43 protein-coding genes, 1 tRNA gene and 1 other RNA gene (1 of these 45 cut by a window edge) are annotated in these 57671 nt (G+C 45.7%); 38 read left to right on the plus strand and 7 right to left on the minus strand.

Translation table 11 applies throughout. From position 1 onward, the window contains the following. Together MKY85_RS00855 and MKY85_RS00860 are read left to right on the plus strand one after the other, a co-directional pair. Positions 1-787, plus strand: the 3' portion of a protein-coding gene (locus MKY85_RS00855; RefSeq protein WP_339258233.1) for a TIM barrel protein. 164 nt of this gene lie to the left of the window's left edge; 787 of the gene's 951 nt are visible here — the last part of the coding sequence; its start codon lies beyond the left edge, outside the window; the stop codon is at positions 785-787. Between the two features lie 255 nt (positions 788-1042). Further along, entirely contained in the window at positions 1043-2785 is a 1743-nt protein-coding gene (locus tag MKY85_RS00860) for a hypothetical protein (protein WP_339258235.1), read from the plus strand. A gap of 164 nt (positions 2786-2949) precedes the next feature. Here MKY85_RS00860 and MKY85_RS00865 read toward each other — a convergent pair whose 3' ends face one another. Next, positions 2950-3399 (minus strand): hypothetical protein, encoded by a 450-nt coding sequence (locus tag MKY85_RS00865; protein WP_342571557.1) that lies wholly within the window; start codon positions 3397-3399, stop codon positions 2950-2952. 317 nt (positions 3400-3716) lie between these two features. Between MKY85_RS00865 and MKY85_RS00870 the strand changes: the two genes are divergently transcribed. The 10 genes from MKY85_RS00870 (at position 3717) to MKY85_RS00915 (ending at position 14986) form a co-directional block, all read left to right on the plus strand. Then, positions 3717-5450, plus strand: coding sequence for a tetratricopeptide repeat protein (locus tag MKY85_RS00870; protein ID WP_342571558.1), 1734 nt, complete (start codon positions 3717-3719; stop codon positions 5448-5450). Between the two features lie 171 nt (positions 5451-5621). Next, entirely contained in the window at positions 5622-6581 is a 960-nt protein-coding gene (gene trxB, locus MKY85_RS00875) for a thioredoxin-disulfide reductase (protein WP_339239014.1), read from the plus strand. 162 nt (positions 6582-6743) lie between these two features. Further along, positions 6744-7775 (plus strand): AI-2E family transporter, encoded by a 1032-nt coding sequence (locus MKY85_RS00880; protein WP_124118318.1) that lies wholly within the window; start codon positions 6744-6746, stop codon positions 7773-7775. Between the two features lie 444 nt (positions 7776-8219). Further along, positions 8220-9170, plus strand: a complete 951-nt coding sequence (locus MKY85_RS00885; RefSeq protein WP_017691252.1) for an ROK family glucokinase — start codon at positions 8220-8222, stop codon at positions 9168-9170. A 51-nt stretch (positions 9171-9221) separates the two neighbouring features. Beyond that, on the plus strand, positions 9222-10121 hold the full coding sequence (rapZ, locus tag MKY85_RS00890; protein WP_017691251.1) for an RNase adapter RapZ: 900 nt from the start codon (positions 9222-9224) through the stop codon (positions 10119-10121). Positions 10122-10134: 13 nt separating this feature from the next. After that, a complete protein-coding gene (locus MKY85_RS00895; protein ID WP_017691250.1) occupies positions 10135-11121 on the plus strand; it encodes a YvcK family protein in 987 nt (328 codons plus the stop codon). 6 nt (positions 11122-11127) lie between these two features. Next, on the plus strand, positions 11128-12066 hold the full coding sequence (gene whiA / locus MKY85_RS00900; RefSeq protein WP_253429043.1) for a DNA-binding protein WhiA: 939 nt from the start codon (positions 11128-11130) through the stop codon (positions 12064-12066). 255 nt (positions 12067-12321) lie between these two features. Further along, positions 12322-12591 carry an HPr family phosphocarrier protein gene (locus MKY85_RS00905; RefSeq protein WP_017691248.1) on the plus strand — a complete coding sequence of 90 codons (270 nt, stop codon included), beginning with the start codon at positions 12322-12324 and terminating at the stop codon, positions 12589-12591. Positions 12592-12747: 156 nt separating this feature from the next. Next, positions 12748-13500, plus strand: coding sequence for an SIMPL domain-containing protein (locus tag MKY85_RS00910; protein ID WP_339239016.1), 753 nt, complete (start codon positions 12748-12750; stop codon positions 13498-13500). 388 nt (positions 13501-13888) lie between these two features. Continuing rightward, complete coding sequence (locus MKY85_RS00915) at positions 13889-14986, plus strand: DUF4163 domain-containing protein (protein WP_342571559.1); 1098 nt, start codon at positions 13889-13891, stop codon at positions 14984-14986. A gap of 235 nt (positions 14987-15221) precedes the next feature. On the opposite strand, the gene clpP is transcribed toward MKY85_RS00915, so the two are convergent. Together clpP and MKY85_RS00925 are read right to left on the minus strand one after the other, a co-directional pair. Beyond that, positions 15222-15818 carry an ATP-dependent Clp endopeptidase proteolytic subunit ClpP gene (gene clpP, locus MKY85_RS00920; protein ID WP_017691245.1) on the minus strand — a complete coding sequence of 199 codons (597 nt, stop codon included), beginning with the start codon at positions 15816-15818 and terminating at the stop codon, positions 15222-15224. 176 nt (positions 15819-15994) lie between these two features. Further along, positions 15995-16069 (minus strand) — tRNA-Arg (locus MKY85_RS00925). 426 nt (positions 16070-16495) lie between these two features. Here MKY85_RS00925 and MKY85_RS00930 point away from each other — a divergent pair. From MKY85_RS00930 to MKY85_RS01050, 25 genes are all read left to right on the plus strand, one after another. Further along, a complete protein-coding gene (locus MKY85_RS00930; RefSeq protein WP_124118313.1) occupies positions 16496-17521 on the plus strand; it encodes a sugar-binding domain-containing protein in 1026 nt (341 codons plus the stop codon). A 106-nt stretch (positions 17522-17627) separates the two neighbouring features. Beyond that, positions 17628-18635, plus strand: a complete 1008-nt coding sequence (gene gap / locus MKY85_RS00935; RefSeq protein ID WP_056695277.1) for a type I glyceraldehyde-3-phosphate dehydrogenase — start codon at positions 17628-17630, stop codon at positions 18633-18635. A 151-nt stretch (positions 18636-18786) separates the two neighbouring features. Then, a complete protein-coding gene (locus MKY85_RS00940; protein ID WP_124118312.1) occupies positions 18787-19968 on the plus strand; it encodes a phosphoglycerate kinase in 1182 nt (393 codons plus the stop codon). Positions 19969-20004: 36 nt separating this feature from the next. Further along, entirely contained in the window at positions 20005-20757 is a 753-nt protein-coding gene (tpiA, locus tag MKY85_RS00945) for a triose-phosphate isomerase (RefSeq protein WP_253429049.1), read from the plus strand. Between the two features lies 1 nt (position 20758). Continuing rightward, on the plus strand, positions 20759-22303 hold the full coding sequence (gene gpmI, locus MKY85_RS00950; RefSeq protein WP_342571560.1) for a 2,3-bisphosphoglycerate-independent phosphoglycerate mutase: 1545 nt from the start codon (positions 20759-20761) through the stop codon (positions 22301-22303). A 239-nt stretch (positions 22304-22542) separates the two neighbouring features. Next, on the plus strand, positions 22543-23829 hold the full coding sequence (gene eno, locus MKY85_RS00955; RefSeq protein WP_076291983.1) for a phosphopyruvate hydratase: 1287 nt from the start codon (positions 22543-22545) through the stop codon (positions 23827-23829). A gap of 212 nt (positions 23830-24041) precedes the next feature. Further along, the gene (gene secG / locus MKY85_RS00960; RefSeq protein WP_339239022.1) at positions 24042-24275 is read left to right on the plus strand and encodes a preprotein translocase subunit SecG; all 234 of its coding nucleotides are present in this window, start codon (positions 24042-24044) and stop codon (positions 24273-24275) included. A 559-nt stretch (positions 24276-24834) separates the two neighbouring features. After that, complete coding sequence (rnr, locus tag MKY85_RS00965; RefSeq protein WP_342571561.1) at positions 24835-27630, plus strand: ribonuclease R; 2796 nt, start codon at positions 24835-24837, stop codon at positions 27628-27630. A 259-nt stretch (positions 27631-27889) separates the two neighbouring features. Next, a complete protein-coding gene (smpB, locus tag MKY85_RS00970; RefSeq protein ID WP_342571562.1) occupies positions 27890-28372 on the plus strand; it encodes an SsrA-binding protein SmpB in 483 nt (160 codons plus the stop codon). A 420-nt stretch (positions 28373-28792) separates the two neighbouring features. After that, positions 28793-29157, plus strand: a transfer-messenger RNA (tmRNA) gene (gene ssrA, locus MKY85_RS00975). A 258-nt stretch (positions 29158-29415) separates the two neighbouring features. Beyond that, positions 29416-31428 carry a class I SAM-dependent DNA methyltransferase gene (locus MKY85_RS00980; RefSeq protein WP_342571563.1) on the plus strand — a complete coding sequence of 671 codons (2013 nt, stop codon included), beginning with the start codon at positions 29416-29418 and terminating at the stop codon, positions 31426-31428. Then, the gene (locus MKY85_RS00985; protein ID WP_342571564.1) at positions 31425-32627 is read left to right on the plus strand and encodes a restriction endonuclease subunit S; all 1203 of its coding nucleotides are present in this window, start codon (positions 31425-31427) and stop codon (positions 32625-32627) included. The genes MKY85_RS00980 and MKY85_RS00985 overlap by 4 nt, the downstream gene beginning before the upstream one ends. A 15-nt stretch (positions 32628-32642) precedes the next feature. After that, positions 32643-35633, plus strand: coding sequence for a type I restriction endonuclease (locus MKY85_RS00990; RefSeq protein ID WP_342571565.1), 2991 nt, complete (start codon positions 32643-32645; stop codon positions 35631-35633). Positions 35634-35952: 319 nt separating this feature from the next. Continuing rightward, a complete protein-coding gene (locus MKY85_RS00995) occupies positions 35953-36660 on the plus strand; it encodes a uracil-DNA glycosylase (RefSeq protein ID WP_342571566.1) in 708 nt (235 codons plus the stop codon). 106 nt (positions 36661-36766) lie between these two features. Next, entirely contained in the window at positions 36767-37129 is a 363-nt protein-coding gene (locus MKY85_RS01000; protein ID WP_342571567.1) for a hypothetical protein, read from the plus strand. 375 nt (positions 37130-37504) lie between these two features. After that, entirely contained in the window at positions 37505-39622 is a 2118-nt protein-coding gene (locus tag MKY85_RS01005; protein ID WP_342571568.1) for a sensor histidine kinase, read from the plus strand. Continuing rightward, positions 39613-41391, plus strand: coding sequence for a response regulator (locus MKY85_RS01010; RefSeq protein WP_342571569.1), 1779 nt, complete (start codon positions 39613-39615; stop codon positions 41389-41391). The genes MKY85_RS01005 and MKY85_RS01010 overlap by 10 nt, the downstream gene beginning before the upstream one ends. A gap of 196 nt (positions 41392-41587) precedes the next feature. After that, complete coding sequence (locus tag MKY85_RS01015) at positions 41588-42901, plus strand: extracellular solute-binding protein (RefSeq protein WP_342571570.1); 1314 nt, start codon at positions 41588-41590, stop codon at positions 42899-42901. Positions 42902-42972: 71 nt separating this feature from the next. After that, complete coding sequence (locus MKY85_RS01020) at positions 42973-43842, plus strand: sugar ABC transporter permease (RefSeq protein WP_339304843.1); 870 nt, start codon at positions 42973-42975, stop codon at positions 43840-43842. A gap of 15 nt (positions 43843-43857) precedes the next feature. Further along, the gene (locus MKY85_RS01025; RefSeq protein ID WP_342571571.1) at positions 43858-44733 is read left to right on the plus strand and encodes a carbohydrate ABC transporter permease; all 876 of its coding nucleotides are present in this window, start codon (positions 43858-43860) and stop codon (positions 44731-44733) included. 85 nt (positions 44734-44818) lie between these two features. Further along, positions 44819-45460, plus strand: a complete 642-nt coding sequence (locus MKY85_RS01030) for a polysaccharide deacetylase family protein (RefSeq protein ID WP_342571572.1) — start codon at positions 44819-44821, stop codon at positions 45458-45460. A 147-nt stretch (positions 45461-45607) separates the two neighbouring features. Beyond that, positions 45608-46861, plus strand: coding sequence for a mechanosensitive ion channel domain-containing protein (locus MKY85_RS01035; RefSeq protein ID WP_339239039.1), 1254 nt, complete (start codon positions 45608-45610; stop codon positions 46859-46861). 130 nt (positions 46862-46991) lie between these two features. Beyond that, positions 46992-48911, plus strand: a complete 1920-nt coding sequence (locus tag MKY85_RS01040; RefSeq protein ID WP_342571573.1) for an AraC family transcriptional regulator — start codon at positions 46992-46994, stop codon at positions 48909-48911. Between the two features lie 176 nt (positions 48912-49087). Further along, the gene (locus MKY85_RS01045; protein ID WP_342571574.1) at positions 49088-49942 is read left to right on the plus strand and encodes an aldo/keto reductase; all 855 of its coding nucleotides are present in this window, start codon (positions 49088-49090) and stop codon (positions 49940-49942) included. A gap of 342 nt (positions 49943-50284) precedes the next feature. Continuing rightward, positions 50285-50464 carry a hypothetical protein gene (locus tag MKY85_RS01050; protein ID WP_342571575.1) on the plus strand — a complete coding sequence of 60 codons (180 nt, stop codon included), beginning with the start codon at positions 50285-50287 and terminating at the stop codon, positions 50462-50464. A gap of 142 nt (positions 50465-50606) precedes the next feature. Here MKY85_RS01050 and MKY85_RS01055 read toward each other — a convergent pair whose 3' ends face one another. After that, entirely contained in the window at positions 50607-53780 is a 3174-nt protein-coding gene (locus tag MKY85_RS01055) for an alpha-mannosidase (protein WP_342571576.1), read from the minus strand. Between the two features lie 200 nt (positions 53781-53980). On the opposite strand from MKY85_RS01055, the gene MKY85_RS01060 reads away from it, so the two are divergent. After that, the gene (locus MKY85_RS01060) at positions 53981-54904 is read left to right on the plus strand and encodes an AraC family transcriptional regulator (protein ID WP_339258275.1); all 924 of its coding nucleotides are present in this window, start codon (positions 53981-53983) and stop codon (positions 54902-54904) included. A gap of 134 nt (positions 54905-55038) precedes the next feature. On the opposite strand, the gene MKY85_RS01065 is transcribed toward MKY85_RS01060, so the two are convergent. The 3 genes from MKY85_RS01065 to MKY85_RS01075 form a co-directional block, all read right to left on the minus strand. Continuing rightward, positions 55039-55722, minus strand: coding sequence for an ABC transporter ATP-binding protein (locus MKY85_RS01065; protein ID WP_342571577.1), 684 nt, complete (start codon positions 55720-55722; stop codon positions 55039-55041). Then, positions 55722-56843 (minus strand): ABC transporter permease, encoded by a 1122-nt coding sequence (locus MKY85_RS01070; protein ID WP_342571578.1) that lies wholly within the window; start codon positions 56841-56843, stop codon positions 55722-55724. The genes MKY85_RS01065 and MKY85_RS01070 overlap by 1 nt, the downstream gene beginning before the upstream one ends. Before the next feature lie 119 nt (positions 56844-56962). Beyond that, a complete protein-coding gene (locus MKY85_RS01075) occupies positions 56963-57529 on the minus strand; it encodes a TetR/AcrR family transcriptional regulator (RefSeq protein ID WP_192136206.1) in 567 nt (188 codons plus the stop codon). Positions 57530-57671 lie beyond the last annotated feature (142 nt).

Below are 57671 nucleotides of genomic sequence, written 5' to 3' on the forward strand. Positions count from 1 at the left end.
GATTGAGCGTGGAGAGATCGGAATTTCTAGTGTCCACAATACCTTTCCACATGACCCTGATCCCGATTATGGTACGGATTCCATCCTGCTCGGCTTCGAAGATGAAGTGAAACGTAAGCGGGCGATCGAATTGCTGGTAGAGTCGGCTGAATATGCCCAGCGTTATGGAGGAGAAGCTGTTGTTGTACACCCCGGAGAGGTACCTTTCCCTGAGGATATCAGCAAAGATCTTGGAAAGATCTATAACGAGGAAGGTCCGGATTCACCGAAGTATCGCAGCAAGTGGGCTGAATTGATGGAGCGGCGGGAAGCCCTCAGTTCGAGGTATGTGGAGAAAATTATCGCCAGTCTGGATGAAGTGTGCAATCGGGCGGCAGCCAAAGGTCTGGATGTCCGTTTTGGCATCGAGACGAGATCCAGACCACAACAGATTCCTACTCTTGCTGAAGCCAAGACCATCATTACGGCCCTCAAAGGGGCCCCGGTTGGCATCTGGTACGATACAGGTCATGCCATCATGATGGATCGAATGGGCCTATATGACAGTGTGGGAGAAATGCAGGGGCTGATGGATGATATCGTAGGGGTGCATATTCATGAGACTCTCGGTCTCTCTGATCACTGGTGCCCGTATGTACACAGTAAGGATATGAATTTCTATGATGCCTATCTGCCGATGATCCGTCGTGCACAAGTGAAGGTGTATGAGTTGAAGTCTGCCTGTACGGCAGAAGAGATTCACGAGAGTCATGACTTGCTTATGAAGAAGCTTGGGGTGACAGAGTAAGCGTGGTAATGTGGGAAACAGTTGGCGTGTTCACAGCGTGTGTTCAACGACTTTTTCCTCAGTGACAAAGACCCGTAAATATGAAGTAAAACAAGCACGTATTTTCTAGCGACTTTAATCGGTATATGGTATATACTGACGAGAAAAAATGAACTCACCTACGGGCGGTGTGAGTATGCTTCCGTTCTGAATTGAAGGCGCTGAAGCAACATACTCCGCACATCGGGAGAATGCATTGGTATGGAGGGACTGCACATGTATAAACAGCTGGTGGAGAGTAATGACAGAGCGGTAGAAAGAGGCATATCCCGGCAGATGCTTGATCCTGAAAGCCGTTATTATGGAGGCACCATCGATCCCTATACAGGTGTTGCCTGGGTCAACCACACAACGGGCACGCCCACGGATATGTGTTACTGGGGGGCTGCGATCTCCAATCCGGACTCCATCTATTATCGGGATGAGGCGTTGTTAGATCGACTGCTGATAGCTACGGAATATGTACTCCGCTTCCAGCATGAAGATGGTTCAATATCTCCGGGCTGGACTAATTACCACTCCCCTCCAGACACTGCATTTGTCGTTGTGGGATATTCACAGTTGTATCAGTTACTTCAGCAACAAGAATGGGAGCCATTGCAACCTGTACTGACCAACATGAGGCTGTTTCTGGAACGCACGATTCCAACGATGCTTACAGGTGGTTGTCATACGCCGAATCATCGCTGGGTGCTATGCGCGGCGCTCGGTTCCCTGCATCAAATCTTTGGTCTGGAGGAAGCTGTGCAGCGCGCAGAGCAGTGGCTGGCAGAAGGCATGGATATTACACCCGATGGGGAGTGGACCGAACGAAGCAACGGAATATACAGCGCAGTTAGCGACATCATGTTAATTCATGCCGCACGCCTGCTCAATCGTCCTGAACTGCTGGAACCGGTGAGGCTTAATCTCCGCATGATGGTGTACCTGGTGCATCCTTCAGGTGAGATTGTTACAGATTATTCAGGGCGACAGGATCTGGGCAGTGTTCATGATCTGTCACCCTATTACCTACCGTATGCCATTCTGGCGCGGTTGGATGGTGATCCACTCTTTGCGGGGATGGCAGCCTGGGCGGGAGATACATTGACTGATCCGGGAGTGTGCTCGGTGAATACACTCATTCGGTTAATGCTTGAGCCTGAGCTTCAGCATCCGGATGAGGAACGTGATGCATTACCGAAGCAATACGAAGTTATGCTGAATGAACATTTTGTACGGGGAGACTATCTGGGACAGATGGATTCAGCAGGGCATCACGGACGGATCTCTCACAGTCGGATGCATACGGATTTTGGTGCTCCGGTAGCCCGAATTCGGGATGGTGCTACTAGCGTGACCATGATGACAGAAGTTCCTTCTTTCTTCGCGCTTCGTCATGGTGAGGTGCGTCTGCTGGCTGTGCAACTGGCTTCATACTTTAATCCGGGTTATGTCCCTATGCAGCACATGACCAGATTATCCGAAGGGTACCGTTTGACTGGTGAGCAGAAGAAAGGCTACTATGGTCCAGTTCCTGCGAATCTGTTACCGGAATCTGCTGCATCAGATATAAGTCCATGGTATTTGCTACCTCATCAGAATCGTCAGCTTACTCATGAGCAGACATTCCGTGTAGGCGCAGAAGTGCAACCAACGGAAAATGGATGGACCATGCATCTATCCGGGCAAGAACCGGAGGACATTATGATGCAGCTGTCCTTTGTATTCGGAAGCGAAGGTGAGTTGACCTGTGAGGACGCGATGGAAACAAGTGAGGGTCACTATTTGTGGAAAGGCGGTACGTTACGCTATACCTGCGGAGAAGACTGGCTAGAGATTACCGGGGGCGAACTTGGGCATCTGGCGGCAACGGTTCGTGAGGCAAAACTGCCGGACAAGTGCAAGGTTGTGCTGGTCAATTTCATGACACCGTTTGATAAAACCATTCATATTTCACTCTCGCCTTCGATGGCGTGAGTATGGAGTTATAACTTTAGAAGACCGAGCCTGCGGGCTTGGTCTTCTTTTTTTACGAATGATTACGGCGAACCGTTCGTTACATGCCCAATGATGTGCTCAATCCATGGAACTTCATGAATTTTGATATTTCAGGATACGTCTCATACTGTAGACTTGAACTATCATTGCAGTTGCTCCAACGCAGTGTCGATGGATTTGGTGAACAGAGGATTATCTTTGGTATTGCTCCAGTAGACGATAAGGGCATTTCCTTTCTCATATAGAAAAGGGAACGTTGTGAAATGGGCATTTTCCATGTGCTTATTGAATTCTTTGGTCCCGTTAATGCGATCTTTCTCTGAATTGAAAATATAGAAATGTAAAAATTCAGGGCTATAAGGCTCTTCTTCCACTGGTACTTCAACGGAGTACACCTCAGGCACAACATCATTTAATTTCAAAGGATACCCGGTTATACCAAAGGACACTAAATTCAAGTTTTGAGACTCAAGCGCTGTTACTATTTCATCAAGTGTAAAATGATTATCATCATTTTTTATATCTGCTGAACATCTATTCAAAGTAAACAAGCAGATTAAGATGAATATAAGTGGTCTAATTTTCGAGATCATCAATATAACATCTCCTAAAAAAATAATGATGTACCTTTATTTTTATAATTACACACGACATTCCGTGACCGACGGGATTGGACTAATGTAATACTGCAAAGAGATCTTGTGGCAAGTGAGTGAGGGAGTCTCTAGGCAAAAAAGGTATCCTTTTAATAAACAACGCTCCAAGGTGATATGTTTCCTGCAAAATGGAATATCACTTTTCTTTTGCATTTTTTTCATAAACGACATGAAACTACATATTGAGAAGTGGGCCTTAAGATGTGGTATACTGGAGAGTATGAATGAAATGCAAAGAGGAGGTGCCTTGGAAGATGAAGGGCAAGCTAGTGCGGGCTGAGGGACACCTTGCCAATATTATACCGATTCACTTGGATGCTTCTTTCTTTTTTGAAAGAGCTGTCCGCTCGCTGGACCGTAATCATGTTGACAAGGCATTAAAATATTTTCGCAAAGCTGTTGAATACGAACCGGAAAATCCGGTAAATCATTGTAATATGGCGGGTATATTATCGGAGAAGGGGGATTACGAAGCCTCCAATGCCATTCTGGCTAACGTGCTGGAAGTGGTAGATCCGTCGATGACGGAATGTTATTTCTATATGGCGAACAATTATGCAAATATGGATCGGTTTGAGGAAGCCGAGCAAGCACTTGTTACCTATCTGGAGGAGGACACCCAGGGTCAGTTCATGACGGAGGCCGAAGAGATGATGGAGCTTCTGTACTATGAGCTGGATCGTCCGACCAAACTGAATCGAATCAAATCACGCAAAGGTGTAGTGGAGCACGACCAGGCACGGGAACTGTTGGAAGAAGGGAAATTTGCACAGGCTGCTGAATTGCTCGAAGGCATGTCTTCTGATTATCCTGATTACTTGGCTGCCCGTAACAATCTGGCACTCGCCTACTATTATATGGGTCTGTTTTCCAAAGCAAAAGAGACCATTGCCGAAGTGCTTGAACAGGAACCAGGTAATCTGCATGCACTCTGTAATCTGGCCATTTTCCATCAAAACGAGAACCGGGCCGATCAAGTGCTGCTTCTGATCAAAAAATTGCGGGTCATCGTGCCATTCCAGCACGAACAAGTCTACAAACTCGCGACAACGATGGGAATTCTGGGCCAACACGATACGGCTTATGTCCACTTCCGGCGTTTGCTCAAGGATGAAGAGACAGCTGCTGATCCGGCACTTGCCCATTATGCAGCAGTGGCGGCTTATAATACAGAACGTTATGATGCTGCTGAGCGTCTATGGCATCATGTGTCCAAGCTTGATCCGGGTTCCGAAGTATCCCGGTATTATCTGTCAGGTCTTGAAGCTGTAAAACAAGGCGAGCAAGAGCCAGAGAAGCTAAGTTATCACTATCATCTGCCATTCGATGAACAGTTCAGACAGTGGGAGAACTATGGTAACGGCATTCCTGAAGAAATGAAGAATGATCCACTGATTCGTTCATCGTTCTTCTGGGCATTGCGGCATGGTGATCGGGCAACGAAGTTGCAGGTTATTCATGCGCTCGGAATGATCGGTGATTATGAGGTGCAGCAGGCTCTGCAATCCTTCATTGAAGAGCCGGGAGAAGAACAGGATCTGCTTGAGGCAGCACAAACTGTACTGAACGGATTGAAATCGGCTGAACATGAGGATGGGAATACTCAGGTGGTTCGTCCCTTTTCTCCTGTTGCCTTGAAGTCCATTGGGAAGGTTCAATCCACATCAGAACAATTGGACACTGGCTCGACCTCCCATTGGCAGGCTGTTGTTGATCGTGCATTACAGATGTCTGAAGCAAAGGCTGAGTTGCAGCAAGAGATGGAACGGCTCTGGACGGATTATGTATCCCGTGTACATCCAGAGGTTCCGGGCACGAAACAGATTGAGGGTTGGGCTGCTGGACTTGAATATTTGGCAGCGAAGAATCATAGTCGTCCCGTTACCTATCAAAGCATTGCTGAGCGGTATGGGATATCGGCATCAACGGTTAGCAAGTATGCTAAACAGATTCATGCGGTGTGTAACAGCAATCCACCACTTGTATAGAAAGTTGGCCCTCACTCGTTTTCAGAAAGACATCATGAGGTGAAGGATACAACAACCGGGAAAACGGGTAAACTTAACGAATGGGCCTTGTAAATGCCTGTAGGATATCATCTTGGCAAGTTCATCGCTAGTACAACACATTCTCACCTTAATTAAGGAGGCTGTATCTATATGTCTAAATACAGAACGATTGTGATCGGAACGGGACCTGCGGGTCTGACAGCAGCGATATATCTGGCTCGTGCTAATCTGAAACCACTGGTTATCGAAGGTCTTCAGCCGGGTGGTCAATTGACGACGACAACGGAAGTTGAGAATTTCCCCGGTTTCCCGCAAGGTATCATGGGTCCGGAACTGATGGACAACATGCGTAAGCAAGCTGAGCGTTTTGGAGCCGAATTCAAAAATGGTTGGGTGGAAGAAGTTGATTTCAGCAAACCGCCCTTTAAGGTCAAAGTTGGAGGAATCGGTGAACTGGAAGCTGAATCGATCATTATCTCCACAGGTGCTTCCGCTCGTTATCTCGGTATTCCGGGTGAGCAGGAAAATGTGGGACGTGGTGTAAGTACATGCGCGACATGTGACGGTTTCTTCTTCCGGGGCAAAAAAATCGTGGTTGTGGGCGGTGGTGACTCCGCCATGGAGGAAGCGAGCTTTCTGACTCGTTTTGCAACAGACGTCACATTGGTTCACCGTCGGGATGAGTTGCGTGCATCCAAGATTATGCAGGATCGGGCTCGCAGCAATGAGAAGGTGAAGTGGGCGCTGAACCGTACTCCACTCGAAGTCGTACCGGAAGCTATGGGTGTCAAAGGACTGAAGGTGCGCAACAACGAGACGGGGCAGGAAGAGTTGCTCGAAGCAGATGGCGTATTCGTTGCCATTGGTCACACGCCAAATACCGGATTTCTGGGTAATGCGATCACACTGGACGAACATGGCTATGTTGTGGTTAAACCAGGAACGACGGAGACCAATATACCGGGTGTATTTGCCTGTGGTGATGTTCAGGATACGAAGTATCGCCAAGCTATTACGGCTGCAGGATCCGGATGTATGGCCGCGATGGATTGTGAGAAGTTCCTTGAAGGAAGCATTATCCATGATTGGAGCGAAACGTTGGATAAATAAGCATGACATGCGTGAGGTTGGGCATATGCTAGGAATAAGAGACAACGGGAAGTCTCATGTAATGAGAGAAGCCGGAAGGCTTCTCTTTTTTTGAAACTACAGTGGGCATGAGTTCGTATACATATGGGGCATATTAGCTGTGAGGTGAAGATTTTGGGGGAAATGATAAAAGATTGGCTACAGAATGCGACAGTGAGACGATTTTTGATCCTGCTCTTATTCTGTTTGGTTTTGTTCAGTATGGGGAGTATGCTGCACATGATTCTGCTGTTGTTCCTGGTGACGTATGTCATGAACAGATTACAGCATTTCATTACAGGTGGTTTGAATCGGTTGTTTCCGATCAATTATAAAGTTGTGGTCATCCTGCTCTATATGATTGTTATCGCAGTAATTGTGCTCGGTATCTCCAGATATTCACCACGGATCGTAGATCAGGTCGTTCAGTTAACGAACGAGATTATGAAATTTTTGGATAGTGCAGATGGAGATAATTTTGCTTCCAAGATTGCGGGTTACCTTCAGTCCTTCGATATCAAAAATTACACCAATGATGCATTGAAATATATTTTCGCTTTGAGCAAATGGTTGGAGTTTATTCTGCTCGTTATCATTCTGAGTCTGTTCTTCTTGTTGCAGAAGCAGGAAATATCCAAGTTCACGTCCAAGTTCAAAACAAGCAAAATTGGATGGTTCTATAATGAAGTAGCTTATCTGGGAGACAAATTCGTATCTTCTTTTGGTAAAGTCATTGAGGCACAGCTTCTGATTGCGGTGTTCAATACAGTGCTGACCATTCTGGGCTTATGGATTCTGGGTTTCCCATATCTGTTCGCGCTGACCATTCTGGTGTTCCTGCTCAGTCTGGTGCCCGTTGCGGGGGTTATCATCTCACTGGTACCGCTCTGTCTGATTGGGTATCAGATGGGTGGACTGAAATTAAGCATTATTGTGATCATCATGATTATTGTAATTCATGCTTTGGAGACGTACTTCCTGAATCCAAAATTGATGGCGCACAAGACCAAATTGCCAATGTTCTACACCTTTATCGTACTGATTCTGTCGCAACACTTCCTGGGAATCTGGGGACTGATCATTGGTATTCCGATCTTTGTCTTCCTGCTCGATATTCTGGATGTGAACAAGATGGAGAAGACAGAAGAGCCGGTACGTGTGGAGTCGAAGTTGTGACGTATAGCTGAAGAACGGCTGAGTGCAATCCAATTGAAAAACATTGATTTTATAAAAGTAAGGCGCCTTCCATTTGTGGAAGGCGCTTTTGTGTTGGCTGTGTTGTCATTCAATGGTTCTCTAAGTGAGAATGACAGGGGGTTGGTGGAGTGAGATAGGACACCTGGTTGAGGGGACGAAGATCATCTTTTATGAATGGAACGAGGGGAGATGCAATATCATGAGTTGAGGCTTCCTCTGCTATGGAGGAAGGAACAAAGCGTGCGTTCATAAATGAAGGTGATGAGATTGTATACGTATTCATAAATGCTATGTGATGTGGTTCACAACCCTGTCAAAGCAAGATGTATCCGAGGTCTTATCGTCTTGACCCAGGCGTATCCTTCAATTATAGTTGGTACGTAGGACTTAAACTATTTTAGATAGATAAAGGTGGCTTGCAGCATGTCTGAGAAAATCTACGTTGGGGTCGATCTCGGCGGAACAGCAATCAAGGTCGGTATATGCGATGAACAAGGTCAGCTAATGCATACGTATGAAGGACCGACTGAAGTGGATAAGGGCGTAGACACGGTCATCGCCAACATCGAGAAGTATGTCCGACATATCGTAGCCGAATCACCATACAGTTGGGAACAGCTTGAGGGTGTGGGTGCTGGAGTGGCCGGTTTCACGAATGTACGCGAGGGAATTATCGTTCATGCCCCTAACATCGGATTTCGGAATGTGGCCATTCGTTCGATTCTGGAAGAACGTCTGGGCAAGCCAATCAAAATAGATAACGATGCAAACGTGGCAGCACTGGGTGAAGTATGGGCAGGTGCCGGCAAAGGCGTAGACAATTGTGTATGTTATACACTCGGTACAGGCGTCGGCGGAGGCTTGATCTTGAATGGTAACATCTATCAAGGCTTCTCGGGTATGGCGGGAGAGCTGGGTCATATCAGTGTAGTACCTGATCTGGAGGCCATCAAGTGCGGCTGTGGTAAAATGGGATGTGTAGAAACGGTATCGTCTGCAACGGGTATTATCCGTATGGCGAAGGATGCCGTAGAACGTGGCGATCATACGTCACTGGCACTCGTCGACAAGATTGCAGCCAAGGAAGTATTCGATGCTGCTAAGGCAGGCGATGAAGTAGCACAGCGTATTGTAAACCGTGCAGCATTCTACTTGGGCAAGTCCATGGCGACTGTAGCGGCTGTCATTAACCCGGAGATGTTCATCATTGGTGGCGGTGTGTCCAAAGCGGGCAATTTCTTGTTCGATGAAATACGTACCGTATTTGCTAAGCTGACACCGGAACCGTTGCAAGATGGGGTTCAGATTCTGGAAGCTACACTTGGGAATAATGCAGGTATTGTGGGTGCGGCAGGTCTTCTCTTGCGTTCCTAGTAACCTCGTAACAATATATGAAGACAGCAATATGATAAGGAGGGGACATTTATGCTTGAAGGTGAAGGCTCACCAGGCACAGGCGCCACGCTCATTATCATTACGGGCATGTCCGGGGCAGGTAAAACCATTGCAGTACAAAGCCTGGAGGATCTGGGTTTCTTCTGTGTGGATAATCTGCCACCGGTATTGATTCCAAAATTTGCGGAACTAATTGAACAGTCAAACGGCAAGATTGGTAAGGTTGCATTGGTTATCGATCTGCGCGGGCGTGAATTCTTTACGGCTCTGTCCGAGTCTTTGAACTATATTAAAGATCATTTTACCATTCATTGCGAAATTTTATTCCTGGATGCTACAGATTCTGTGCTTGTTCAGCGTTATAAAGAAAGCAGGCGCAGACATCCTCTGGCTCCTGAGGGCATGCCGCTGGACGGCATCCGACTGGAACGCAAGATGTTGGAGGAACTCAAAAACTCCGCTACTCAGGTACTGAATACAAGTACAATGAAGCCTGCCCAACTGAAAGAACGCATCATATCCCGCTTTTCTCATCTGGAAAGCCAAATGCTGTCAGTAAATATTACGTCGTTCGGATTCAAATATGGCATTCCAATTGATGCTGATCTGGTATTTGATGTACGTTTTTTACCGAATCCGCATTATATTGATCATTTACGACCGAATACGGGACAGAATAGTGATGTGTACGAATATGTTATGAAGTGGCCAGAGACACAGGCGTTTCTGACCAAGCTGCTGGATATGCTGCATTTCCTGATTCCGCAATACCGGAAGGAAGGCAAAAGCCAGGTTATTATTGGAATCGGCTGTACCGGAGGCAAGCATCGTTCGGTAGCGATATCGGAATATTTGGGCAAGATGTTGGGAAGCAGCGAGACAGAAGCTGTCACCGTAAGCCATCGCGACGCCGACCGGGACCGTCATTGAAGAGGGTGAAGGGATGAAAGAGGCCGGACCACGAAGAGAACGTCCGAGAATAGTTGTAATGGGCGGCGGAACCGGATTATCCGTGATGTTACGCGGTTTGAAAGAAAAGCCGCTGGATATCACGGCCATCGTCACAGTAGCAGATGACGGTGGAAGTTCAGGCATCCTGCGCAATGAGCTACAGATGCCGCCTCCGGGCGACATTCGCAACGTGCTTACGGCACTGGCTGATGTAGAACCATTGCTTTCAGATATGTTGAAGTACCGTTTCAATACAGGCGCGGGGCTTGCAGGCCACAGCTTGGGAAATTTGATTTTGGCTGCAATGACGGATATTTCGGGCGACTTTGTGACCGCAGTGCGGGAGCTTAGCCGCGTGTTTGCCGTTCGAGGTGAGGTATTGCCAGCAGCCGGGCAGGCCGTTGTGTTGCATGCCGAGATGGAAGATGGCACAATTATTACAGGTGAGTCCAAAATCCCTGAGGCAGGCGGACGCATCAAACGTGTTTTCCTTGAACCGGATCACGTGGAGCCGTTGCCAGAGGCAGTAGAGGCTATTCGTCAAGCTGACGCCATTCTGATCGGGCCAGGCAGCCTATATACAAGCATCCTTCCCAATCTGCTTGTACCTAAGCTTGCAGAAGCTGTGGTAGAGGCTGATGCGGTGAAGATGTTTATCTGTAATGTTATGACACAGCCGGGAGAAACGGATAACTATACGGTAAGCGACCACCTTAAGGCGGTACACGAGCATATAGGTCATCAGCTCTTCGACTACGTTATCGTAAATAATGGTGATATTCCGCTGCAAGTGCAGAATAAGTATGCGGAAAAAGGAGCAAAACCAGTTGTACTGGATATGAATGTACTCGAAAGTGCCGGCTATCAGGTGGTTGCAGATACTCTGGTTCTGTTCAAGACCTATCTGCGTCATGATGCCGACAAGCTAAGTCATCACATCTACCAATTGGTACAAAATTGGATGTTACGGAAGAGGTGAAGTCCCATGTCGTTTGCAGCACAGACCAAAAAAGAGTTAACCATGATCGAGAGCGAACCGTGCTGCGAAAAGGCGGAACTTTCAGCCCTCATCCGTATGCTTGGTGCAGTGCAGTTATCGAATAAAAAAGTGATCTTGGATATTTCGACGGAGAATGCCGCCATTGCAAGACGGGCATACTCTCTGCTTAAAAAGCATTTTCAAGTGCATACGGAATTACTGGTCCGCAAAAAAATGCGGCTGAAAAAGAACAATGTGTATATTGTTCGTATTCCAACTATGGTACAGGAGATTCTCAAGAGTCTTCATATTGTATCGGAAGGTTTTCTGTTTACACCAGGGATTAATACGGAGTTGTTTCAGCAGAACTGTTGTAAACGGGCCTATCTTCGCGGTGCTTTTCTGGCCGGTGGATCGGTTAATAATCCGGAAGGCTCCTCGTACCATCTGGAGATTGCGTCCATGTATGAGGAGCACTGTCAGGCACTCGTTGATCTCGCCAATGAATTTCATCTGAATGCCCGGTGTATAGAACGGAAAAAAGGATTCATCCTATACATTAAGGAAGGCGAGAAAATCATTGAGCTGCTCAGCATCATTGGTGCTCATCAGGCCTTGTTCAAGTTTGAAGATGTACGGATTATGCGAGACATGCGTAACTCCGTTAACCGGATTGTCAATTGTGAAACTGCCAACCTGAATAAAACCATTGGAGCGGCTGTAAGACAAATCGATAATATCCGTTTGTTGCAAAAAGAAGTTGGTCTGGAGTCACTGCCTGAGAAACTTCGCGAGGTGGCGGAGGTTCGACTGGCTCATCCAGATATCAATTTGAAGGAAGTGGGCGAACTCCTTAAAGGTACAGTTAGCAAGTCTGGAGTAAACCATCGGCTTCGTAAAATTGATGAGCTGGCTGAGAAAGTGCGCACAGAACGTTATGGTTAAGACGTCGCAGGGTAAGTAACAAGGTCGGCTGTTTCTACTGAACAGAAACGGTCGGGAAGGTCAGCCGTTAAGGATCTGGGAGAACTCACTTAGGTCATTGAATGCGCTCTGCAAAAGATGAAATAGGGCAAGATAATGTCCTACAAAAGCCCCTGAGTTTTTTCTTCTAGTGTCCTGCACGGGTTAATGGTATAATGTTGTATAAATATAATTGTGTATTTAATGTCCAGATTTCATAATAGGGGGTAAGTTTCCATGACAAAGCACCCGGTAGTTGTCCGTTTGAAAACGGGTCTCCATGCCAGACCTGCGGCACTGTTCGTTCAAGAAGCGAATAAGTACTCGTCTGAAGTGTTCGTCGAGAAGGACGACAAAAAAGTTAATGCAAAAAGTATTATGGGGATCATGAGCCTTGCGATTAGCACAGGTACGGAAATCCAGATTAGTGCAGAAGGCGCGGATGCCGAACAGGCTGTAAACGCTTTAGTTAGTCTGGTAAGCAAGGAAGAGCTCGAAAACCAATAAGATATGATCAATCCAATGAAGAAGTCCCGAAAGGGGCTTTTTTGCGTTATTGAGGTATTTGCTATCGTCAAGTGCAACATTATGGAATTTGTCCCGTCTGTTAAGGTATCAAATCGATTAAAGTTTGAGATGTTAACACATAAGGAGGCTATCGTGATGGGTAAACAATGGATGAAACCGTTTGGTGCAGTGCTGGTGGCAAGTACGTTGCTTGTAGGAGGAACCGCTTGGGTTGCGCCAGGGAGCTATGCTTATGCTGCAGAGGTTCAAGGCGTACAACAGAATGTGATTAATGTCGTGGGTAAAGGTGAGATTCAGGTGAAGCCTGATATTGCTTATCTGTCCATTGGTGTGAACAGTACTGCAGAGACAGCTGCATCTGCTCAAAAAGCGAATGCTGCCAAAGTTCAAAAAGTATCCAACTTGCTGAAGAATACGTGGAAGATCAGTGCAGACGACATTCAAACCAGTCAGTTCTCTGTACAACCCAACTATACGTATAGCGAAAAAGACGGACAACAAATTAAAGGATACACAGCCCATCATACACTGACAGTCACGTATCGTCAGATGGACAAGATCGGCGAACTGCTTGATGCTGCTTCAGGTGCGGGTGCGAACAATATTGAGAACGTGCGCTTTACTGTAGAAAATCCGGAAACTTATGAGTCCCAAGTGATTGAGAAAGCTGTTGCCAATGCAGATGTGAAAGCTGGCGCCATTGCAAAAGCGGTTAAACGTCAACTGGGTGCTGTTCTTTCCGTAAGCCAAGGCGATGCGAATGTACCTGTGTTCTATGCAAGTGAGTCATTGATGTCCAAAACAGCAGATACAGCAGGTGGCACTGAGATTGAAACAGGCCAGGTTAAAGTAAGCACAATCCTGAATATCACGTATGAAATGAAATAAATAAGATCGAACTAATGATTGTAAACTCAAGTAACCTTTATAAGTGTCATTTAAAGGGTACAACGAAATAATGACAAAGACTTTGTCCTGTGGACAGAGTCTTTTTTTGTTGGAAAAGCAAACTTTAATGAAGTTAGATAGAAGTGTACCTTTTTGAAGCAACGTGAAATGCTGTTTATTGGTATCTTTTTTGTATAGTTGTTCGTGACAAAAAGGTCATATCCCCTTATATTTTGCGTCTGATATTCATCAACATTGTAACTCGAGCTGTAAACCTTTCCGAAATTGGGTTAATTATAATAGAGAGGTGAGCGTATGAGATATGCGATCAGGTCAGGATTACATACGCAATGATACCTAATTGTGAATTCAGAGAGGAGTTTTATATATGACATCATGGAAAAAATGGACAAGTGCGTTGCTTGCAGCAGGAATTATTGTAGGTAGTGGTTCGGTATGGCAGGAGAGTTCGGTACAGGCGGCTTCTGTATCCTCGAAAGTGACAACCCCAGCTGAGGTAACGCTGAAATCGGGTGGGAAAACACTGACTCAAAAAGGACTTCTTCAAGGTGGATCGACTTGGGTCTCGCTGACAGCAGTCAAAGATGTAGCGGGTGGAACTTTGAAATATGATGCTAAAACGAAGTCATATACGGTAACAGCAGCCAACAATGCGATGACCGTTAGCCTGATGGATGGACAACCAAACGTCTATATTAACGGGTATTACCCTCAGGTGGAAGCAAAATTGATTCAGGGTCGATTATATATTCCATTCTCGGCAATGCGAGATTATCTGGGTGTACAGGGAAATTGGGATGGCAAAACCAAAACGTTGACACTCAGCAAAGTGAAGCAAAATAATGTGCAGGTAAAATCGACAAAAGTAAACGTGACTGTGAAAAATGCGGAGGTGGATGTACAATATCCGCAGGTGAGTGGACTTGCCAGCAAAGAAGCTGAAGCGGCCATCAACAAAGTGCTCAAAGATGAAGTGGACACGGCTGCTGCTGCCTTCAAAAAACAAACCACTGAATTCGGCGGGGCAACCGCAAAACGTCCATATGCATTTGAAACTTCGTATGTCGTGACCTACAATGAGAACGGCGTGCTAGGTTTGATCACTCAACGTTATGAGGACTATGCAGGAGCACACGGCATGACAACCCGCACGGGACACACCTTTGCATTGGACACAGGCAAGGAGCTTACGTTAGATGATGTGCTGCAAAATAACAAAACCATGCGCGAGACGTTGGGTAAAAAAGTGGGCGAGCAACTGAAAGCCCGCGGTGGATACCTGGAAGGTTACAAAGGGTTAAATAAAGACCAGGATTTCTATGTGACACCAACAGGTGCAGTTGTGTTCTTCCAGTTGTATGAATATACAGCTTACGCGGAAGGCTTCCCTGAAATGAAGTTCACTTACAAGGAAATTCTGCCTAAGGGCACGGAACCGTTTAGCAACGTAACATCAGACAAGTAAGTTCGCGTAGGGTAACTTTTAAGCAAGAGCACTCATATCACATTCTTCTCATGAAAAATAATAACAAGAATCCCCCGTCATCCTGCTTTGACGGGGGATTCTTGTTTATCCAGGCAACGCACTCCACTAACGGGTGTGATATTTGCCTGTTTAGTTGAAAATAGCACAGGGCGGGCTCACCTTTATATCGGTGAAGCCCGCCCTGTGAAGTTACCGCTAGTCTCCAGGCAGCATATTAGATGCCTTGGGAACCCACGTTTTCAATAACTTTATCAATGATACCGTAATCGGCAGCTTCAGCAGCACTCATGAAGTAGTCACGATCTGTATCTTTCTCGATCCGCTCCAGAGGTTGACCTGAACGCTCAGAGATGATGCGGTTCAAGGTATCACGCATTTTCAGGATGCGGCGAGCACGGATTTCGATGTCCGAAGCTTGACCTTGAGCACCACCAAGCGGTTGGTGAATCATGATTTCACTGTTAGGCAACGCAAAACGTTTCCCTTTTGCACCAGCATTCAGCAAGAATGCACCCATGGAAGCCGCCATACCTACACAGATGGTAGATACATCCGGTTTGATGAATTGCATTGTATCGTAAATGGCCATACCGGCTGTAATCGATCCGCCTGGGCTGTTGATGTATAAGTGAATGTCTTTCTCCGGATCTTCCGCAGCCAGGAACAACATCTGTGCCATAATGGCATTAGCCACTACATCATTAACATCGCTACCAAGGAAAATAATACGATCCTTCAGCAATCTGGAGTAGATGTCATAGGCGCGCTCACCCCGGTTGCTCTGTTCAACGACCATTGGAATAAAACTCACGTGAAAAACCTCCTCGGAATGTAAATGTTATTGGTGCTTATATTTAAACTGTTACCGTATTACCCACATAATAAACAATTCCAAACAAAAAGTCAAAGAAAGTCAAACTAACTTGCAAAAAAAAGAAACCTTTCCGGTTTCATTGGTTAAAAGGGTTATGAGCTGTTAAATAAAAGTGGCGCGCCCGCCAAGAATCGAACTTGGATCTCAGGCTTCGGAGGCCTACGTCATATCCATTGGACCACGGGCGCACATTATGTGACAGCAATAATGATTATAGCTCATGAAATATTTAATTGCAAGCAATTCGTGATGTGTATTGGTTTGGATTAGCCTAAAAATGATCATGATGAAGAAGAGTGGATAAAGAGTGCATTTAAGTAAATGCTATTAGAGGTTTTGGACATGCCCGATGAAATGTATTCTGAGCGATATGTAGATGGAATTCATTTGTTTCTTCTATATATGGTATGCGTGAGCTAGTCCTTGATCATGGAAGTCTAGGATTGTGAAAATAGGCGCGTACAATCGCTGAATGTGTGTCGAAATAACACGTTGAAACACTTGCATGTCACGTCAGTTTTAGGTAGAATAGACGTGGGACTTAAAAAGTTAACCCGGGACGTTTTAGGGCCATGAAAGAGAGCTTGGAACGAGAACTTGCGGGAGTGGAAAGCATGCGAACGATTTTAGAAGTACAAAAGCAGCTTCTGCCTGATCTCATGGATGTCTTGAAAAAGAGGTATACGATTCTGCAGCAGATCATGTTATCGGATGTGATCGGACGGAGAACGTTAGCTAATTCCATGCAGATGACCGAGCGGGTTCTGAGGGCTGAGACCGATCTGTTAAAGGCTCAGGGACTTATTGAAATTGACAGTGCAGGAATGAAGATCAGCGAGGCAGGGTATGATTTGCTGCAGCAGTTAGAGCCCGTAGCCAAAGAGTTGTTCGGATTATCCGAGCTGGAAGAGCGCATCAAGCAAGCCTACGGTCTGCAAAAGGTAGTTGTGGTTCCTGGTGATTCGGACGTATCTCCATTTGCCAAAAGGGAACTGGGCAGAGCCGGAGCGAAGGCTCTCGGCAATATCATGAGTGACAACGACGTTGTCGCCGTTACTGGCGGATCAACAACGGCCGAAGTCGCAGAGCAACTGACTCCGCCAACATCGCTCAAAGGTGTCTGGTTCGTACCGGCACGCGGTGGACTTGGAGAAAGCCTTGAAATTCAGGCAAATACGATTGCATCCACGATGGCAAAACGGGTAGGAGCGCAATATAAACTCCTGCATGTACCGGATTTGCTTAGTGATCATGCCTATGAATCATTAATCCAGGACCCTAGTGTTCAGGAGATTCTGCAGCTGATTCGAAAATCGCGGATTGTTATTCATGGAATTGGTGATGCCGTGGAGATGGCGACAAGACGTAAACTTGCGACGGAGATCATAGATGAACTTCAGGAGCAGGGAGCCGTATCTGAATCTTTCGGTTATTACTTTAACGATCAGGGTAAGGTGGTACATACCATGCTTACACTGGGGATGCGACTACAGGATATTGAACGAACCGATGTTGTGATTGGAATCGCAGGTGGCAAAAGCAAAGCTGCTGCTATACATTCCGTGTTACGATTTGGTCAGGAAGATATTCTGATTATTGATGAGGCAGCTGCCGAAGTCATCGTTGCTGAAATGGAATAAAGTTTTACTCTGCAACACAACTATTGTTGTCTTGACGGACTTCACCGTCTGTCTTGAATATATAAGTTTCATAAAAAATTAATCAAAACTTGGGAGGAACTTACTCATGATTAAAGTAGGTATTAACGGTTTTGGACGTATTGGACGCTTGGCATTCCGCCGTATTCAAAATGTAGAGGGCATTGAAGTAGTAGCAATCAACGACTTGACTGACGCTAAAATGCTGGCTCATTTGCTCAAATATGATACAACTCAAGGTCGCTTCGATGGCGATGTTGAAGTACACGATGGCTTCTTCAAAGTGAACGGCAAAGAAGTTAAAGTATTGGCTAACCGTAACCCGGAAGAACTTCCTTGGGGCGACCTGGGCGTAGATATCGTTCTGGAATGTACTGGTTTCTTCACAACGAAAGAAGCAGCTGAGAAACACTTGAAAGGTGGAGCTAAGAAAGTTGTTATCTCCGCACCAGCTACTGGCGACATGAAAACCATCGTTTACAACGTAAACCATGAAATCCTCGACGGTACTGAAACTGTAATCTCCGGCGCATCTTGCACAACGAACTGCCTGGCACCTATGGCAAAAACACTGCAAGACAAATTCGGAATCGTTCAAGGTTTGATGACTACAATTCACGCTTACACTGGCGACCAAAACACATTGGATGCTCCACACCCTAAAGGTGACTTCCGTCGTGCTCGCGCAGCAGCTGAAAACATCATCCCTAACACAACTGGTGCTGCTAAAGCAATCGGTCTGGTAATTCCAGAACTGCAAGGCAAATTGGATGGTGCAGCTCAACGTGTACCAGTAGCTACTGGTTCCCTGACTGAGCTCGTAACTGTTCTGGGTAAAAAAGTTACTGCTGAAGAAGTTAACGCAGTAATGAAAGAAGCTTCCGACCCACAAACTTTCGGATACACTGAAGACGAAATCGTATCTTCCGACATCCAAGGTATCACTTTCGGTTCCCTGTTTGATGCAACTCAAACTAAAGTTCTGACTGTTGGCGACCAACAATTGGTTAAAACTGTAGCTTGGTATGACAATGAAATGTCCTACACTGCACAATTGGTTCGCACTTTGGAGCACTTTGCAAAAATGATTAAGTAATATCTGCAATAACATAGAGCGGAAACAGATGCTATATTGTTTCCGCTCTTTATATATCAATATTTTGCAAATTTCTCAAAAACACCAGGATTGACAAGGGATTTCAGCCCTTGATCGGTCCACCAAATACATGGGTGCGGAGGAAATACAGATGAACAAAAAAAGTGTACGCGATATCGAATTGACAGGAAAACGGGCTTTTGTCCGTGTAGATTTCAATGTGCCGCTCGAAGATGGTAAAATTACAGATGACAAACGTATTCGTGCAACGCTTCCTACAATCAACTTCTTGATTGAAAAAGGCGCTAAAGTCATTTTGGCAAGCCACATGGGTCGTCCTAAAGGCGAAGTGGTTGAATCCTTGCGTTTGACTCCAGCAGCTGAGCGTTTGTCCGAATTGTTGGGTAAAACAGTTGTTAAAGCTGACGATTCTGTTGGTGACGCTGTTAAAGCTCAAATCGCTGAACTGAACAACGGCGACGTATTGTTGCTTGAAAACGTTCGTTTCCACGCAGGCGAAGAGAAAAATGATCCGGAACTGGCAAAACAATTTGCTGAACTGGCTGACGTTTTCGTTAACGATGCGTTTGGCGCGGCTCACAGAGCACACGCTTCGACTGAAGGAATCGCTCACTTGCTTCCAGCAGTGTCCGGTTTGTTAATGGAAAAAGAACTTGAAGTGTTGGGTAAAGCCATTTCCAACCCTGAGCGTCCTTTCACAGCCATCATTGGCGGATCCAAAGTTAAAGACAAAATCGATGTAATCGACAACCTGCTGAACATTGCAGACAACGTGATCATCGGTGGCGGTCTGACTTACACGTTCCTCAAAGCACAAGGACATGAAATTGGACAGTCCTTGCTGGATGACTCCAAACTTGATGTTGCGCTCGGTTTCATCGAAAAAGCGAAAAAATTGGGCAAAAACTTCTACCTGCCGGTAGATATCGTAGTGTCTGACGATTTCAGCGCAAAAGCAAACACACAAATCGTTGATATCGATGGCATCCCAGCAGATTGGGAAGGAATCGACATCGGTCCTAAAACACGTGAGATCTATGCTGACGTAATCAAAAACTCCAAATTGGTTGTATGGAACGGACCAATGGGCGTATTTGAAATCGAGCCATTCTCCCACGGTACTCGTGCAGTAGCAGAAGCTTGCGCTGAGACAGAAGCTTACACTGTAATTGGTGGCGGTGACTCCGCAGCAGCAGCTGAGAAATTCAAATTGGCTGACAAGATGAACCACATCTCTACAGGTGGCGGTGCATCGCTCGAGTTCATGGAAGGTAAAGTACTTCCAGGCGTAGTGGCATTGAACGACAAGTAAGTTTTAGTAGTCTATAGCATGAAGGAGTTGAAACCCATGAGAACACCGATTATCGCAGGTAACTGGAAAATGTTCAAAACGGTTTCCGAATCCAATGACTTCATTCAGGAAGTTAAAGGAAAAGCGGAAGTTGAAGGCGTGGAAACTGTAATCTGCGCACCGTTTACGAATCTGCCATCCCTGGTAGAAGCCGTTAAAGGCACAAACATCAAAATTGGTGCACAAAATCTTCATTTTGAAGACAATGGTGCATTCACAGGTGAAATCAGCGGTGTAATGCTGAAAGACCTGGGTGTGGATTATGTCATCGTTGGTCACTCGGAGCGCCGTCAATATTTTGCGGAAACCGATGAGACTGTTAATAAAAAGTTACATGCAGCATTCCGTCACGGATTGACTCCAATCTTCTGCCTTGGTGAAACGCTTGAAGAGCGTGAAGCGAACCAAACAAAAGACGTATGCAAAGTGCAAACAGAAGCTGCTTTGGCAGGTCTGTCTGCAGAGCAAGCGGCACAAGTCGTTATCGCTTATGAGCCAATCTGGGCGATTGGTACAGGCAAATCCTCCACTTCCCAAGATGCGAATGAAGTTATTGCTTACATCCGTACATTGGTGAAGGATCTGTACAACGAGACGGTTGCGAGTGCAGTTCGTATTCAATACGGCGGCAGTGTTAAACCGGAGAACGTAACAGAATACCTCGGACAAAGCGACATCGACGGCGCGCTTGTTGGCGGTGCCAGCTTGCAGCCGGCTTCGTTCATCGCGCTTGTTGAGGGGGCGAAGTAAGATGACAGCTCCAAAACCTGTAGCATTGATCATCATGGACGGCTTTGGTCTGCGTAACACGGTGGAAGGCAATGCGGTAGCGCAAGCCAAGAAACCGAACTACGACCGTTTTATGAGCCAATTCCCACATACAACACTCACTGCTTGCGGTGAAGCTGTAGGTTTGCCAGAAGGGCAAATGGGAAATTCCGAGGTAGGTCACCTGAACATCGGTGCCGGCCGGATCGTATACCAGGATTTGACCCGTATCTCCAAATCCATTCGTGACGGCGAGTTCTACGACAATGAAACACTTGTCAAAGCTGTGCGCGAAGCGAAACAAAACGGTAAAAAGCTTCATCTCTACGGCTTGTTGTCCGATGGCGGCGTACATAGTCACATCGACCACCTGTTCGCTATGCTGGATCTGGCCAAAAAAGAAGAAATGAACGATGTATATATTCATGCCTTCATGGATGGCCGTGATGTTATGCCCGACAGTGGTAAAGACTTCATGCAGAAGCTGATCGCTAAAATTGAAGAAGTTGGTGTGGGACAAATCGCTACGGTACAAGGTCGCTATTACGCGATGGACCGTGATAAACGTTGGGAACGGGTGGAGAAATCATACCGCGCCATCGTTTATGGAGATGGACCGAAATACACTGACCCACTCAAAGCGGTTGAAGAATCGTATGAGAAATCCGTATTTGATGAATTCGTTGAACCAACGGTTATCGTCAAAGCGGATGGTGAGCCGGTAGGTTTGGTAGAAAGCGGCGATTCCGTTATCTTCCTTAACTTCCGTCCTGACCGTGCAATCCAGTTGTCGCAAGTGTTCACGAACCAGGATTTCCGCGGTTTCGATCGTGGTCCGAAGTTCCCTGTGGGCTTGCACTTTGTTTGCTTGACTTTGTTCAGTGAAACGGTTGAAGGTTATGTGGCTTATTCGCCGAAGAACCTCGACAACACCCTGGGTGAAGTTCTGGTACAGAACAATAAAAAACAACTGCGTATTGCAGAAACGGAGAAATACCCGCACGTTACCTTCTTCTTCAGCGGCGGTCGTGATGTGGAGCTTCCGGGCGAAACTCGTGTACTGATCAACTCACCAAAAGTTGCGACATATGATCTGCAACCAGAGATGAGCGCGTATGAAGTGGCTGACGCATGTGTTCGCGAGATCGAAGCAGACAAACATGACGCCATCTTTCTGAACTTCGCTAACCCTGACATGGTTGGACACTCCGGCATGCTGGAGCCTACCATCAAAGCGGTTGAAGTAACAGATGAATGCATGGGCCGTGTTGTGGATGCAGTACTTGCCAAAGGCGGCGTTGTACTGATCACGGCGGATCATGGTAACGCGGATATGGTGTTCGATGAGCAAGGACGTCCGTTCACAGCTCATACAACAAACCCGGTTCCATTCATCGTTACAGATGCTAACGTTACCTTGCGTGAAGGCGGAATCCTGGCAGATATCGCGCCAACGATCCTTGACCTGATGCAGTTGCCTAAACCGGAAGAAATGACAGGTACATCTGTTATTGCTACTCGTAAATAATTCGTTTTAATAGGTTGTCGAATAAGACAGAGTGGAACCTGGAACGAAGCGGGCAGAACCAATCTGAAGAAGCGTTAGCGTTCGCCTTTATCACATGATTCCAACTTATAAAATTAAGTTCAAAGGAATCAGGGGATAACAGCGATCGGAAGATGGTACTGCGTGCGGAGTGGTCTGGTGAAACTGAACTATTCTGAACGTATTAAAAATAAATTCAAATTTAAAGGAGATTATCACAAATGACTATTATTTCTGACGTGTACGCTCGCGAAGTCCTCGACTCCCGCGGTAACCCTACAGTAGAAGTTGAAGTATACCTGGAGTCCGGCGCAATCGGACGTGCAATCGTTCCATCCGGTGCATCCACTGGTGCCCACGAAGCAGTTGAGCTTCGCGATGGCGACAAATCCCGTTACCTCGGTAAAGGCGTTCTGCAAGCTGTTAAAAACGTAAACGAAACAATCGCTCCAGAAGTTATCGGTATGGATGCATTGGATCAATTGGGTATCGACAAATTGATGATCACTTTGGATGGTACGCCAAACAAAGGTAAACTGGGTGCTAACGCAATCCTGGCTGTATCCATGGCAGTAGCTCGCGCAGCTGCTGACGCTCTGGACCTGCCATTGTACGTTTACCTGGGCGGATTCAACGCTAAAGCATTGCCAGTTCCAATGATGAACATCATCAACGGTGGTGAGCATGCAGACAACAACATTGACGTTCAAGAGTTCATGGTTCTTCCAGTTGGAGCACCAAGCTTCAAAGAAGCTCTTCGCGTAGGTGCGGAAATCTTCCACAACCTGAAATCCGTATTGAGCTCCAAAGGCTTGAACACAGCTGTAGGTGACGAAGGTGGTTTCGCACCGAACCTTGGTTCGAACGAAGAAGCAATCACTACAATCATCGAAGCGATTGAAAAAGCGGGTTACAAACCAGGTGTTGACGTATTCCTCGGTATGGACGTAGCTTCCACTGAGTTCTACAAAGATGGTAAGTACACTCTTGCTGGCGAAGGTAAATCTTACACTTCCGCTGAGTATGTTGACCTCTTGGCTTCATGGGTTGAGAAATACCCAATCATCACAATCGAAGACGGTATGTCTGAAGATGACTGGGATGGTTGGAAATTGCTCACTGAGAAATTGGGAGACAAAGTACAACTCGTTGGTGACGACTTGTTCGTAACGAACACTGAGCGTCTTGGCAGAGGTATCGAAGAAGGTATCGGTAACTCCATCCTGATCAAAGTTAACCAAATCGGTACATTGACTGAAACATTCGATGCAATCGAAATGGCTAAACGTGCAGGATACACAGCTGTAATCTCCCACCGTTCCGGTGAGTCCGAAGACAGCACAATCGCTGATATCGCTGTTGCAACAAACGCTGGTCAAATCAAAACGGGTGCTCCTTCCCGTACAGACCGTATCGCGAAGTACAACCAATTGCTCCGCATTGAGGATCAACTGGGTGAACTGGCTCAATACAATGGTCTTAAAGGATTCTACAACCTTAAAAAATAAGCTGGATATCCAGCTTTTACGGGCAAGCCGGGTAACCGGCTTGTCTTTTTTATTGATGCGGATTAATCGTATAATGTATGGAGTATGTAGATGGTCAAATTTAGGGTATTGTATGAACTGCACTACTTGTATCACAACAATAGCTATGTTACAATTAAAGTAACTGTTTTTATGGTGAGATGTTATGCCCACATGGGTAGGAGGTGGAAAGAATGGATATTGCTTTGAAATTGCTGCTCGTTGTCTTCTCGATCGGTCTAATCACTGTAGTATTGCTGCAGCACGGGAAAAGCGCTGGTTTGGCGGGTGCCATCTCCGGTGGTGCGGAACATCTTTTCGGTAAAACGAAAGCGCGCGGATTGGATCTCTTCCTGCAACGTGCAACGGTGGTACTTGGTGCAGGATTTATGATTTTGTCTATTATTGTTACGGTGTTTTCCAAGTAAAATTGGAACTGCTGGGCAATGAATAGCTTAAGCTAATGGCTTAATTGATGAACCTTCGTTTCGTGGAGAAACGGGGGTTTTTTAATAAATTTTTACGCGTCCAAACTTTACCAACAATAATCTAATCTATAGACTCCATGATTTCGGTCTTCTTCTCACTTCTGTTCGGTTTTCCTTCCTTAACATGCAACACAACCCCTATCATGTATGGATATGTCCCTCGCTTATTCGTTACGCGCGAACGCACTCCCTATAATGAATGTCATGTGTACAGAAAATTTTCGGATGTAGTCCTTTTCCAGATGCGTACAGCATGGGTATCGCATAAAATGTCTGTAGAGATACGTGAAAGCGTGATTTTAGAGGAGCGCCCGGCAACAGTGGTTTTTTTACGAGGTACGGATGGGCTGGATTGAATTCGTGTATACTAGGGTATGAGATAGTATGGGTGCGCGACTATACTCTTCCCGACAGTGATTGCAAGAAAATGGTAAGAATTCCGATACATAAACAGATGAGATCCGATTACACTTTTATGTTTCCCGAGGTGAATATATTAATGATAACAGAACAACAATTGCTCGACTTCATGCGGGAGACCGCTTATAAACCGATGACTTATCAGGAGTTGGAACAGCACTTCGAGATCGAAGACGCAGCTGATTTCAAAGCCTTTTTGATTATGCTGAATACGCTGGAGGAATCCGGAAAAGTTCTGCTGACCCGAAACAATCGTTATGGCATGCCAGAGCGCATGGATTTGGTTCGCGGACGTCTACAGGCTCATGCCAAAGGATTTGCTTTCCTTATTCCTGAGGATCGAGAGCACCCGGATGTGTACATTCACGCCAATGACATGAAGAGTGCGATGAATGGTGACACGGTATTGGTTAAAGTCACGTCCCAAGGCCCTTCTGGCGGTCGCCTGGAGGGTGAGATTGTCCGTATTGTTACTCGTGCGGTGACACAAGTTGTAGGGGTGTTCCAAAGCCATGAGGTGTACGGCTTCGTAATTCCGGATGATAAACGGATTAATCGCGATATTTTCATCCCGCGTACCAATTTTGCTGGGGCGGTTGATGGACAGAAGGTTGTAGCAAAGATCGTCAGCTATCCGGAGGGCCGTGCGGCAGCCGAGGGTGAAGTGATCGAGATTCTCGGTCATAAGGATGAGCCGGGTATTGATATTTTGTCCGTCATTCGCAAGCATCAGCTTCCTGAAGCTTTCCCGGATGAAGTTGTAGAAGAAGCGGAGAAAGCACCTGACTCCATCACGGATGAAGAGATTGTTCAACAGGGTCGCCGTGATCTGCGCGGACTGAACATTGTCACGATTGATGGTGAAGATGCCAAGGATCTGGACGATGCTGTAAATGTAGAGAAACTGCCTAATGGTAATTACCGTTTGGGTGTTCACATTGCCGACGTCGGCTACTATGTACAGGAGAATTCCAAGCTGGATCAGGAAGCCTACAACCGTGGATGCAGTGTATATCTGGTGGACCGGGTTATTCCGATGTTGCCTCAGCGCCTATCCAACGGAATCTGTAGTTTGAACCCGCAAGTAGATCGCTTGACCCTGTCTTGTGAGATGGAATTCAACGATCAGATGAAAGTTGTGAAACATGACATTTTCACGAGTGTAATCAAAACCAAAGAGCGGATGACATATTCCAACGTCCGTAAAATCCTTGAAGGTGAAGAGCCGGAATTGCTTGAGCGTTATAAGGATCTGGTAGATGATTTTCATCTGATGAAAGAAATTGCCTTGAAACTGCGTGCTATGCGTATGCGTCGTGGAGCGGTTGACTTTGATTTTGAAGAATCCAAAATCATTGTGGATGCAGAGTGCAAACCGATCGATATCGTGAAACGGGAGCGTTCGATTGCAGAGCAGATCATTGAGGAATTCATGTTGGCAGCGAACGAAACAGTGGCAGAGCATTTTCACTGGTTGAAGGTTCCGTTCATTTATCGTGTGCACGAAGACCCGGATCAGGAAAAACTGCAAAATTTTCTCGCCTTTGCGGCGAATTTCGGACACCAGGTCAAAGGACGTGGCAATGCAATTCATCCACGGGCCCTTCAATCGTTGCTTGAGGATATCAAGGAAACAAAAGAACAAACCGTGATCAGTACGATGATGCTTCGTTCCATGAAACAGGCAAAGTATGATTCTGAAATGTCAGGTCACTTTGGCCTCGCGGCAGAATTCTATAGTCACTTCACGTCTCCAATTCGTCGTTATCCCGATCTCGTCATTCACCGGGTGATTCGTGAAGTCATTGAAAATAATGGCGCTTTGCCGGAGAACCGTCAGGAGTATTTGGCAGCACGTATGGCCGATATTGCCCAGCAGTCTTCGGAACGTGAACGTGTGGCGGTAGAAGCTGAGCGGGATACGGAGAAAATGAAGAAAGCCGAGTACATGCTCGATAAAGTAGGCGAAGAGTTCGAAGGCATGATCAGCAGTGTGACCAGCTTCGGTATGTTCATTGAACTGGAGAACACGGTTGAAGGTCTGATTCGTCTGAGCGCGCTTACGGACGACTATTACCATTTTGATGATCAGCATATGGCTCTGATTGGTGAACGGACTTCAAAAGTCTTCCGTATCGGGGATGAAGTGAAGATCCGTGTGGCACGTGTCAGCATGGAAGAGTATACGATTGATTTTGAAATGGTGGATATGAAACCTCGTGCTGAACGTCCTGGCGGCTTCGGTGGCGGACGTGGCGGCAAAGGTGGACGTCCAGGTAGCGGAGGCGGACGCGGCGGTGCCAAGGGTGGACCGGGTGGATTCAGCGGATCGCGTGGCGGCAAAGGCAGCTCAGCCAGTGCTGGAGGCAACCGTGGTGGCAGATCACCGGAAGAGAGCAGCAAAGGTGGACGTGGCGGTCGCGGCGGAGCAGCTAGTGCAGGTGCGGGAGCAGGCTCATCCGGTGGATACGGAGGTAAAGGCGGCGGCAAACCGAAAGGTGAGCGTCGTGCTGGTGATGCTGGCGGATCGACGGGTCGGGGTAAAGGCGCGGTGAGCTTTGGTTTTGGCTCAGGTAAAGGCGGTTATAGCTCTACATCGGGTGGTTCGGATAGTAATTCAACTGGTGGACAAGGAAGTGGCCTGAACAGCGGCAGCGGTCGCGGTGAAGGAAGCTTTAAGTCCGGCAAGGGCGGCGGTAAAGGTGGCAAGGGCGGAAGTGGACGTAAAAACACTTCGCCGAGCGGCGTATTTATCGGAGAAGCTGCAACACCTGGTGGCACTCAGGAAGGTGGAGCACCACGACGTAAGCGGAAGAAGAGCAAAGGTGCAGCTGGTAACGGCACGGCAGCTTTTGTGCGGAAAAAGAAAAAATAAAACTAACGTAACTTGGAGAGAAGAATTACGATTCGTTCCTCCAAGTTAAGCGTTGGAGAAATAGTCACTTTCTGCGGTGTGTTGTTTCGCACTGTCTGGAAGTGGTGTAATGAGGAGGGGCGGCAGAGGTCGCCTCTTTCTTGATTTTAACAGCCGTACTTGCTACAATTAAGGTCTGGCACGTGGTACCTTGGTGCAACAATGGGTGCGCTGCTACAGAGCATGGTACCGGCTTATTTTACGGAGAAGGAGTGAGGACATGGGCAAGAATGATGGACAGAGTAAAGTGCTCGCACAGAATAAAAAGGCTTCCCATGACTACTTCATTGAAGATACGTATGAAGCGGGCATGGTGCTTACCGGAACGGAGATCAAATCTCTTCGTAACGGCCGTGCGAATATTGGTGAAGCATTTGCCACGATTCGGAACGGTGAGATTCATATTCATAATATGCATATTAGTCCTTTTGAACAAGGGAACCGAAATAATCCACTTGATCCGACACGTACGCGTAAGTTGTTAATGCATAAAGTGCAGATTCACAAGCTGCTCGGGCTGTCGAAACAGGATGGGTACAGCATTGTGCCACTGAAGATTTATATCCGTAACGGTTATGCGAAGCTGTTGCTTGGACTGGGTAAAGGTAAGAAGCAGTTTGATAAGCGTGAGACTGCAGCCAAGCGGGATGCACAACGTGATATTCAACGCGCAATGCGCGAGAAGCAGAAGGTTGCACGTTAAGTGGAGCGCTGGGTGTGAAAGTTTTACTTTAGGTGCATAAGTTGGGTTTTCGTGATGGATATGGCGTAGTGATGAATCAAAATTACTCGCTCTTGCGTAGTTTGCCTGATTCGTGGGTAAAATACTTAGGTGCCGATGTTCGTGATCCGATCTGGGTAAACTTTACTTCCGAATGGTGACGCGGTATAATATGTAGACGATTGAGCCTGCTGTATTGGATAACTTTGTACACGTGCTCAGCCTGTTGGAACGTTTTCCAACAATCTGTACTATATCGGCTTGCTGCTCTATGTTATGATTACTCATGTAGCAGACAGGAATGCCGAGTTTGAAATAAGCATCTTTTTACCTTGGAGGAAAAAGATGTGCAGCACCTTTGCTCCGTATTCACGGATTAATCCTGGAGCCCTTCTTATATGAGGGGGCGTTTATGGATTCGACGGGGATAGTTCGAGCATGGGTAGCGGGTAGTGGGGACGCGTCCGCTTCATCAACGCTAAAGCCTATTAAACGGCAAACAACAAACAAACTACGCTTTCGCAGCCTAAGAAACTGTGTGCGTGCTTCTAACCTGCATCGCCCATGTGACAGGATTAGGGGCTAACAAGTAGTGGGATACGCTGTCACATCTCCGCCTGGGGTGTGCTGAAGAAGACAATCAGGCTGACCCAACGTATAGCCGGTTACGGGGCGATACTCGGGTGACATCAAAACTGTGACTACACCCGTAGAAGCTTATGTGTCGTTATCTTCGGACAGGGGTTCGACTCCCCTCGCCTCCATTCTGTAAATCCACACCTGAAAACTGGTGTGGATTTTTTAATATGCAAATACGTCATCTATTCTACTCCCTGCAAGCAGGTGTCCTGAAATCTCTTAATTTTTGTTGCTATAGTAGTTATAATTGTATTTAGCAAACGAAGTGTAAAGAATTATCAAAGTAGATAGTTTTTTATTGAGTTTTCTTTACATATAAATTGCTCGGTGGCTTCAATTATATATTATTATTCGAAAAACTCTCTAACCAATTAAGGAGATTACTCATGATCAACTTCCAAGATAAAGTAAGTTTCATTTGGTCAATTGCAGAGATCTTGCGAGGACCGTATAAACCAGAGGACTATGGTAAAATCGTTCTACCATTAGCAGTATTACGTCGTTTTGACTGCGTATTAGAGAGCACCAAAGAGGAAGTATTAGAAAAGGCAGAGCAATTTGCTGTAATGAATGAAGATGCACGTGAGCCGATTTTAAATCGTGTTTCAAAGCAAAACTTTCACAACACAAGTAAGTATGATTTTAACAAGCTATTAACAGATTCTGATAACATTGCTGATAACTTGCGTGACTATATAAATGGTTTCTCAAAAGTGGCTCGTGATATTATGGATCACTTCGATTTTGACCGCCAAATCGATAAACTCGATCAAAACAACTTATTATACTTAACGATTAAACGCTTTAGTGAAATTGACTTACATCCAGAAACGGTTTCAAACATTGAAATGGGTTATTTATTTGAAGAATTAATCCGTCGCTTTAATGAGAATGCAGAAGCAGGGGATCACTACACACCACGTGAAGTAATTCGTCTGATGACTCATTTATTGTTCCTCCATGATGATGCGAGTATTTTAAGGAAGCCAGGCTTAACACAAACTTTATATGACTGTGCAGCTGGTACAGGTGGTATGGGTTCTGTGGCACAAGAGTATTTACTAAGTCAAAATCCAACAGCACACTTGGAGTTTTTTGGTCAAGAAATCAACCCTGAATCATATGCAATTTGTAAAGCAGATTTGCTTATAAAGGGAGAAGACGCACGCAATATCCGTTTAGGAAATACGTTGTCAAACGATCAATTCCCACGTGAAAAATTCGATTACTTGATTTCAAATCCCCCTTATGGTGTGGACTGGAAATCATATGAGAAGCCAATTAAAGAAGAACATGAGAAACAAGGTTTTGGGGGGCGTTTCGGTCCGGGTACGCCTCGTACAAGTGACGGGCAACTACTATTCCTAATGCACTTATTATCAAAAATGAAGCCAGTCACAGCGGATAACTCACAAGGATCTCGTTTAGCGATTATTATGAACGGTTCACCATTATTTACAGGTGATGCCGGATCTGGTGAAAGTGAAATACGTAAGTATGTTCTTGAAAACGACTTAATAGAAGGCATCGTGGCACTGCCGAACGACCTTTTCTACAACACAGGTATTGCAACGTATATTTGGATTTTAACGAACAATAAAGCACCTCTTCATAAAGGGAAAATACGTCTAGTCAATGCCGTGGACTTTTCGGAAAAAATGAAAAAATCGATGGGTAGCAAACGTAATGAAATTACAGAAGAGCAAATTAATGAGATTGTTCGTTTATATGGTGATGCACAACCAAACGAGTACGTGAAGATCTTTGATAATGAAGACTTTGGTTACGCGAAAATTACAGTAGAACGTCCATTACGTTTAAACTTCCAAGTAAATGAAGAGCGTCTTGCACATGTTGTAGAGGAAAAAGTCTTTGCTAACTTAGCAACATCGAAGAAAAAAGGCGACGCAGGTCACTTTGAAATTGAAGAAGGTAAAAAGCTGCAAACGAAGATTTTATATGTTTTACGCACGTTAGAAAATGAAAAATTATATAAAAATCGTGACGAGTTCACGAAAGTAGTAAAAGATGCATTGAAGCAAGCTGGTATTACTATCGGAGCACCTGTTTTAAAGGCGATTTTAACGGGTCTATCTGAAAAAGATGAAACAGCTGACGTATGCATGAAAAACAAAACAGAAATTGAGCCTGATACGGATTTACGTGATACTGAAAATGTGCCTTTGAAAGAAAATATTCATGATTACTTTGCACTTGAAGTATTACCACACCTACCAGATGCATGGATAGACGAAACGAAAACAAAAATTGGCTATGAAGTACCATTCACTCGCCAATTCTATAAATACACAGCACTACGCAGCTCAGCAGAAATTATGGACGAGATTCGTGCATTAGAAGTGGAGATTACGGAGCAGTTGAAGAAGGTGATAGGATGACTGTAGATTTTAAAAAGAGTAAATTAAAATACCATTTAAAAGTTAAGAATGGACGAGAAGTAACAAACGAAGTGAACTATGATGATAATGTTATTGACGTATATGGATCGGGCGGAGTTTTTAAATATACTGATAAGAAACTTTTTACTGGGCCTTCAGTGTTATTTGGTCGAAAAGGAACAATAGGTAAACCTTTATATGTTGAAGGTGATTTTTGGACTGTAGATACTATGTATTACACTGAGATTTATTCAGGTAATTCTCCGAGATATTTTTATTATCTGTTAGAAGTGTTTCCATGGAATCAAATTGTAACCCAAACAGCTTTGCCTAGTATTGTAGGGTCAGAAGTAGAAAATTATGAATTAAATATCCCTTCTGAAGAAACGCAAAAAATCGTAGCGAAATATTTAGAGTGTAAATGTGTTGAAATCGAGGCTTTATTGAAACATAAAGAAAATCTAATAACATTGTTAGAACAACAACGTCTATCAATCATCACAGAAGCTGTTACAAAAGGTTTAAATCCGAATGTGAAAATGAAAGATTCAGGTGTCGAGTGGATTGGTGAGATTCCTGAGCAATGGAAAGAAACTAAATTGAAGTTTGTAATTCGAAATTTAATTGATGCTGAACATAAAACCGCACCATATGAATTAGATGGGGACTATTTAGTAGCAAGAACTACTAACATAAAAAAAGGAAAATTAATTTTGGATGATGCTAAATACACTAATTATGCAGGTTATATGGAGTGGACAGAAAGGGGCGTACCTAAAGAGGGTGATGTACTCTTAACAAGAGAAGCCCCCGCAGGAGAGGCCTGTGTAGTCCCTCAAGAACCTGTTTTATGTCTTGGACAACGTGTAGTTTTACTGAAATTAGCACAGCAACTCAATAGTCATTTTCTTGTTTTGTCAATTTATGGTGGAATGGCTGAGACATACATTAAATTACTATCACAAGGAAGTACAGTTTCTCATTTTAATATGGCTGATATAAAAAATATACCTTTATTACTACCGACCATAGAAGAACAAGAAGAAATAGTCCACTATATAAATTCTAAGATAGACCAATTTGATAAATTGATTGAGAAGATTCAGACTCAAATCAAACAACTTGTTGAATACCGCCAGTCCCTTATCTACGAAGCAGTAACAGGTAAAATTGATATACATGATATGGAACTCGATTAAGTGAGGTGAGTTGTGATGGCAGTGGATACTTCAGAAAAAGGTTTTGAAACAAATATTGAAATAGCATTAATTGCGAATGGCTATAAAAAGCGTGTGTTAGAAGGAGAAGAGAGTGCTGCTTTCAAGGAGCATGCTATCGACGCAGAAGAGCTATTTTCTTTTTTAGAGGCTACACAGGAAAAACGTATGCGTACGCTAGAGAAATCGTATGGTCCTTCATATAAAGAAGAAGTTTTAAAACGTATTAAAGACCAACTACATCGTCAAGGTTTGGTCGAATGTCTACGTAAAGGGATTAAAGACCGTGGTGTGACATTACAGCTTGCGTATAATAAGCCACCTACGGCTATGAATAAAACATTAAATGAGCAGTATAGGAAAAACCGCTTTAATATTGCTCGCCAGGTGTATTACAGTCATAAGCATAACAATAGCTTAGATATGGTGCTATTTTTAAACGGTTTGCCGCTTGTTGTGATGGAGCTAAAAAATCCATTAACAAATCAAACAGTTGAACATGCGATGAAGCAGTTAAAGACGGACCGTAATCCACTTGAGCAACTGTTTAAATTTAATGAGCGTGTTGCCGTTTACTTTGCTGTTGACCCAGATGAAGTATTTATGACGACAAAACTTGATAAAGACAAGACATACTTCCTACCTTTTAACAAAGGCTATAATGGTGGTAAAGGTAATCCGTTAACTTACGGTGACAATTATCGTACGCATTATTTATGGGAAGAAATATTAGCCCCAGATAGCTTGCTCGATATTTTATACCGCTTCATCTTTATTAAGAAGGACGACATTAAAGATTCAAACGGCGAAACGATAGGTGAGCGTCAGATGCTCATTTTCCCCCGTTTCCATCAGCTGGATGTTGTACGTAGGTTAGAAGCAGATGTTGCACAAAAGCTTGTCGGTCATAATTATTTAATTCAGCACTCTGCGGGATCGGGCAAGACGAACTCAATTTCGTGGCTTGCTCACCGTTTAGCGAAGCTACATAACGAGGACAATGAATCCATTTTTAGTAGTGTAATCGTTATTACCGATCGCCGAGTGTTAGATAAGCAATTACAAGATGCAGTGTATCAGCTGGAGCATAAAGCAGGGATGGTAGAGCCGATTGATAAAGATTCAGAACAATTAGTACGTGCTATTAATAATGAGACTCGTATTATTATAACGACGCTTCAAAAGTTCCCGTTTATTTTAGAAAAAGTAGCGGGCTTAGAGCGTAAAAAGTATGCGGTCATTATTGATGAGGCGCACTCATCCCAAGGCGGTAAAGCTTCAACTGCGTTAACGAATGTGTTATCGGATAAAACGTTAGAAGCAGCTTATGAGGAAGACCGTATTGCGGAAGAAAACTTAGATGACGTGGACGAGAAAATCGTTGAAGCAATCATGAAAAGTGGTAAGCAAGATAACGTATCTTTCTTTGCATTTACGGCAACACCAAAGCCGAAGACATTAGAGAAATTCGGTACAGTTGGTGTAGATGGTAAGCCAGTAGCATTCCATCAGTACACAATGCGACAAGCAATTGAAGAAGGTTTTATTTTAGATGTGCTTGAAAACTATACGACCTATAAAACATTCTGGAAAATTGCAAAGACAGTAGACGATGACCCGAAGGTATCACAAAAACAAGCGACGAAAAAGCTAGCGCAATACGTGTCACTACATCCGCATAGCATCGCACAAAAAACAGAAATTATTATCGAGCATTATCGTAATTTTGTACAACGTAAAATTGGTGGTCGTGCAAAGGCAATGGTTGTAACAGCGAGCCGTTTACATGCAGTACGTTACAAACTGGCTTTCGATAAGTATATTAATGAAATGAACTACAATGATTTAAAAACAGTAGTCGCTTTCTCAGGTACGGTGAAAGATAGTGAGATCAACTATACCGAGCCAGAAATGAATCAGTTCTCTGAAAAAGAGTTACCTGAAAAATTTAACTCTGACGAATACAAAGTGCTACTTGTTGCGGAAAAGTATCAAACTGGATTTGATGAACCACTGTTGCACACAATGTATGTAGACAAGCCATTAAGCGGTATTAAGGCGGTGCAAACACTATCTCGTTTAAATCGTACATGCCCTGGTAAAGACGATACATTCGTATTGGATTTTGTAAATGATCCAGAAGAAATGAAGGCGTCTTTCCAGCCTTATTATGAATCGACAAGTCTATCAGAAATTACTGATCCAAATATCCTTTATGATATGCAGGCCGAGCTTGAGCCATATCAAGTGTTTACGGAAGAAGAAGTGCAAAGGGTGAATGAGCTTGAGGTAATAGGCGGTGTGAAGAAGTCTACGAAGGCTCAAGCCGAGTTAAATGCGGTCCTCGATAAAGGTGTGGAGCGTTTTAAAAAGCTTTCGGTAGAAGAGCAATTCGCATTTAAACAAGCGGCTACGAAATTTACACGAACCTATGGCTTTATATTGCAAGTTGTAACATTTATCGATCTAGGTTTGCACAAGGAATATATTTATTTAACGTACTTTTTGCGTAAATTACCACGTGGTCAAGGAGACAAAGACGTTTATTTGGCTGATGATGTAGCACTTGAATATTATCGTAATCAGAAAATGTTTGAAGGTAGCATTTTGCTTGAAAAAACAGGCGGCTACGACTTAGATCCTCAGAAACATGGTGCTAGTGGTGCAGCTGAGGATGAAATAGTTCGTTTATCGAGCGTGTTAGATAAGTTAAATGAGCGCTTCGGTACACAATTCACAGAAACAGACTTCCTTTCTCGCGAGCAAGTAAAAGAAGACATTTTAAATGATGAAGACCTTCGCCGAAGAGCAAAAAACAATACAAAAGAAAATTTTAAATTTGCCTTTGAAAAATCCTTTATGAATTTTGTTATTGACCGTATGAGCAGTAATCAAGAGTTTTTTATGAAGATATTGGAAAATAATGAATTTAAAACTGTGATTATGGAAGATATGATGAATGAAGTTTATATGGAAGTAAACGGTTGATGAAATCATCCATTTAAGAATAGTTCTCAAAAATTGTAAACCGAAAACTTAAAAAAGTTACTTTTACGAATTTTTCAAATAAGCTTAAATAAATTATTGTCAGATGGGCAATAATTTGTTGCCTCCTGGAATTTACTATCTATAAACATACGGAGAATTGTGGTTTTGAACAGTCACAGTTCGCCTCCATTAGAGTCAAGTCAGAAGCCACCCACCAACCATTAATCTGGTTGGTGTTTTTTTATTTATGCTATAATCTTTGTAAAATAAGCTGATGCAAGCCCGATACTCTGTAATCTCCCAAAGGAGGCAAAGAAGCATGAGCCAAACGCAGCAACAGATCCGTGAGTTTGTTGCAGGGATACAAGCATATGTCTCGCCCGTAAATGTGATTAATCCTTGGAGAGATTATGTGAAGGGCTATGATATCGGCCCAGAAGCGGTAAAGATTCGGTCGGAACATTTGGTCAGGTATTTTGAACCAAGAATGTGCAAGGCTCGGTACATTTTTATTGCGGAAGCGGTGGGATATCAAGGGGCTAGGTTCTCCGGCGTACCCTTGACGTCTGAGCGAATGGTTACCGGGAATCACTCGCTGGTGGATCACCAGATGATTTTTCCAGGTGAGCCGGGTGTCAGAACAAGCCTGCCCAATATTGCCAAACCTAATCGGAGTCAGGCAATGTATGGATTCACAGAACCGACAGCATCCATCATATGGGGCGAAGTGTTATCCAGTTCAAGGTGGAAACCAACGGACTTTATATTTTGGAACATCTATCCCTTTCATCCTTATCGATCTTCTGAAAACAGGATGACGAATCGGACGCCGACTTTGGCAGAGTTGGAGGATGGTGTGTTATTCGCCAGACAGCTTATGCAACTGAATCCTGATGCTCAGATCGTGGCTATTGGCAGGAAGTCAGCAGACACGTTAAATACCCATCTCATTAAACATCACCATGTTCCCCATCCTGCGAATGGAAGGGCAGTACAATTCCAAAAAGCAGTAAGGTCAATAATCTAGCCCATTTGGAACTGGAGAACGTAAGGCTGACATATGCATTTCATATCGTCTAAGTGCTCGCACATAACGTAAGGCCTATCCTATAAAGATTGGTTGGTGAAGCTAAATGAGTGAAAAATACTGGCTTGTGGTGCAATATCCAATGAAGAGCGCGCAGGGGAGCAAACGAGATCATTGGTTGAAGGAAAAGGTAATGGAATATCTGGAAACCGTTCTGACCCAGGCGGAGTTGGGAGAGGTGGATGGATGTGATATGGGTAGCCGTGTAGCTGATCCTAAGGAATATGTAATGAACATTTTCTGTGTGGTAACGGACGAAGAACGGAGCATAGCGCTAATTAAAAAAGTGCTGAGGGAGAGTCGGTTGGATTACACCCGCATCCAAATCGCTACGATGCCATATGGCATAGAAGGAAACTACACGCTGAAATATGCCTCCAAAAAAGGCGTTACCGAATTCTCGCTTTGATCACGAATCGTTGTTTCTTACCATAACGAACTCGTCTTTTGTGTATTAAAATCCTCCGCATCCCCCGCATCACTCTCCATCCGGCAAAAACCACAATTTATTATCTGTACCTCCAGAATTTTATAAAGCAGTGCTCCTTGGGTTTCAAGTCAGGGGGCCCCATACCCGAAGTATTCACAACCATCTGCTCCCCTAATCCTCATTCTACTTCACTCAATCTAGCCATCCTCAAGCGATAAAAAGAATTGAGCCTCCTCCATACACCGTCCTATAATATACAATTGTATACAATCCAAGAGAGTGGTGGATAACACAACCGGTCATCCGATCCAAACCGTTAAACCCATCACACTTCGGAACCAAAGGAGGGTCAGAGTGAAAAACAGAGCAAAGGATGCAACAACAGATGCAGGAGCAACAACAGAAGGTGATGCAACAATTGAAGCGAAAGCAACAGCAACAGATGTCGAGACCAATTTAGAAGCAATCGAAAATACGAAAGCAAACACAAGAGCAAACCCCAGCGCTATGAAGCGGAAGTGGGCTCCCCGTTTCAAAGAGTTCATTCAACGCAAGCCCAAGACGCTGGCTTTTAAAATTCCGTTTGCCTACTTTGTCATTATTCTGCTAACGGTGGCGTTCAGTGCATTGGTGCTGAATCGAATCTCGGAAAATGACGCACAGCGAAAGATTAATGAAGCATCACTGCAGACAATCACATCCATTGAGACCAATGTTAATCTGATGATCGGGAACGTGAACAATTATTCGAAGATGATTTTCTCCGATCCCAACTTGCAGAACCTGCTGCGGCAGGGCAATGTGTACTCCAATTTACAGACACAGTCCAAGGTTAGCGCGTATTTGACCAATCTTATGCAAGCGGTTCCAATTATTGATTCAGTCTATATTTATGATAATTCGGGTCACCGATTCTCTGTCGGTACACAGGAGTGGCCCACGTTTATGGAAGCGAATGTGAAGGAAGCGCCGTGGTACGAACAGGCTTTGAAGCACAACGGACGATATCTGCTCAGGCTGAATGGTGGCAACAACGACAGCGGAGTCTCAGCGACGGGGGAGAAAGATGGGCAAGAGGTGGTCTCGTTTATACGACTCATTCGCGATCTGGATGATACATCTCCGCTTGGATTTCTGGTCATGAACATCAAGGGGGCATCCATCGCTCAAGCCTACGCCAACCTGTCTGCACCGGATTCATTTCAGGTGGCCATTCTGGATGAGCATCAGCGGGTGATCGCAACCAACGCAACCGATGGGAAGAAGGGCGTGCCTGCGGTATCCGACGCATCCATGTCTGCGGCTTCTGGACAGGAAGGCATGCACGAGATGTTAGAGGCCAATCAGGCCAAGTTAAAACAAACATTTCAAGAGCAGCCCTCCGGCTTCATCACCTTGCAATCGGGTGGTCAGGAGTATGCGGTGACCTATCGTTCGGCTGGTGATGATCAGTGGAAATTCATCAGCATGAGTCCATACCGGGCTACCGATACCCGTAATAAATCCATGGTGCTGCTCGCGTTGATCCTACTGGCGGTGAATGGAACTGTCTTTTTTGTAAGTTCATTCATCATCTCGCGCAGTGTCATCAAGCCGATTCACAAGCTGCTCCGTGCCATGCAGAAAGCGCCCAGTGGCAACTTCCGTAAAGTGACGGTTGAGCTGAACAGCTACGAGTTCGAGCAGTTATATGGAGGATACAACCAGATGATTGAGCAGATTGACCAGATGCTGAAACGCATCATTCAGGAGCAGCAGACGATCCGCCGTGCAGAGCTGAATACACTTCAGGCGCAGATCAAGCCGCATTTTTTATATAACACACTGGATTCCATCACCTCCCTGGCCATGTCGGGCATGAACGATAAGGTATGTGAGCTGTTAGAAGCGCTCGGAAGTTACTATCGCCTGAGTGTCAGCAAAGGCCGTGAACTGATTACACTGCACGAGGAGGTTGAGATTGTACGCAATTATCTGACGATCCAGCAGGTACGCTACCCCGGTGTATTTGAGGTGCAGTACGATATTGCTCCAGATTGTGAGCGAGTGATGATTCCCAAGCTCGTGCTTCAACCTTTGGTAGAAAATTCGCTATATCATGGCATTCGTCCCAAAGGCGGCCCAGGCACGATACGCATTCAAGCACATCGATCCAAGGAAGGGGTAATTCTAACGATCACTGACGACGGAGTCGGCATGTCCGAGGAAGAGATACAGCAGGTTCAACGCAAAGAAATAAACTCAACGAACTCATCTAATTCAACTAATCTTTCCAATCCTTCCGATCTTTCTAATCTTTCTAAGATTACCTATAACTCTAAACACAATCCAAGCTTTGGCTTATGGGGAACGATGGAGCGACTTCGTATTTTCTACGAAAGAGAGGATGGACTCAAGCTGGAGAGCGAGGTTGGAAAAGGAACCACCATTATGATAACGATCCCGAAGGGAGCCGATGAATCATGGAATTAACTGTAGAACCTTTAAAGGTATTGATTGTGGACGATGAATACCTTATCCGAAATCTGCTGCGTATGCGTATCGATTGGGAACAGCAAGGTATGACCATTATTGGCGAGGCCTCTGATGCGGAAGAGGCTTTGGGTCAGGTGGAGCTGTTGCGTCCAGACATCGTGTTCACGGACATATACATGCCAAGGATGGATGGCATTGAACTGAGCCGTATCCTCATGGAGCGTTACCCGAGCCTGAAAATCGTGGTTGTGACGGGACATGATGAATTTGAGTATGCTCGTCAGAGTGTGAAACTGGGCATATCCGATTTTATTTTAAAACCCATTCGTGCTTCGGAGTTATTACAGGTTACGACGAAGTTGCGAGCGACGATTGAGCAGGAGATCGGACGTGAGTGGGAGCTGATAAAGCTGCGGGAGGAAATGAAGCAGAGCTTGCCTTATCTCAGGGAGAGGTTTGTGAATCAATGGTTAAGTCATGTGGTGCCTGAGGATGAACTACACGAGAAGGCGCGATTCTTCGGCATTCCTATCTCGTCTAGTGAACCAGGATTACGCATCGCAGTAATGGAGGTTGAGGTTGCTGTACCGCAAGCGAAGATAGATGCACCAGAGGTATATCGACATCTGCCCGAGACATCTCATCAAGTTCATCAAGCTCATCAAGCAAGTCAACCGCACCAACTCAGCCAAGTTCAACGAGAGCCTCAACACGATCAAACCCATATAAGCCGACATCAGACAGAAGCCCATCCACAACCCGCTGAGGAAATACATATTCTGCTGCGAATGGTAGGCATGAAGCAGGCACAGGCTTTTTATTCGCAGGATTCACAAACCATTATTGTCATGGACCCGCATAACCGAATCGTTGTGCTCTCGCTTGGTGCGGATACGGAATTTGCCAGTCAGGTACAGCAGCTTCAGGAAGAACTTCAACATACACTTAAGCTCGAAGGGTGCGAAGTGGATGTAACTGTAGGGATTGGGCAATGGCAATCAAGATGGGAAAAGGCCTGTGTGGGATACCGGGAAGCCTGTCGTGCACTCGACTATCAGGCGTTTGTGGGGAAAAATCAGGTCATTTGCTTCGAGGATCTGATCATCGAAGGTGGGAAAAGGCCCTACCACTCGGATGCTCAGCTGCTCCAACAACTGCAATTTAACGTCAGTGTTGGTGCGGGAGAAGAAGCGGTATTATTGCTGGAGCGTATACTGTCTGTGCCGTTCTCGGACGTTTCACAGTTTCGGATGGCAGCCATGGATGTGGTTACGGAGTGCCAGCGTGCTGCCATAGAGCAGCAGCTTGAGGGAGAGCACGCGTTGAACAAAGAGGCCGTTGCAGCCATTTTTACAGCAAATCATCTGCCCGAACTGAAAAGTATGCTGGAGCAGCATGTCCGCACCGTATCGGATGTCATACAAGCCAAGCGACAGGCCAAGGAAGGCAACCTGATCGACCGGGTGAAGGCTTATCTTGAAGAGAATATGAGCAATGCCGAAGTGGGGCTATCCAGCACCGCGGCTGCTTTTTACGTAAGTTCGGGCCATCTGGGGCGGCTGATGAAAAAAGAAACCGGGCAGACATTTGTGGAATATCTCACCCAACTCCGCATGAAGAAGGCTGAACTGCTGTTGAAACAGACGGATCTGAAAGGTTATGAGATTGGGGAGCAGGTAGGCATCCCGGACCCACACTATTTCAGCGTCTTGTTCAAAAAACATATCGGTCGATCCATGAATGAATATCGAAATGTAAAAACCTGAAAAACGAGAATGTAGTCGGGCGTGTTGGGGAGTGTGGGGAGTGCGGTGAAGCACTGAGCGTAAACCCGCTTCGGTTGTAATTCCACATATGTTCGAAAATTACAAATCGGTGCCTGTTTTCTAAATGGAGAACAAAGCACAGTTTGCCTAAAATATGGGCTAGAACCAACGAAAACACATAGGGAGGTCCGTAGATATGAAAGCGCTACTAAAAAAATCGGCAAGTCTAATTCTGACTCTTGGCATTGTAAGTAGTCTGGTGGCATGTTCATCCGATTCGTCCGGCGGTGCACAGGGGGAAAGTAATGGCAAGATCAAGCTGACGCTATGGGATCAATCGGTCGGCAATACCGATCCTTCGGCCAAGCTGCTGCCCGAGATTGTGGAGAAATGGAACAGCGAGCATCCAGACATTCAGGTTGAACGTACGGGCACGACAGGAGAACAGTACAAAACCAAAGTCAAAACATCGATTGCAGCTGGTGAAGCGCCGGACCTGTTCTATGGCATGGGAGGCGGCAGCTTCATGCAGCCGTACATCAAATCCGGTAATGTGCTGGAAATCTCAAGTTACCTGACGGACGATATCAAAGAACGGATGGGCCCGGGTATGGCTGAGGCGATCAATATGGACGGCAAAATCTACACGTTGCCCGTGTACACTCATATCGCCAACCTTTACGTGAACACGGAATTGTTCGAGCAGGCGGGTGCCAAGATTCCGACCACCTATAACGAACTGCTGGATGCAATCGAAAAGCTGAAAGCGGCAGGAATTACTCCGGCTGTGATTGGGGAAAAAGACCGCTGGCCGGGCATGTACTGGTACGACATTATTGCGATGCGCCAAGCAGGCAATGCTGCGGTGATGGAAGCCTTTAAAGATCCGTCAAAGTGGGATTCGCCCGACTTTGTTGCCGCCGCGACCAAGATGCAGCAGCTTGCGCAAGCAGGAGCTTTCAACAGCAGCATGTTCAGCATGAGCTATGACGAGATGCTTGGGGCTTTCAATGCAGGTAACGGGGCGATGATGTTCCAGGCCAACTGGGTGAATGCAGGAATTGAGGATCCGTCCTCCGCAGTCAAAGGCAAAGTGAAAGTGATTCCGTTCCCGGTGTTTGAGGATGGAAAAGGCACAAATACCGAAATCTTCGGCGGAGCTGTCGATGGTTTCTACATCAATCAGAATACCAAACATCCGAAGGAAGCTGTGGAATTCCTCATGTATCTGAGCGAACAACTCGGTACGCAAGGTTTCCTGGCCGGAGCCGGTCTGCCAAGCTGGAAAACAGATGCACTCGACACGTCCAGTCTGTCCTCCCTGGATCTGTCTGCGGCAGACATTATGAAAACGGCGACCTCATTCATCGCGTGGTGGGATAACATTCTGCCAGCGGAGTCTGCCGAAGCGCACAAAAACCTGATTGCCCAGCTGCTTGCCGGCGATATAACACCTGAGGAGTTCTGCAAACAAATGGCACAGCTCAAACCAACAGAGCTAAGTCTGTAGGTTAAACAGCTAAAACCCAAACAAGGCGTGGTCCGGTATGTGCCGGTCACGCCTTTGAGAGGAGAACAACAATGAACTCTGTATTTTCCAATAAAGGCACCATAGCTGTCTTCGTACTGCCCACACTGATTTTGTTCTGCGGAATTGTGCTTATTCCAATCTTTGTCTCCAGTTATTACAGTCTGCTGGACTGGAACGGCGTAGGCAGGGGGACATTTATCGGTCTGGACAACTATGTGGAGATGTTTAAGGATACGCGTGTACTGAATTCGATCAAAAACTCCCTGTTATTCGCGGGAGCTTCGGTGTTCATTCAACTGCCGATCTCACTGGTGCTCGCACTGATTCTGGCGTCCAACGTCAAGGGGGAAGGGTTCTACCGGACCGTGTATTTCATCCCGGTATTGATCTCAACGGTGGTTATTGCCCAGTTGTGGTCAAAAATCTACAATGCCGATTACGGTCTGCTGAACGTGCTGCTGCAAAATATCGGCTTAGCCCATTGGGCGCAAGATTGGCTGGGTCAGAAGCACACGGCACTTGCGGCTTCTTTTATCCCAACCCTATGGCAGTACGTGGGGTATCACATGCTGCTGATGTACGCAGGAGCGAAATCCGTCTCGCAGGATGTGCTTGAAGCTGCAAGAATGGATGGTGCTTCACGTCTTCGCACGGCTTGGTCCATTATGATCCCTTTAATGAAGCCGATCCTGAAGGTAAGCCTTGTATTTTCGGTTATTGGTGCATTCAAGGTGTTTGACCTGATCTATGTGCTGACGGGTGGCGGGCCGTTCTATACCACTGAAGTGCCGAGCACACTGATGTACGCCACCATTTTTGATACGTTCCGATACGGATATGGCAGTGCGATCTCGGTATTTATCATTGTGGAGTGTCTGGTATGTACGATCCTCATTAATTCATTGTTCAAAACGGAATAGAAGGAGGCATGAGGCATGAGTACCGTAGAAGTCATGTTGCAAAAAAAAACCAAGCCAAGGTCCATCTCCGGACCAATCGGGAAAGTGTTCCTGCAAGCGTTTCTGATCCTCGTTGCGATTGTGCAGATCTACCCGCTCATCTGGCTGGCGCTGTTTTCCTTGAAGGATAACAGTGAAATATTCAGCGGCGATGTTGCCGGATTGCCAAAGGCGTTTCTGTGGAGCAACTACACCAAAGCCATGTCCGATGGCCATGTGTTGACCTATTTTATGAATAGCGTGCTGGTCACAGCTGCCTCCATTGTCTTGGTACTGATCTTGTCTTCGATGACGGGATACGCAATTACAAGAATGAACTGGAAGCTCAGTGGGCTCACGATGACGATTATTTTGCTGGGCATGATGGTGCCGATTCATGCGGCGCTGCTGCCATTGTTTATTATTTTGAAGAATCTGAGCCTGCTCAACAGTTATTGGTCACTGATCATTCCCTATGTGGCGTTTGGCATTCCGATGGCGGTATTCATTCTGGGCAGCTTTTTCAAAGGTATCCCGCGAGAGATGGAGGAGTCGGCGGTGATCGACGGCTGCGGTATCTACCGGACGTTTTTCTCTATCATTCTGCCTCTGGTGACCCCGGCTATATCAACGGTAGCCATCTTCACGTTTTTGTCGTGCTGGAATGAGCTGATGTTTGCGGTCACGTTTATCAATAACACGGCTTATCAGACATTGACGGTGGGCATGATGTCGATGGTGGGGACGTACATTACGCAATGGGGCATCATTGGTGCGGGACTGATGATTACGACGGTGCCAACGGTGATCATCTATCTCCTATTGAACAAACAGGTGCAGAAGAGCATGATCGCAGGTGCGATCAAAGGTTAGTTGGAGGCTGGACTAGACCGCGGTCTATGAACATGGAATAATAAGGGGTATGTAGCCAGTCAGTTGCAGAGAGGGGTCATTATTTATGGTCAATATCGCGATGGTAGAGCAAGAGTCTGTTCGGGAAAAGGTTGTGGCGTTTACGTTTGATGATGGGCCGCATCCGGTGTATACACCTCAAGTACTTGAGATATTCCGTCGTGCCGGTGGGCAGGCGACGTTTTTCATGATTGGCCAAGAGATAGAGGCTCATTCGGAGATTGCGGCGGAGGTACACCGTGAAGGGCATGAGATCGCAAACCATACATACACGCATCCGGACCTGACCAAGCTGACGCTGGAGGAAGCCGGGGAAGAGTTGCAACGCGCAGAACATCTTGTTCAAGAAGTTACGGGGCAACCTGCCCGCAGCTTCCGACCGCCGTATTTTGGCGTAAACGATGATATATTTTCTCTGGCAGCGGAACGCGGATATCGCACGATTGGTGCGGTCAACGGTGATGCGAAAGATTGGGATAATCCTGGCGTTGAGCATATCGTGGAGCATACCCGGTCTGCGGTGAAACCCGGCAGTGTGCTGATATTCCATGACGGGTACGGAGACCGTTCCCAGACGGTGGAGGCGGTACGTGTTCTGGTGGAGGAACTGGTCACAGAAGGGTATCGATTGGTGACGGTGAGTGAGCTGCTGGACATTTCTCGTGAACAGGATGAAAAGATAACATGATCAAGTAGACCCATCATTCTTTGAATGACTGGGTCCTTTTTTATATATAATTTGTATAGGAAGAACGGAGCAGAGGTATAAACTTTGCTTGCCCTCTCAAACTACTTTATAATAATAGGCTAAACTAGATTATGTCAGGAGGAAACAATGGACTTTATCAAAAATCAACTAGAAGAACTCGGCATGAGTGGACCCTCCATTGGTTATCTTTCAAACATCATTATGATTATTTTTATCGCACTAATCTCGATATTGGCGAATGTGATTGCCAAGCGAGTGGTACTGAAGACGGTGCATCGTATTGTAAGTAATAACCGTTTCAAGTGGGGCCACATCGTGGTTCAGAAAAATTTATTCCAGAAGCTGTCGCATCTTGTGCCGGCTATTATTATCTATTATTCGGCTTATATTTTCCCGTCTTATCAAACCATAATTGAAAAAGCAGCAATGACCTACATGATTGTCATCATGATCACGGTAATGAATGCATTGCTTAATGTATTCGATGATATCTATCGTACCTATGAGGTGTCGAAGATTCGCCCAATCAAGAGCTACATTCAGGTAGCCAAGATCGTTCTGTTCATTATCGGGGGCATTATCGTCATCTCCAGCCTGATTGGACAAAATCCGCTCATTATCCTCAGTGGACTTGGTGCATTATCGGCGGTATTGATGCTCGTATTCAAAGACTCGATTCTTGGTCTCGTGGCTGGTGTACAGCTATCGTCGAACGATATGGTGCGTGTTGGTGACTGGATCGAGATGCCAAAGTATAATGCAGACGGGGACGTTATCGACATTACATTGAACACAGTGAAAGTGATGAATTTTGATAAAACGATTACGATGATTCCAAGCTATGCCCTCATATCGGACTCGTTCCGGAACTGGAGAGGCATGCAGGTGTCCGGTGGCAGAAGAATTAAGCGAAGCATCTATATCGACATCAGCAGTATTCGTTTTTGTACGGAAGAGATGGTGGCTGAATTTGAGAAGATTCATTACCTGACGGATTATGTCACTTCCAAACTTAAAGAAATTCAAGCGTACAACATGGAGCATCAGGTGAATACTGAAAGCAACGTGAACGGCAGACAGCTCACAAATATCGGTGTATTCCGGGAATATATCCATCAATATTTGAGGAACCATCCGAAGATCAATAAAGATATGACGATGATTGTGCGACAATTAGCACCGGAAGATCGCGGGCTGCCTCTGGAAATCTATGCATTCAGTAATGATATCAACTGGGGTGTATATGAGAACGTTCAGGCGGATATCTTTGACCATATCTTCGCGGTGGCGTCAACTTTTGGACTGCGGGCCTTCCAGAATCCAACTGGACATGACATTGTGCAACTGAAAGAGGATAAACAATTGGTGCGAGAGTACTAGGGGCTCATAACAGCTCTATCCTTTTCCAATATACTATTCATTCATAAGCCATTGACTCATCTGGGTTGATGGTTTTTTGTCTGTGATATAATAGGCATATTTTAAGAACGAAGAAGTAGGGGGAACGTGTATGGATTGGGAAGCTCATATCGAACAGTGGAGCCGAACGGCCGTTAGATTACTGGATATTCGGTATTATCGTGCGGAGCATGGAACGGTTCCTGATCACGATGTGGCGCATAACAGCTTCTTCTTAATCACTACGCATGGAGAGGCTAGGATAAGGATATCAGGCGAGGTCTACCAGACTCATTCAGCATACATATTGCACGGGGGAGCAGATGCTGGGCTAAGTATTACACCGTTGGAACAGGACTTTGCCTGTTATCTGATTTTATATACAGCCGAGTGTGCATCACCGGAAGATCGAAAGGGTTTCCAGATGACGTATGGGTTTGCACCGTATGCATTACTCCCTGTTCAGGAAAAGTGTGAAGCCATGAACCGTCTGTGGCAAGAACCCGCCTCCATAGACAAGCTACAGGCACAGTCAGTTTTTCTTCCGTTGGTGTACGAGATCATGCGGCAGCAGATTCAGACATGGGCTAAAAAGGAAAACAGCAAACCCAATATCGTCACTGACGCAATCCACTATATTCACGATCACTACAGCGAGCTGATTACAGCCGAGGAACTGGCCAAGAGATACCATTGCAGCGCCAGCTATTTATCCCGTTTGTTCAAAAACCAGATTGGACTAGGACCGATTGAATATCTTATTCATGTGCGGGTTCACAGATCGAAGCAGTACCTTCTAAGATCCGAAGCCCGGATCCAGGAAATAGCAAGCAACGTAGGTTATGCGGATATGTATTATTTCAGTCGCTTGTTCAAAAAGCATACCGGCTTATCGCCAGTACAATTTCGTACACAATATCGGAAACAGGTTCAGGTTCAGTATAATCCATTACGTGGGTTAGAATCGTCTATTGTAACCCCTAACTCCGGTTCTCATAATGAGAATGAGACTTATTATCAACGGATTGGGGAAGGGGACACATCCATGTTTAGATTTTCAAGACCAGCCTTTGGGGCGATGATGTTATTATGCACATCCTTGCTTCTAAGTGCTTGCCAGACCAGCAGTACTCCAGGAGCAACGGCTTCCCAGCCGGCTTCATCAGATACGAATACTGCTGTAGCTACAGACAGCGCAGCTGTGGAAACGCGGATATATAAACATCTGAAAGGTTCAACCGAGATTCCTGTGAACCCACAGCGAGTCGTCAGCTTCTATCACTTGGGCGAATTGATGGCGTTGGGGGTGAAGCCGGTTGGCACAACGACATATATTCTGGATAACCCACTTATAGATGATACTTCCGGTATTTCAGATGTGGGCGTTCCGCCAGATGCCGAGAAAATCCTGTCACTGGAGCCAGATCTGATTGTGACAACGGCAGCATTCGCAGAAGCTGTGGAAGGCGGGTATGATGCACTGAGTCAGATCGCTCCAACCATTGTTGTCGAGCAGTATAATGACCCGATTAAAGATGTGGAGATGTTTGGGGATATTCTCGGGAAACAAGAGGAAGCACGGTTATGGAATGAGCAATTCAAAGCCAAAATCGCAGCGTACAAAGCGAAAATTAGCCCTTATGTTCGTGCGGATGAAACGTATTCTATATTAAACGTGCGTCCAGATGCTCTTTTTGTATACGGAGATACCAATATGGGGGGCAACATTATTTATAAATATCTTGGGTTGAAGCCAGCGGCCAAGGTAGAGTCGGACGTCATTCATGGAGAAACGTGGGAGATTTCCACCGAGGTCATTCCCGAATTTATCGGTGACCGTCTGTTCCTGGCCGTCAATGAGGGAGCTGAGGACAAGCTCAAGGATGTGCAAAAGTTGATTGATGCCTCACCAGCCGGGAAAGCGGGTCACGTATACTCCATTAACTTTGATCAGTTCCTTCCGAGTGACCCTATTGCGGTAGAGAAACAGTTAGACATCATCACAGATATAATTGTAGGAGATGGCAAATAGATGTGTATGTCTGTGATAGGTCTACCGAGTTGAAGTGTTTTTGGATGGCTTAGATGTAGAGGAGTTCGCATTGATTCAAGCCGGCGTGAAAGGGTAGAATAACGAGAGGACGTTCATTTTCTAACAATCTAATCTCGGAACGAAAATCTAACCTTTTGGCAAAGGAGAGTTCACACATGAACCATCAGATTCCGGAATATACATTGAACGATGGCTTGAAAGTACCTGCAATTGGATTTGGTACCTATAGTCTGAAAGGTGAAGAAGGCGTTAAATCGATCGCATCTGCCATGGATGCGGGTTATCGATTAATTGATACGGCGTATAACTATGAGAATGAGGCAACCGTGGGCAGAGCAATCAAGCAAAGCTCCATCGCCAGAGAAGACCTGCTGATTTCCTCGAAGCTGCCGGGGCGTTATCACGCTCAGGATAAAGCACTCGTGGCGATTCAGGAATCATTGTACAGAGCGGATCTGGATTATTATGACCTGTATCTGATCCACTGGCCCAATCCGAAGAAGGACATGTATGTCGAGGCATGGCAAGCACTGATCGAAGCCAAAAAGCGTGGATATATCCGATCCATCGGCGTCAGCAATTTCCTGCCTGAGCACAATGAACGCCTGATTAAGGAGACGGGGGTAGCACCGAGCCTGAATCAGATTGAGCTGCATCCGTTCTTTGACCAAGCTGGTCAGCGGGAACAGGATACGAAGCATGGCATCGTGAACGAATCCTGGAGTCCGATCGGACGTGGCAATGATGCTGTACAGGATATTCTGAAGGATGAGAACATTCTTCGGATCGCGGAAACGCATGGCAAAACACCGACCCAGATCATTCTGCGCTGGCATGTTCAGCTGGGCTCCATTCCAATTCCGAAAGCGGGCTCCTTACAGCATCAGCAGGAAAATATCAATATATTTGATTTTGATTTGAGCACAGAAGAGATGCAGGTCATTTCTGCATTTAATCGTCCGGATGGACGGTTGTGGGATCAGGACCCAAGTGAGTACGAAGAATTTTAAAGAAGGACAAGCAATATCTGCCCAACTTTACGAAGCAATATGAAAAACTGTTCGAGTCACTTGCTGCCAAGTATGGATCAATAAGAAATTAAATGTGTTCCAGACTGTAAGTACGATGTGATTAAACGCCATTATAACCTGCGCACCTTTTGGAATAATTATTGGTCCCTCTGGGTTACCAGTGAAATTCCAAAGGGTGTTTTTAATTGAATTGTATCTAGGCATAGCCTACCTTATCGGGCTATATTAATAACGATAAGAGCATACATCTGTGGAATTCTGGATGGCAAGCAGCATAGCAATGGGGTCATAAGCAGGTTGTTCAGGGGAGGGCGATGTTTAGTGGTGGCTAACTGGTGGTTCGCGCTGATTATTATGGTTGTGGTGAATGGGATTGTAGCCTGGAGTTTATGGACGGGGGAACAAACAAGTAGAAGGGCGAAAAAGTGGTTTTTTATTGTGGCTAATCTTATCGGGCTAGGGCTTGCCATCTCTCAATTTTTCTGGATGGACTTCAACTAGGATGCAGTGGTGGTATGAGAATATAACGTGTAATACATAGAAAATAAGGAAGGGCTGCTCCCATGTCAGATATGACAGGAGGCAGCCCTTCCTTATTGAAGCCAGAAGCATTGTTGCAGTTTTCCGTGTTGTGTAAGTTCTGCTAGTGTCCCGCAGGGATACGGAAAGTTAGAATCTCATACGGTTTGATATCAAAAGAAATCCGACCATTTTCCACGGCGCATTCCGCTTCGTTATTCTCAAGCAAATCACACGCGTACGCCGTGGCACCTGCTCCTTCAGGCAATTGCAGGGAAGCCCGGCTGCGGCGGCCATGTGCTTCATAGAGACGGATGATCATATCATCGTTATTCTCGGCTTTTTTGATAACCTCCAGCACGACATTATCCTGATCAACCGATGCGAGTGACCACAGCCCAGGTAACGTGCCGGTTTGCGATGCAATCTCACGAGCAACCAGCGGACGGTTGAGATCATAAGCAGCCTGGATGACACGTCCTTCGCGGAAATCGCCCTGATGCGGATAGAGCGCGTAGGTGAATACGTGCTGCTCTTTGTCGGCATTTTCATTCGGGTACGTTGCGCTCTTGATCAGTGACAGTCGCATCACCGAGTTATGAATATCATATCCGTATTTGCAATCGTTCAGCAGAGCAGCGCCGTACCCGTTCTCCGCCAGATCGGCCCACTTCTGTCCGCACACTTCGAACCTGGCTTGATCCCAGCTCGTATTACGGTGAGTAGCACGCTCCACATTGCCATACTGGATTTCGTAGACCGCTTTCTCACTCCAGATATCCAGCGGGAAGGCTGCTTTCAGCAGCAAATGCTCCTGTTTCCAATCCACTAACGTGCGGAAATCAATTCGGCGTGTATGCGCGTAGAAGATGATCGTTTGCTCAATGACCGAGTCCAGGAACTGTCGCTTCACTTGAAGCACTGAACGCACCGGCCCACTTTCTACCCATTCCAACGACTGCAGGTCGTTAATCTCCCACATATGCTGTTCATAATAGTCGTCAATGTTCCATGCCTCGTATTCCGCAGGTCGATCCTCGAACACTTGCAGCACATTACCACGCTTGCCAGACTGAAGCAGTTCACGCCCCTCCAGCTTGTCCCATACCGACGTAAATTCGGCACTTTCATTCAGGTGAATATCGTACCAAGGTGTATGGATGTGGCGCTGATTGGCTTCCCACTGTGCAACCGATACGCCCGCGACAAGCTCGTCTGTCAGATCCGGAGTGATTCGGAAGGATTTATACCCGGATGCCGGCACGTTCTCTGCAAGGAACACAAGTCCGCCTTCGGGAGTACGCTGGCTTGGTACAGGGCGATCTCCATCATGGACGGTCACTTTTCTCGCAAAAGCAGGCAGTTCAACCACATCTGTTCGTACGAATCCAGTGGTGTTGAATACGACAATGGCTTCGTCATCAGATGTAATTTGGCTCGCAATGCCGTTCAGTGCGCTGTCTTTCAGCTCATCCGTGACACGCAGCACTTCTTCATATTGCTCTTTGGAATCCACATATACCTGCTCAATGGAGCTGCCCGGCAGAATATCATGGAACTGATTCAGCATCGTCAGCTTCCATGCATGTTCCAGTGCATCGGTTGGATAGGCTGCCTGTGCATCCGCCTGACGATGAATCATGGCATACAGCTCGGCATCGGCCAACGCAAATTCGCTATGACGGTTGTACCGTTTGTTGCGGGCCATGGACGTGTAGGTACCGCGGTGATACTCCAAATACAGCTCACCCGACCAGCGAGGAACGGAAGGCGCATCCACCAGATTTTGCTCCAGCTTCTCGAAAAACTCACGTACAAAGGTACGTTTCACCGCAGGCACACCCGGCAATCCAACATCAAGTCGTCTGCCATGCTCCAGCATCTCTTCGGTTGGTCCACCGCCGCCATCCCCGAATCCGAAACATTGCAGAACATCTGCATTAATGTTTTTGTTCTGGTATCGCTGCCACGTGCCTTTGACTTGGGAGGCGTTGAATCGTCCATTATAAGTCGTTTCGAATCGACGTTGTCTGAAATCGGGATGCTTGTCATAGTCTGTCGCTGTGATGAAATGAGTTAGAACTTCAGAGCCGTCAATACCTCTCCAGTACATCGTGTCATTCGGAATCTGGTTCGTATCATTCCAGGCAATTTTGGTGGTCATAAAATAATCAATGCCACTCTTGCGCATAATCTGCGGCATCGCTGCACTATAACCAAATACATCCGGCAGCCAGAGAACACGGTTCTCCACGCCGAACTCTTCCTTGAAGAAACGTTTCCCGTATATAATCTGACGGATCATGGATTCGCCGGAGATCAGGTTACAATCGGCTTCCAGCCACATCGAACCTTCGGCTTCCCAGCGGCCTTCGGCTACCTTTTCCTTGATTTTTTCATAGAGAGACGGGTAGTCTGCTTTCAGGTACGCATATAATTGGGGTTGCGAGGACATGAACGTGTATTCTGGGAACTTGTCTATGAGATATAATACACTCGCGAAGCTGCGAATGACCTTCTCCCGGGTCTGATCCAATGTCCATAGCCATGCCACATCGATATGCGTGTGTCCGATACAGTGCACGGTTGGGATGTGATCACCCGCAGGGCGAGCTTCACCATAGACATGGTCTTGCAGATATCGACGCGCTTCCAGTACCGAAGCATGGAATTCTGCGCTGTTCTCCTGACGCAAATCTAGTAGATTCACGGCTTTATTCAGATGTTCGACCAAATTCAGCCGCTCCAGATCATCCTCACGCAGCAGATCCGCCGCATCGAGCGCAGCCTTAAGATCGTAATATAAATCCGTGACTGGCTGATGATGCTCAGCAATATATACATTGAGAAAGACATCCGCTGCCGAAGTACTACAGTACGCATATAAAGCCAGTTCGAATTCTTCGCCATTTGCCGCAGCAGGTGTCAGGTCAATTTCCGTATGGTTCACATCCAGACCGCAGATCAGTTCCCCATTGAGGAAAGCCAGGAATTGCGGATTATCATAGTTCCAGATATCATCCGCACCGGTGACGATGGTACATACGACTTTTTTTCCTTCCATATGATCCGGGATGCGAATCCGGGTTTTGAAGCAGCTGTGTACATCTTTACCGCCCCAGCCATCACCCTTACGAAATACGTTCCAGGAGGAAGGGTCTTCATGCACCAGTTCCCAGGAGTGGTAACCACTTTCTTTATGATAAAGCTCCGGTATATATGTCTTTGAGGTCAGTCGCGCACGTTCCAAGTGTTTAACGATGGTATGGATCCGAGTATACAAGGAATTCATTTTCATGTTGGTTTCCCACCTTGGTTTGTAGTAAGTACAGGCTGTAGTCGTCGTTGGAGCAAGTATACTGCAAGCGCTAACATATCAACTCTATCATAACAAAGGGGAAAGGGAGCAAACTACGTAATGTATGCTGAAAAAGACGTCTTTTTATTGCATTTCATGCTAAAATAAAATTAATTAGTATCGGGATAGGAGGCATGTCCATGACAACATCCGTTTTGACATACGAGCAGGGATATGTAATCCATGTCAATCAGCCTGGAGACGAACTCTTTTATCATTTGGACTACGACGAACGCTCCCATGACTTGAATATGGAGTTTCAGCACTTTCATGATTTCTATGAAGTCTGTATTCTTCTGGATCGTACGGCTGCGCATATTATTGAAGGCAGTTTATATGAGATTCAGCCATTGGATATCGTGCTGCTGCGACCTTCTTTGCTGCATAAGACGCAGTATCCGAAAGGTACACCGCCAAAACGCTTGATGATTAATTTTGCGATGCCTCGCCATATGCCCGGACTTGAGAACGGTTACAATGAACTATTCTCCATTTTTGATGAAGAGGTTCCGATTTTCCGCTTCCCGGAAGAACGGCGCAAAGAAATCCTCGCGCCCATCAATGACATTTTTGCCATATCCCAGCAGCGCTCTACGCTTCAACCGGTTGTGATCCATCATAAATTTGTAGAATTTCTGTGTGCCATTCATCGTTACGCGGCAGAGAACGGGTATGTGCGAGAAGAGACAGGATCATCGATGTCCCGGCGCATGTATGCCATTGCATCCTATATTCACAGCCATTATCAGCAGGATTTATCTTTGGAAGAGGTATCCAGGCGGTTTTATGTAAGTGCCCACCACTTGTCCCGCCAATTCAACAGGGTCACTGGTTTTACCTTCACGGAGTATGTGCAGATGACCCGTATTCGAAATGCCCAGCAATTGCTGCTGAATTCGAGTGAAAAAATTACGGATATTGCTGCACAGTGTGGGTTCGCCAGCTTTTCCCAGTTCAATCGCATCTTCAACAAACAGAGCGGTATGTCACCAAGTGCCTATCGACGGAGCAGACCATCGCAGAGCAAACATGAAATGATGCTTGTGGGTGAAAGACACGAGTGACGATGGCGCCTAGCGTGAGATAACAAGCGGAGTGATGGACAGGCTTAAATTGCTAGTTAACGGGCTATTTTTCTGGACAGAAGATTTTTATGAAAATAATAGTTAACGACATGGATAGGATTCAGTCCATATCTTTATGATTTGGCTAGGGACAGACCGCCATCATACATCCGATAGACCTTGTCACAATATTCAAGCATACGCTCATCATGGGTAACCATAATGGCCGCTTTTTGGCGTGATTTCACTTCTTGCGCGATTAGACTAACCACTTCATGGGCTCGTTTGGTGTCCAAACTGGCGGTTGGTTCATCGGCCAAGATGATGTTGGGATTATTCATTAACGAACGCGCAATGGCTGTCCGTTGTTTCTCACCACCGGATAACTCTTCGGGAAAACTTTTTAACTTCGAACCCAGCCCCAGTTCTTCCAGCAGTTTGGTGGCAAATGCCTTATCCTCTTTTTTGACCGTTCCCGCCATTCTTTTTACAACTAACAGTTGATCGAGAACATTTAGATAGGGAACTAGATTGGAAGATTGCATAATAAATCCAACTTCTTGCAGCCGTATAGTAGATAGCTCTTTCTCCGTAAGCTTCGAAATATGATTTCCGTTTAGTTGAATATCTCCTTCGGAGGCTTTCAGCATGGCCCCAGCAATAGACAAGAATGTACTTTTACCAGAACCAGAAGGTCCAACGACAGCAACAAATTCCCCCGGTTCCACGGATATGGATACATGATCGAGCGCGGTGATCCGATTGTTTCCTTCGGCATAATACATGGTGACTTCCCGCATGTGCAATCCCTTACTCATTATTCAACCCTCCCGAGCGCCTTAAGCGGATCAATCTTCGTTATTTTGCGAACAGATACCAGTGAACTTAACATAGCGATAACCAGCAGGATAATAGAATAATTGAAGACAAGACTGGTCTCCAGCTTAAATGGCATTCCTTTTGGCATAATTGCTGCTGTCCCATAAGTCAGCAAGATTCCAACAACAATGCTAGTCAGGGAAAGGACAAACACTTGCGAGATAATGGCTTTTCCCAAGAAACGGTTGCTGGCACCGATCGCTTTCATAATGCCAAACTGGTTGGTCTTTTGCATCGTAATGACATAGAAGAATACCCCGAGTACAAATGCAGAGATCGCGAGCAGAAAGGCAAGCATCATCAGAATCGTTCCGTTCTCTTCTTTGTATCCTGGCATGCCTTGCACAGCTTCCGACCGGGTAACGGTATCCGTACTGGATAACTCTTTATTTATAGCTTCTGGATCAATATTCTCGCCTTGTAACATGATCGCATTAACCGGTCCTTCAATTCCTTTATCTGAACCTGGAGCCGCAAAGGCAATCTTCCGCCATTCAGCCATTGGCGTAAATACGGATGCAACGTGGTTATAAGTCTGATTCTCCACAAATCCGATAATGGTCAATGATTCCGTCGTGCCATCCAGTTGAAAGGTGTCCCCGATATTATAGCCCTCATCTTTTAGGGTCGAATTCACAACTACCCCGGTGGGATTCTCGGAAGACAGGCTTTCACCTTCTACAATTGCTGGCTCCAGGAAGCTTCCTGGGTTAATTCCTATAATCGCTATATCGACTTTATCTTCATTCTTGGTACTCGTTTCTTTCATTGCTGTTGCCATTGAACTACCCATAGGTGATGCAGCATCCACATTAGGAAGTTGTTCCGCCTTCGCCACCACTTGATCTGACAGCAGTGACTTGCTCATGGAAGACTGAGCCCCTTCTTCAAAGATGACATAATCAGCCTTCATGGTCTTGAATGTTGATGCGGCTAGTGTAGACAATCCATTTCCCAGACCGGATAAAATAAATACCAACCATGCCATAAGTACGAAGATAATGATAATCATCAAAAACTTCATTTTACTATGCATTAGCTCCTTCATCGCTAAAAACATGATCTGTTCAACTCCTTTTCTTTTTTTGACACATGTGTCAAATTAGATGCGCGGCCACGCGGTCTTCATCATTAAACGACATAAATGACACTTGTGTCAAATTGAATCCAAGAACAAAGTTAGCTCTTGGCTCCTCCGATCCACATTTGGAACAGTAGCTTTCCCCAATCAGGCGTAGGGATATTCATCATATTAGGCGTATTAATCAAGTTGAAGAATACACCAACAAGTACAGGTAGAGGGATATCTTGCCGGAGGGCCTGATCCTGCTGTGCGCGTTCAAATAAGCGTGATAATTGAATTTTGAGGGTCTGATGTGCTTCCTCAATGAATTCAAGATCTCTCGCTGCCGCAGCAGAATTAGTCGTATTAATTTTGCTGGCATCTCCCAGAAGTTGATGGAGCGTCGATTCTTCTGCGTAGATCAGAAGCAGTTGCTCAAGAGCATCCATGGGATCAGTCTCATCAACGGCCAATGAATTCTCCAACACGGTTGCTATTACACGCTTCATACAAGCAGCAACAATCTCTTCTTTATTAGCGTAATATTGATATATCGTGCTTCGGGCTCCGGAGAGATGCTGTGAGAGCAGCTTGAGGTGAAAACCGTCGTAGCCATGCTCCAGAATTAATTTCTTGGTCGTATCCAGTAGCTCTGTTTCGGTAAAAGATTGTTTTCTTCCCATTGAATCTCTTCCTTTTTCTCATCTATAAAATCTGTATTGTATTCATAATACCTTATATATGTGATGCTTTGGATTTCGCTGATATATATTCAGTTTAGCATAACATAACATAAGCTCCTATGTGAGCTGTTGAACATAGATT

Source organism: Paenibacillus sp. FSL R5-0749, assembly GCF_038595085.1.
Taxonomy (GTDB): domain Bacteria; phylum Bacillota; class Bacilli; order Paenibacillales; family Paenibacillaceae; genus Paenibacillus.

Bases quoted from the DNA above. Each gene is read 5' to 3' on its own strand.
- MKY85_RS00980 (WP_342571563.1), top strand. From the start codon at position 29,416: ATGATCAACTTCCAAGATAAAGTAAGTTTCATTTGGTCAATTGCAGAG.
- MKY85_RS00910 (WP_339239016.1), top strand. From the start codon at position 12,748: ATGGGTAAACAATGGATGAAACCGTTTGGTGCAGTGCTGGTGGCAAGT.
- MKY85_RS00990 (WP_342571565.1), top strand. From the start codon at position 32,643: ATGGCAGTGGATACTTCAGAAAAAGGTTTTGAAACAAATATTGAAATA.
- MKY85_RS00930 (WP_124118313.1), top strand. From the start codon at position 16,496: ATGCGAACGATTTTAGAAGTACAAAAGCAGCTTCTGCCTGATCTCATG.
- MKY85_RS01070 (WP_342571578.1), bottom strand. From the start codon at position 56,843: ATGTTTTTAGCGATGAAGGAGCTAATGCATAGTAAAATGAAGTTTTTG.
- MKY85_RS00870 (WP_342571558.1), top strand. From the start codon at position 3,717: ATGAAGGGCAAGCTAGTGCGGGCTGAGGGACACCTTGCCAATATTATA.
- MKY85_RS00895 (WP_017691250.1), top strand. From the start codon at position 10,135: ATGAAAGAGGCCGGACCACGAAGAGAACGTCCGAGAATAGTTGTAATG.
- gap (WP_056695277.1), top strand. From the start codon at position 17,628: ATGATTAAAGTAGGTATTAACGGTTTTGGACGTATTGGACGCTTGGCA.
- MKY85_RS01010 (WP_342571569.1), top strand. From the start codon at position 39,613: ATGGAATTAACTGTAGAACCTTTAAAGGTATTGATTGTGGACGATGAA.
- MKY85_RS00995 (WP_342571566.1), top strand. From the start codon at position 35,953: ATGAGCCAAACGCAGCAACAGATCCGTGAGTTTGTTGCAGGGATACAA.
- MKY85_RS00880 (WP_124118318.1), top strand. From the start codon at position 6,744: ATGATAAAAGATTGGCTACAGAATGCGACAGTGAGACGATTTTTGATC.
- rnr (WP_342571561.1), top strand. From the start codon at position 24,835: ATGATAACAGAACAACAATTGCTCGACTTCATGCGGGAGACCGCTTAT.
- MKY85_RS01030 (WP_342571572.1), top strand. From the start codon at position 44,819: ATGGTCAATATCGCGATGGTAGAGCAAGAGTCTGTTCGGGAAAAGGTT.
- trxB (WP_339239014.1), top strand. From the start codon at position 5,622: ATGTCTAAATACAGAACGATTGTGATCGGAACGGGACCTGCGGGTCTG.
- eno (WP_076291983.1), top strand. From the start codon at position 22,543: ATGACTATTATTTCTGACGTGTACGCTCGCGAAGTCCTCGACTCCCGC.
- rapZ (WP_017691251.1), top strand. From the start codon at position 9,222: ATGCTTGAAGGTGAAGGCTCACCAGGCACAGGCGCCACGCTCATTATC.
- whiA (WP_253429043.1), top strand. From the start codon at position 11,128: ATGTCGTTTGCAGCACAGACCAAAAAAGAGTTAACCATGATCGAGAGC.
- MKY85_RS01040 (WP_342571573.1), top strand. From the start codon at position 46,992: ATGGATTGGGAAGCTCATATCGAACAGTGGAGCCGAACGGCCGTTAGA.
- MKY85_RS01060 (WP_339258275.1), top strand. From the start codon at position 53,981: ATGACAACATCCGTTTTGACATACGAGCAGGGATATGTAATCCATGTC.
- MKY85_RS00915 (WP_342571559.1), top strand. From the start codon at position 13,889: ATGACATCATGGAAAAAATGGACAAGTGCGTTGCTTGCAGCAGGAATT.
- tpiA (WP_253429049.1), top strand. From the start codon at position 20,005: ATGAGAACACCGATTATCGCAGGTAACTGGAAAATGTTCAAAACGGTT.
- MKY85_RS01045 (WP_342571574.1), top strand. From the start codon at position 49,088: ATGAACCATCAGATTCCGGAATATACATTGAACGATGGCTTGAAAGTA.
- MKY85_RS01015 (WP_342571570.1), top strand. From the start codon at position 41,588: ATGAAAGCGCTACTAAAAAAATCGGCAAGTCTAATTCTGACTCTTGGC.
- MKY85_RS00860 (WP_339258235.1), top strand. From the start codon at position 1,043: ATGTATAAACAGCTGGTGGAGAGTAATGACAGAGCGGTAGAAAGAGGC.
- MKY85_RS00885 (WP_017691252.1), top strand. From the start codon at position 8,220: ATGTCTGAGAAAATCTACGTTGGGGTCGATCTCGGCGGAACAGCAATC.
- MKY85_RS01000 (WP_342571567.1), top strand. From the start codon at position 36,767: ATGAGTGAAAAATACTGGCTTGTGGTGCAATATCCAATGAAGAGCGCG.
- MKY85_RS01020 (WP_339304843.1), top strand. From the start codon at position 42,973: ATGAACTCTGTATTTTCCAATAAAGGCACCATAGCTGTCTTCGTACTG.
- MKY85_RS01075 (WP_192136206.1), bottom strand. From the start codon at position 57,529: ATGGGAAGAAAACAATCTTTTACCGAAACAGAGCTACTGGATACGACC.
- MKY85_RS01035 (WP_339239039.1), top strand. From the start codon at position 45,608: ATGGACTTTATCAAAAATCAACTAGAAGAACTCGGCATGAGTGGACCC.
- MKY85_RS00940 (WP_124118312.1), top strand. From the start codon at position 18,787: ATGAACAAAAAAAGTGTACGCGATATCGAATTGACAGGAAAACGGGCT.
- MKY85_RS01025 (WP_342571571.1), top strand. From the start codon at position 43,858: ATGAGTACCGTAGAAGTCATGTTGCAAAAAAAAACCAAGCCAAGGTCC.
- MKY85_RS00865 (WP_342571557.1), bottom strand. From the start codon at position 3,399: ATGATCTCGAAAATTAGACCACTTATATTCATCTTAATCTGCTTGTTT.
- secG (WP_339239022.1), top strand. From the start codon at position 24,042: ATGGATATTGCTTTGAAATTGCTGCTCGTTGTCTTCTCGATCGGTCTA.
- MKY85_RS00905 (WP_017691248.1), top strand. From the start codon at position 12,322: ATGACAAAGCACCCGGTAGTTGTCCGTTTGAAAACGGGTCTCCATGCC.
- MKY85_RS01055 (WP_342571576.1), bottom strand. From the start codon at position 53,780: ATGAAAATGAATTCCTTGTATACTCGGATCCATACCATCGTTAAACAC.
- MKY85_RS01065 (WP_342571577.1), bottom strand. From the start codon at position 55,722: ATGAGTAAGGGATTGCACATGCGGGAAGTCACCATGTATTATGCCGAA.
- gpmI (WP_342571560.1), top strand. From the start codon at position 20,759: ATGACAGCTCCAAAACCTGTAGCATTGATCATCATGGACGGCTTTGGT.
- MKY85_RS00985 (WP_342571564.1), top strand. From the start codon at position 31,425: ATGACTGTAGATTTTAAAAAGAGTAAATTAAAATACCATTTAAAAGTT.
- smpB (WP_342571562.1), top strand. From the start codon at position 27,890: ATGGGCAAGAATGATGGACAGAGTAAAGTGCTCGCACAGAATAAAAAG.